The 55409-nt window shown below is 63.0% G+C and carries 57 protein-coding genes, 1 pseudogene and 1 riboswitch (1 of these 59 only partly in view); of the genes and pseudogenes, 33 read left to right on the forward strand and 25 right to left on the reverse strand.

From position 1 onward, the window contains the following. Positions 1–265, reverse strand: partial view of a nitrate ABC transporter permease gene (ntrB, locus tag ACPPVP_RS30960; RefSeq protein WP_426527385.1) — the 5' portion only. 575 nt of this gene lie to the left of the window's left edge; the window shows 265 of its 840 coding nt (coding positions 1–265); the start codon lies at positions 263–265; its stop codon lies beyond the left edge, outside the window. 163 nt (positions 266–428) lie between these two features. Next, the gene (locus ACPPVP_RS30965; RefSeq protein WP_426527386.1) at positions 429–1814 is read right to left on the reverse strand and encodes a CmpA/NrtA family ABC transporter substrate-binding protein; all 1386 of its coding nucleotides are present in this window, start codon (positions 1812–1814) and stop codon (positions 429–431) included. Positions 1815–1983: 169 nt separating this feature from the next. Between ACPPVP_RS30965 and ACPPVP_RS30970 the strand changes: the two genes are divergently transcribed. The 3 genes and pseudogenes from ACPPVP_RS30970 to ACPPVP_RS30980 form a co-directional block, all read left to right on the forward strand. Next, a complete protein-coding gene (locus tag ACPPVP_RS30970; RefSeq protein WP_426527387.1) occupies positions 1984–3906 on the forward strand; it encodes a sigma 54-interacting transcriptional regulator in 1923 nt (640 codons plus the stop codon). Positions 3907–3975: 69 nt separating this feature from the next. After that, positions 3976–4389 carry a barstar family protein gene (locus tag ACPPVP_RS30975; protein WP_426527388.1) on the forward strand — a complete coding sequence of 138 codons (414 nt, stop codon included), beginning with the start codon at positions 3976–3978 and terminating at the stop codon, positions 4387–4389. A gap of 175 nt (positions 4390–4564) precedes the next feature. Then, positions 4565–5293: pseudogene (locus tag ACPPVP_RS30980) on the forward strand (ABC transporter substrate-binding protein); the annotation flags it as partial. A 14-nt stretch (positions 5294–5307) separates the two neighbouring features. Here the strand turns inward: ACPPVP_RS30980 and ACPPVP_RS30985 are convergent. Further along, positions 5308–6065, reverse strand: a protein-coding gene (locus ACPPVP_RS30985) for an IS5 family transposase (RefSeq protein WP_426527389.1) whose coding sequence is annotated in 2 segments (ribosomal slippage) — positions 5308–5723 and positions 5723–6065 — 759 coding nt in all. Because the reading frame shifts where the segments join, the coding sequence is not laid out codon by codon here. A 101-nt stretch (positions 6066–6166) separates the two neighbouring features. Here ACPPVP_RS30985 and ACPPVP_RS30990 point away from each other — a divergent pair. The 3 genes from ACPPVP_RS30990 (at position 6167) to ACPPVP_RS31000 (ending at position 8398) form a co-directional block, all read left to right on the forward strand. Next, positions 6167–6625: an ABC transporter substrate-binding protein gene (locus tag ACPPVP_RS30990; RefSeq protein WP_426527390.1), complete on the forward strand. Its 459-nt coding sequence runs from the start codon at positions 6167–6169 to the stop codon at positions 6623–6625. Positions 6626–6679: 54 nt separating this feature from the next. Then, a complete protein-coding gene (locus tag ACPPVP_RS30995) occupies positions 6680–7258 on the forward strand; it encodes a hypothetical protein (protein WP_426527391.1) in 579 nt (192 codons plus the stop codon). A gap of 156 nt (positions 7259–7414) precedes the next feature. Next, the gene (locus ACPPVP_RS31000; RefSeq protein WP_426527392.1) at positions 7415–8398 is read left to right on the forward strand and encodes a Bug family tripartite tricarboxylate transporter substrate binding protein; all 984 of its coding nucleotides are present in this window, start codon (positions 7415–7417) and stop codon (positions 8396–8398) included. A gap of 12 nt (positions 8399–8410) precedes the next feature. On the opposite strand, the gene ACPPVP_RS31005 is transcribed toward ACPPVP_RS31000, so the two are convergent. After that, complete coding sequence (locus ACPPVP_RS31005; RefSeq protein ID WP_426527393.1) at positions 8411–9028, reverse strand: hypothetical protein; 618 nt, start codon at positions 9026–9028, stop codon at positions 8411–8413. 207 nt (positions 9029–9235) lie between these two features. Between ACPPVP_RS31005 and ACPPVP_RS31010 the strand changes: the two genes are divergently transcribed. Beyond that, positions 9236–9649, forward strand: a complete 414-nt coding sequence (locus ACPPVP_RS31010; RefSeq protein WP_426527394.1) for a GFA family protein — start codon at positions 9236–9238, stop codon at positions 9647–9649. A gap of 309 nt (positions 9650–9958) precedes the next feature. On the opposite strand, the gene ACPPVP_RS31015 is transcribed toward ACPPVP_RS31010, so the two are convergent. The 4 genes from ACPPVP_RS31015 to ACPPVP_RS31030 form a co-directional block, all read right to left on the reverse strand. Beyond that, on the reverse strand, positions 9959–10516 hold the full coding sequence (locus tag ACPPVP_RS31015) for a cytochrome P460 family protein (protein ID WP_426527395.1): 558 nt from the start codon (positions 10514–10516) through the stop codon (positions 9959–9961). Between the two features lie 259 nt (positions 10517–10775). Further along, the gene (locus tag ACPPVP_RS31020) at positions 10776–11654 is read right to left on the reverse strand and encodes a sulfurtransferase (protein ID WP_426527396.1); all 879 of its coding nucleotides are present in this window, start codon (positions 11652–11654) and stop codon (positions 10776–10778) included. A 53-nt stretch (positions 11655–11707) separates the two neighbouring features. Next, complete coding sequence (locus tag ACPPVP_RS31025; RefSeq protein WP_426527397.1) at positions 11708–12874, reverse strand: acyl-CoA dehydrogenase family protein; 1167 nt, start codon at positions 12872–12874, stop codon at positions 11708–11710. Positions 12875–12914: 40 nt separating this feature from the next. Beyond that, entirely contained in the window at positions 12915–13457 is a 543-nt protein-coding gene (locus ACPPVP_RS31030) for an OsmC family protein (protein ID WP_426527398.1), read from the reverse strand. Positions 13458–13686: 229 nt separating this feature from the next. Here ACPPVP_RS31030 and ACPPVP_RS31035 point away from each other — a divergent pair, with 229 nt between their 5' ends. Then, positions 13687–14349, forward strand: coding sequence for a TetR/AcrR family transcriptional regulator (locus tag ACPPVP_RS31035; RefSeq protein ID WP_426527399.1), 663 nt, complete (start codon positions 13687–13689; stop codon positions 14347–14349). A 111-nt stretch (positions 14350–14460) separates the two neighbouring features. Here ACPPVP_RS31035 and ACPPVP_RS31040 read toward each other — a convergent pair whose 3' ends face one another. Together ACPPVP_RS31040 and ACPPVP_RS31045 are read right to left on the reverse strand one after the other, a co-directional pair. Further along, the gene (locus ACPPVP_RS31040) at positions 14461–14952 is read right to left on the reverse strand and encodes a GlcG/HbpS family heme-binding protein (protein ID WP_426527400.1); all 492 of its coding nucleotides are present in this window, start codon (positions 14950–14952) and stop codon (positions 14461–14463) included. A gap of 124 nt (positions 14953–15076) precedes the next feature. Continuing rightward, the gene (locus ACPPVP_RS31045; protein ID WP_426527401.1) at positions 15077–16282 is read right to left on the reverse strand and encodes a TrmJ/YjtD family RNA methyltransferase; all 1206 of its coding nucleotides are present in this window, start codon (positions 16280–16282) and stop codon (positions 15077–15079) included. Between the two features lie 311 nt (positions 16283–16593). Between ACPPVP_RS31045 and ACPPVP_RS31050 the strand changes: the two genes are divergently transcribed. The 6 genes from ACPPVP_RS31050 to ACPPVP_RS31075 all read left to right on the forward strand — a co-directional run bounded on the left by ACPPVP_RS31050 (position 16594) and on the right by ACPPVP_RS31075 (position 21285). Beyond that, positions 16594–16902, forward strand: coding sequence for a hypothetical protein (locus tag ACPPVP_RS31050; protein ID WP_426527402.1), 309 nt, complete (start codon positions 16594–16596; stop codon positions 16900–16902). After that, positions 16862–18322, forward strand: coding sequence for an alpha/beta hydrolase family protein (locus ACPPVP_RS31055; protein ID WP_426527403.1), 1461 nt, complete (start codon positions 16862–16864; stop codon positions 18320–18322). The genes ACPPVP_RS31050 and ACPPVP_RS31055 overlap by 41 nt, the downstream gene beginning before the upstream one ends. Before the next feature lie 143 nt (positions 18323–18465). After that, entirely contained in the window at positions 18466–19680 is a 1215-nt protein-coding gene (locus ACPPVP_RS31060) for an NADP-dependent isocitrate dehydrogenase (RefSeq protein ID WP_426527404.1), read from the forward strand. Positions 19681–19855: 175 nt separating this feature from the next. After that, positions 19856–20362, forward strand: coding sequence for a DUF3455 domain-containing protein (locus ACPPVP_RS31065; protein WP_426527405.1), 507 nt, complete (start codon positions 19856–19858; stop codon positions 20360–20362). A gap of 91 nt (positions 20363–20453) precedes the next feature. After that, entirely contained in the window at positions 20454–20972 is a 519-nt protein-coding gene (locus ACPPVP_RS31070; protein ID WP_426527406.1) for a DUF3455 domain-containing protein, read from the forward strand. Positions 20973–20997: 25 nt separating this feature from the next. Then, complete coding sequence (locus ACPPVP_RS31075; RefSeq protein WP_426527407.1) at positions 20998–21285, forward strand: DUF3303 domain-containing protein; 288 nt, start codon at positions 20998–21000, stop codon at positions 21283–21285. A gap of 9 nt (positions 21286–21294) precedes the next feature. Here ACPPVP_RS31075 and ACPPVP_RS31080 read toward each other — a convergent pair whose 3' ends face one another. Next, positions 21295–22527, reverse strand: a complete 1233-nt coding sequence (locus ACPPVP_RS31080; RefSeq protein ID WP_426538165.1) for a cyclic nucleotide-gated ion channel — start codon at positions 22525–22527, stop codon at positions 21295–21297. A 256-nt stretch (positions 22528–22783) separates the two neighbouring features. Continuing rightward, positions 22784–25459, reverse strand: a complete 2676-nt coding sequence (gene alaS, locus ACPPVP_RS31085; protein ID WP_426527408.1) for an alanine--tRNA ligase — start codon at positions 25457–25459, stop codon at positions 22784–22786. Positions 25460–25674: 215 nt separating this feature from the next. Next, positions 25675–25765: riboswitch (glycine riboswitch) on the forward strand. Positions 25766–25902: 137 nt separating this feature from the next. Here alaS and gcvT point away from each other — a divergent pair. The 3 genes from gcvT (at position 25903) to gcvP (ending at position 30481) form a co-directional block, all read left to right on the forward strand. Continuing rightward, positions 25903–27048, forward strand: a complete 1146-nt coding sequence (gene gcvT, locus ACPPVP_RS31090) for a glycine cleavage system aminomethyltransferase GcvT (RefSeq protein WP_426527409.1) — start codon at positions 25903–25905, stop codon at positions 27046–27048. An 18-nt stretch (positions 27049–27066) separates the two neighbouring features. Continuing rightward, positions 27067–27432, forward strand: a complete 366-nt coding sequence (gcvH, locus tag ACPPVP_RS31095; protein ID WP_426527410.1) for a glycine cleavage system protein GcvH — start codon at positions 27067–27069, stop codon at positions 27430–27432. 175 nt (positions 27433–27607) lie between these two features. Beyond that, positions 27608–30481, forward strand: a complete 2874-nt coding sequence (gene gcvP / locus ACPPVP_RS31100) for an aminomethyl-transferring glycine dehydrogenase (protein ID WP_426527411.1) — start codon at positions 27608–27610, stop codon at positions 30479–30481. Between the two features lie 160 nt (positions 30482–30641). Here gcvP and recA read toward each other — a convergent pair whose 3' ends face one another. Then, positions 30642–31733: a recombinase RecA gene (gene recA / locus ACPPVP_RS31105; RefSeq protein WP_426527412.1), complete on the reverse strand. Its 1092-nt coding sequence runs from the start codon at positions 31731–31733 to the stop codon at positions 30642–30644. 14 nt (positions 31734–31747) lie between these two features. On the opposite strand from recA, the gene ACPPVP_RS31110 reads away from it, so the two are divergent. The 7 genes from ACPPVP_RS31110 to ACPPVP_RS31140 all read left to right on the forward strand — a co-directional run bounded on the left by ACPPVP_RS31110 (position 31748) and on the right by ACPPVP_RS31140 (position 35333). Continuing rightward, on the forward strand, positions 31748–32065 hold the full coding sequence (locus ACPPVP_RS31110; protein WP_426527413.1) for a hypothetical protein: 318 nt from the start codon (positions 31748–31750) through the stop codon (positions 32063–32065). A 225-nt stretch (positions 32066–32290) separates the two neighbouring features. Next, positions 32291–32485, forward strand: coding sequence for a hypothetical protein (locus tag ACPPVP_RS31115; RefSeq protein WP_426527414.1), 195 nt, complete (start codon positions 32291–32293; stop codon positions 32483–32485). 12 nt (positions 32486–32497) lie between these two features. Further along, positions 32498–32674, forward strand: a complete 177-nt coding sequence (locus tag ACPPVP_RS31120; RefSeq protein ID WP_426527415.1) for a hypothetical protein — start codon at positions 32498–32500, stop codon at positions 32672–32674. 181 nt (positions 32675–32855) lie between these two features. Further along, entirely contained in the window at positions 32856–32987 is a 132-nt protein-coding gene (locus tag ACPPVP_RS31125; protein ID WP_426527416.1) for a hypothetical protein, read from the forward strand. A 178-nt stretch (positions 32988–33165) separates the two neighbouring features. Then, positions 33166–33345, forward strand: a complete 180-nt coding sequence (locus tag ACPPVP_RS31130) for a hypothetical protein (RefSeq protein ID WP_426527417.1) — start codon at positions 33166–33168, stop codon at positions 33343–33345. A gap of 1337 nt (positions 33346–34682) precedes the next feature. After that, entirely contained in the window at positions 34683–34910 is a 228-nt protein-coding gene (locus ACPPVP_RS31135; RefSeq protein ID WP_426527418.1) for a hypothetical protein, read from the forward strand. Positions 34911–35078: 168 nt separating this feature from the next. Beyond that, positions 35079–35333 carry a DUF6894 family protein gene (locus tag ACPPVP_RS31140; RefSeq protein WP_426527419.1) on the forward strand — a complete coding sequence of 85 codons (255 nt, stop codon included), beginning with the start codon at positions 35079–35081 and terminating at the stop codon, positions 35331–35333. Position 35334: 1 nt separating this feature from the next. On the opposite strand, the gene ACPPVP_RS31145 is transcribed toward ACPPVP_RS31140, so the two are convergent. The 3 genes from ACPPVP_RS31145 to ACPPVP_RS31155 form a co-directional block, all read right to left on the reverse strand. Then, positions 35335–35670 (reverse strand): PilZ domain-containing protein, encoded by a 336-nt coding sequence (locus ACPPVP_RS31145; RefSeq protein ID WP_426527420.1) that lies wholly within the window; start codon positions 35668–35670, stop codon positions 35335–35337. A 229-nt stretch (positions 35671–35899) separates the two neighbouring features. Next, a complete protein-coding gene (locus ACPPVP_RS31150) occupies positions 35900–36130 on the reverse strand; it encodes a hypothetical protein (protein WP_426527421.1) in 231 nt (76 codons plus the stop codon). A 204-nt stretch (positions 36131–36334) separates the two neighbouring features. Further along, the gene (locus tag ACPPVP_RS31155; RefSeq protein ID WP_426527422.1) at positions 36335–36610 is read right to left on the reverse strand and encodes a hypothetical protein; all 276 of its coding nucleotides are present in this window, start codon (positions 36608–36610) and stop codon (positions 36335–36337) included. A 233-nt stretch (positions 36611–36843) separates the two neighbouring features. On the opposite strand from ACPPVP_RS31155, the gene ACPPVP_RS31160 reads away from it, so the two are divergent. From ACPPVP_RS31160 to ACPPVP_RS31170, 3 genes are all read left to right on the forward strand, one after another. Beyond that, positions 36844–37305 carry a PaaI family thioesterase gene (locus ACPPVP_RS31160; protein ID WP_426527423.1) on the forward strand — a complete coding sequence of 154 codons (462 nt, stop codon included), beginning with the start codon at positions 36844–36846 and terminating at the stop codon, positions 37303–37305. A gap of 180 nt (positions 37306–37485) precedes the next feature. Then, the gene (locus tag ACPPVP_RS31165; RefSeq protein WP_426527424.1) at positions 37486–37743 is read left to right on the forward strand and encodes a DUF7660 family protein; all 258 of its coding nucleotides are present in this window, start codon (positions 37486–37488) and stop codon (positions 37741–37743) included. Between the two features lie 200 nt (positions 37744–37943). Continuing rightward, positions 37944–38075, forward strand: a complete 132-nt coding sequence (locus tag ACPPVP_RS31170; protein ID WP_426527425.1) for a hypothetical protein — start codon at positions 37944–37946, stop codon at positions 38073–38075. A gap of 280 nt (positions 38076–38355) precedes the next feature. Here the strand turns inward: ACPPVP_RS31170 and ACPPVP_RS31175 are convergent, their stop codons facing one another. Then, on the reverse strand, positions 38356–38502 hold the full coding sequence (locus tag ACPPVP_RS31175; RefSeq protein ID WP_426527426.1) for a hypothetical protein: 147 nt from the start codon (positions 38500–38502) through the stop codon (positions 38356–38358). Between the two features lie 390 nt (positions 38503–38892). On the opposite strand from ACPPVP_RS31175, the gene ACPPVP_RS31180 reads away from it, so the two are divergent. Further along, positions 38893–39306: a hypothetical protein gene (locus ACPPVP_RS31180; protein WP_426527427.1), complete on the forward strand. Its 414-nt coding sequence runs from the start codon at positions 38893–38895 to the stop codon at positions 39304–39306. A 117-nt stretch (positions 39307–39423) separates the two neighbouring features. On the opposite strand, the gene ACPPVP_RS31185 is transcribed toward ACPPVP_RS31180, so the two are convergent. The 5 genes from ACPPVP_RS31185 to ACPPVP_RS31205 all read right to left on the reverse strand — a co-directional run bounded on the left by ACPPVP_RS31185 (position 39424) and on the right by ACPPVP_RS31205 (position 45015). Next, a complete protein-coding gene (locus ACPPVP_RS31185) occupies positions 39424–39690 on the reverse strand; it encodes a hypothetical protein (protein WP_426527428.1) in 267 nt (88 codons plus the stop codon). 33 nt (positions 39691–39723) lie between these two features. Beyond that, positions 39724–39885, reverse strand: coding sequence for a DUF2934 domain-containing protein (locus ACPPVP_RS31190; protein WP_426527429.1), 162 nt, complete (start codon positions 39883–39885; stop codon positions 39724–39726). Between the two features lie 337 nt (positions 39886–40222). After that, a complete protein-coding gene (locus tag ACPPVP_RS31195) occupies positions 40223–40492 on the reverse strand; it encodes an HdeA/HdeB family chaperone (RefSeq protein WP_426538167.1) in 270 nt (89 codons plus the stop codon). A 960-nt stretch (positions 40493–41452) separates the two neighbouring features. Then, complete coding sequence (locus ACPPVP_RS31200; protein ID WP_426527430.1) at positions 41453–43498, reverse strand: pyrroloquinoline quinone-dependent dehydrogenase; 2046 nt, start codon at positions 43496–43498, stop codon at positions 41453–41455. A 56-nt stretch (positions 43499–43554) separates the two neighbouring features. Next, a complete protein-coding gene (locus tag ACPPVP_RS31205; protein ID WP_426527431.1) occupies positions 43555–45015 on the reverse strand; it encodes a caspase family protein in 1461 nt (486 codons plus the stop codon). A 221-nt stretch (positions 45016–45236) separates the two neighbouring features. Between ACPPVP_RS31205 and ACPPVP_RS31210 the strand changes: the two genes are divergently transcribed. Continuing rightward, complete coding sequence (locus ACPPVP_RS31210; RefSeq protein ID WP_426527432.1) at positions 45237–45644, forward strand: hypothetical protein; 408 nt, start codon at positions 45237–45239, stop codon at positions 45642–45644. A 3-nt stretch (positions 45645–45647) separates the two neighbouring features. Here the strand turns inward: ACPPVP_RS31210 and ACPPVP_RS31215 are convergent, their stop codons facing one another. Continuing rightward, positions 45648–47435, reverse strand: a complete 1788-nt coding sequence (locus ACPPVP_RS31215; RefSeq protein ID WP_426538169.1) for a ShlB/FhaC/HecB family hemolysin secretion/activation protein — start codon at positions 47433–47435, stop codon at positions 45648–45650. Between the two features lie 136 nt (positions 47436–47571). On the opposite strand from ACPPVP_RS31215, the gene ACPPVP_RS31220 reads away from it, so the two are divergent. The 4 genes from ACPPVP_RS31220 to ACPPVP_RS31235 all read left to right on the forward strand — a co-directional run bounded on the left by ACPPVP_RS31220 (position 47572) and on the right by ACPPVP_RS31235 (position 53815). Next, positions 47572–48699 carry a FecR domain-containing protein gene (locus ACPPVP_RS31220; RefSeq protein ID WP_426527433.1) on the forward strand — a complete coding sequence of 376 codons (1128 nt, stop codon included), beginning with the start codon at positions 47572–47574 and terminating at the stop codon, positions 48697–48699. A gap of 78 nt (positions 48700–48777) precedes the next feature. Beyond that, complete coding sequence (locus ACPPVP_RS31225; protein ID WP_426527434.1) at positions 48778–51498, forward strand: EAL domain-containing protein; 2721 nt, start codon at positions 48778–48780, stop codon at positions 51496–51498. Between the two features lie 175 nt (positions 51499–51673). After that, complete coding sequence (locus ACPPVP_RS31230) at positions 51674–52870, forward strand: GNAT family N-acetyltransferase (RefSeq protein ID WP_426527435.1); 1197 nt, start codon at positions 51674–51676, stop codon at positions 52868–52870. Continuing rightward, positions 52871–53815, forward strand: a complete 945-nt coding sequence (locus ACPPVP_RS31235; protein WP_426527436.1) for a cupin-like domain-containing protein — start codon at positions 52871–52873, stop codon at positions 53813–53815. Between the two features lie 129 nt (positions 53816–53944). Here the strand turns inward: ACPPVP_RS31235 and ACPPVP_RS31240 are convergent, their stop codons facing one another. Both ACPPVP_RS31240 and ACPPVP_RS31245 read right to left on the reverse strand, forming a co-directional pair. Then, complete coding sequence (locus tag ACPPVP_RS31240; RefSeq protein WP_426527437.1) at positions 53945–54583, reverse strand: NIPSNAP family protein; 639 nt, start codon at positions 54581–54583, stop codon at positions 53945–53947. A gap of 156 nt (positions 54584–54739) precedes the next feature. Then, the gene (locus ACPPVP_RS31245; RefSeq protein ID WP_426527438.1) at positions 54740–55405 is read right to left on the reverse strand and encodes a DsbA family oxidoreductase; all 666 of its coding nucleotides are present in this window, start codon (positions 55403–55405) and stop codon (positions 54740–54742) included. Positions 55406–55409: the final 4 nt, after the last annotated feature.

Genomic DNA, 55409 nt, shown 5'->3' on the forward strand with positions numbered 1-55409 from the left:
CGAGCTGGATGCCGAGGCCCTTGTCGTTCGGGCCCTTGTCGTAGAACGGCTGCTCGAGGTGTTCCCACAGTTTGGCACCGACATCGAGCGGGCCGGGCATCGCCGACTTGCCCTGGGTTGCCGTCAGTCCCATCAGCTTGGCGTATTCCGGCGACATGTGCGTGGTCGCAGCCGTCGAGCGCGTGGCGAGATGCCAGATCCCAAGGAACGCCGCGAACAGCGCGATCGATAGCACCGCCGCGCGGAAGCGAAGGGAGAGGGTCATCGCCGACAGCCTCTCAGCACGTCGTCCCTGCGAACGCAGGGACCCATACGCCGTGTCTTCTCGTTCGGGCACAACGTCAAAGACCCTCGTTCACCACTACCGCCGCGGTGTATGGGTCCCTGCGTTCGCAGGGACGACAGCGGTGAATGCTGCGCCCGCCCCCTCACGACGCTTTCCTGATCTTGAAGCTCGCAAGATAATCATCCGGCCTTTCCGGGTCGAACGTCTTGCCCATCACCGAGAAGGATTTGTACGACGTCGCCGGCGGCGTCAGTCCCATCTCGGCCATCACCTTCTTGGTGTCGGTCGCGAGATAGACCTGCTCGGCCACCGCCTTGTAGTCGACGTCGCCCTTGATCTGGCCCCAGCGCTTCATCTGGGTCAGCATCCACACCGCGAACGACTGCCAGGGGAACGGATCGAAATCGACGCGCCTGGCGTCGGTCTTCACGCCGCCCAGGCCGTCCGCATAGGTGCCGGTCAGCACCTGCTCCAGCACCGTAACGGGCGCGTTGATGTAGTTGGCCGGCGCGATCGCTTCGGCGATCTGCTTGCGGTTTTCCGCTTTCGAGGCATAGGCGGTCGCATCCACAATCGCCCGCGTCAGCGCCGCGAAGCTGTTCGGCGAACTCGTGATGAATTCCCTGCTGGCGGCAAAGCTGCAGCAGGGATGGCCGTCCCAGATTTCCTTGGACAGGATGTGCATGAAGCCGACGCCGTCATAGATCGCGCGCTGGCAGATGTTGTCGGGCGCAAGGAAACCGTCGATGTTGTCGGCGCGCAGATTGGCGACCATTTCCGGCGGCGGCACCGAGCGGAGCTGCACGTCGGTATCGGGATCGAGGCCGTGTTCGGCTAGGTAATAGCGCAGCAGGTAATTGTGCATCGAATAGTCGAACGGAATGGCGAACTTCATGCCCTTCCAGTCCTTCGGATCGCGCTTGTCCTTGTGCTTCATGGCGAGCGTGATGCCCTGCCCGTTGATGTTCTCGATCGCCGGCACCGTGAACGGGATCGCATTGGCGCCCAGCCCCAGCGAGATCGCGATCGGCATCGGCGCCAGCATGTGGGCGGCGTCATATTCCTTGTTGATGGTCTTGTCGCGGATCACGGCCCAGCCGGCGGTCTTCACCACCTCGACGTTGAGGCCGTGCTTCGAATAGAAGCCGAGCGGTGCTGCCATGATGATCGGCGTCGCGCAGGTGATCGGAATGAAGCCGACCTTGAGGTCCTTCTTCTCGGGCACACCGCCTTGCGCGAACAATTCGGTCGCGGTCTGCAGCGGGAAGAATTGCGAAATCGCGGCCAGCGCAGTCGAGGCGCCGACCGATTTCAGGAAGGCGCGCCGCGCCACGTCTTTCGGAAACATCGCACGCATCACGGCGGAGGCGACGACGCCCTCGTAGCGCTGGTCCTCGCTAGGCTGAGGCTCGCAGCGCAGCGCCAGCGCGGCCTGTTCATGTTCGGCTTCGCTGACATGCTGGCCGCAAGAACAGCGACCGGCACGAAGACGGCGATCGGGATCGAATGGGTTGTCGAAGGTAGACATGAGGCCTCCTGCGCGGACGTTGCCCCCTAATTAAGCAAGCCACATGCCAGCCCATTTCTTCAGCGATTGCGCTGATGTCGCAGCGATTTGGGCGGATATTGGCGATTACGAAAACTCGTGATAAACGAAAGTTCGTAGCACGATTACGAAATCTCGGAGTTTTGGCCTGATGGATCTTGCTCTCGGTTCTGCGGCTGGGGCGCAGGATGTCGATCTCCAGGCCGCGGCGTTCGAGTTCTCGGTCGAGCCGACGCTGCTGCTCGATCCCCACGCTGACCTGATTCTGGACGCCAACCCCGCCGCCTGCACCCTGCTCAGTTACGACCGCGCGCTGCTGCGCCAGACCAGGGTCAGCACGCTGCATGCCGGGCAATTGCCCGCACTGATCGTCTTCACACAGGCCGTGCTCGACAAGGGGGCGTATTGGACCAACGCGCTGACGCCGCGTCACGCCACCGGGCAAACGCTCAGGCTCGAATATGCCGGCTCCCGCGTGCCAGGCGACGGCCGCGCGCTGGTGCTGCTCAGCATGAGCGACCTCGATGCCCGCCGCCGCCGCTATGTCGACGCGGCGGCCGAAGACCACATGCGCGGCGGTATCGCAACCTGGCAGCGGGTCGAGCGGGTGTTCCAGGATATCGAGCGCGAAAACCAGCTGATCCTGCGCGCCGCCGGCGAAGGCATTTACGGCGTGAACGCGGAAGGGAAAACCACCTTCGTCAATCCGGCCGCCGAGCGCATGCTGGGCTGGAGCGCGGAAGAGCTGGTCGGCAAGGCCATCCACCCGATCGTTCATCACACCCATCACGACGGGCGGCACTATCCCGATCACGACTGCCCGATCTACGCGGCGTTTCGCGACGGCGCCGTGCACCAGGTCGACGGCGAAGTGTTCTGGCGCAAGGACGGCACGCCGGTCTGGGTCGAATACACCTCGACGCCGATCCGCGACCGCGGCGTGGTGGTCGGCGCCGTGATCGTATTCCGCGACGTCAGCCAGCGCCGCGAGGCTGACGAAAAACTGCACGCGGCGCTCGCCGAAGTGGACCGTTTGCGCGAAAGGCTCGAACTGGAAAACGCCTATCTGCAGGAAGAAATCCGGATCGAGACCAACCCGCGCGGCATCATCGGCCAAAGCGAGGCGATCCAGACCACGCTGCGGCAGGTCAAGCTGGTGGCGCCGACCTCGGCGGCCGTGATGATCACAGGCGAATCCGGCACCGGCAAGGAATTGATCGCGCGCGCCATCCATGAGGCGAGCAGCCGCCGCGACCGCCCGCTGATCCGCGTCAATTGCGCGGCGATCCCCCGCGAACTCTTTGAAAGCGAATTCTTCGGCCACGTCCGCGGCGCCTTCACCGGCGCGATGCGCGACCGCATCGGCCGCTTCGAACTCGCCGACGGCGGCACGCTGTTTCTCGACGAGGTCGGCGAAATCCCGCTCGAGCTGCAGGGCAAGCTGCTGCGCGTGCTGCAGGAGGGCAATTTCGAACGGGTCGGCGAAGAGCGCACCCGCGCGGTCGACGTGCGCCTGATCGCCGCCACCAACCGCGACCTCAAGCAGGAAGTGCAGCGCGGCCGGTTTCGCGAGGACCTCTATTTCCGTCTCAACGTCTTCCCGGTGGAGTCCGTGCCGCTGCGCGAGCGGCGCGAAGACATTCCGCTATTGGCGCAGCACTTCCTCAACCGCGAGAGCAAGGCGCTGAAATCCGAGCTGCGATTGTCGGAAGGCGATGCGCGCAAGCTGTCGCGCTACGACTGGCCCGGCAACGTCCGCGAACTGCAGAACGTCATCGAACGCGCCGCGATCCTCGCGCAGAACGGCCGGCTGCGCATCGACTTGCCCGACGTGCCTGGCGTACAGCCCTCCTCCGGCGCGCAGCGCGTCAAAACAGACAGCCGCCCCGCAGTCATGACCGCGTCGGAAATGCGCGCCCACGAGCGCGCCAACATCGAGGCGGCGCTGCAAGCCTGCTCCGGCAAGGTCTTCGGCCCCGGCGGCGCCGCCGAGTTGCTCGACATCAAGCCGACCACGCTGGCCTCGCGCCTCAAGGCGCTGGGAATTGCCAATGCGCGCGGTTCGGCTGGCTAGTTAGGGCACGTACTCCAAAACGTCGATCAATCGCCTAACCCCGTCAAGCAAAGGATCAGAGGTACATCCATGATGCCCGCCAAGCAAAAGCTGCATATTGACGGTTACGAATTTTCAACACTGGAAGGATTTTACGATCAAGTTGGCCTTCGCATTATCCCAGGTGCCGAGTGGGGCAGGAATCTCGACGCCTTTAACGACATTTTGCGAGGAGGCTTCGGGACACCGGAAGAAGGCTTCATTTTCTGCTGGGACAACCACGAAATCTCGAAGCGAAATCTGGGACATCACGAGACCGCTCGCCAACTGCGGAACAGACTGGAGCGATGTCACCCGTCCAACATACCTTCAGTCCAGAACGACCTTATTGAGGCGCTGAAAGGTGAAGGACCTACGGTATTTGACTGGATTGTCGAGAGAATCCGGTGCCATTGCCCTGGCGGCAACGAAGAAGCTGATGGCATCGAACTTATCCTTCAATGACAGTACGAGAATCGCCTGGCTTATCGTGATCGGCCCGCTTACTCCTCCGTTGCGATGCTGCGGCGGCGTAACGAAAGTAAAACCCCGCCACCGACTTTCCAGTACCGCCCTTCCCCTATAGCATCGAGCCAAGACGACCGGATCAACCGGTCGCTACGGCAAAGGGGAGGATTTCATGCGTCGCAACATTATCGCCGCGTTCGCGCTCCTGTTGTGGGGAACGGGACTAACCGCCTCCGCAATCGCGCAGCAACCGGTCAAGCTCGGTGTCCTCAACGACCAGACGGGACTGTATGCGGATCTCAGCGGCATGGGCTCGGTCCACGCCGCGCGCATGGCGGTCGAGGATTTCGGCGGCAAGGTGCTGGGCCGGCCGATCGAGGTCGTCTTTGCCGATCACCAGAACAAGCCTGACATCGGCGCCAACATCGCGCGGCAGTGGATCGAGACCGAGGGGGTCACGCTCATTCTCGACGTTCCCAATTCGGCCGTGGGGCTCGCCGTGCGCGAGGTGACGCGTACGCGCGACGCCGTTGACATCAATACCGGCGCCGCCACGTCGGATCTCACCGGAAAAGCCTGTTCGCCGCACGGCGTACACTGGAGTTTTGACACCTACGGCCTTGCGGCGACGATTGGCCAGGCGCTGGTGAAACAGGGTGGCGATAGCTGGTTCTTCATCACCGCCGACTATGCATTCGGGCATGCCCTCGAGAAAGACACCTCGGCGTTCGTCACGGCCGCCGGTGGCAAGGTGGTGGGGGCCGTGCGCCATCCGCTCAATACCGCCGACTTCTCGTCCTTTCTGCTGCAGGCGCAAGCCTCCAAGGCGAAGATTGTCGCGCTCTCGAACGCCGGCGGCGACACCATCAACGCGATCAAGCAGGCCGGAGAATTCGGCCTAGGACCGATCGACATTCATTGCATCCAGATTATTGCGGCAGCGAGATGGATGAAGCCGGTAAAGTTGGTGGCTCGCCTGTCGTAACGGGTTGCCAAGCGTCGGAAGTGTTTGAGTTGGCAGAAGCAGCGCTCGATACGGTTGCGCTGTTTGTAGGCGTCGGCGTCGTGCGGAATGATGATCCTGCGGGTGCGGTTTGACGGGATCACCGCTGTTGCGCCGATTTCCGCGATGATCGCACGCAGGGCATTGCTGTCATAGGCTTTGTCGGCGAGCACGGCATCGCCGCTCTGGCCATTCAGCAGGGCGGGCGCCTGGGTGATGTCATTGACCTGCCCAGCCGTGACGATAAAGCGGAGCGGACGGCCCAGGGCATCGGCCAGCATGTGGATCTTGGTAGTCAGTCCGCCTCGGGAACGCCCCAGCGCCTGATCTTTGGCCCCCCTTTTCCGCTCGCCGCCTGCTGGTGGGCGCGAATGATGGTGCTGTCGATCATCAGGTAATGGTTGTCGCGATCGGCGGTCAGAGCAGCGAATACGCGCTCCCAGACGCCAGCATGGCACCAGCGACTGAAGCGCTGGTGCACCGTTTTCCACTTGCCGTACCGCTCTGGCAGATCGCTCCAGTGTGCCCCCGATCGCAAAACCCACAGACATCCGTTGACGAACAGACGATTATCCGCAGCCGTACGTCCCGGGTCGCCAGCTTTCCCCGGCAGCAGTGGCGAGATCCTCGCCCATTGCACCTCGGTCAGCTCATATCGCTTCGCCGCCATCATCTGCTCCGTGTCGAATCACGGAACTCTATGAATCAGCGATCAAACCACTTGGGAATCCTGAATGTCGATCGGTCCTAGGCCGCAAAGGCGACCAGCGCGTGGCGGCGCTCCTGCTGCAGTTTCCCGACACCCACGCCCTTGGCCTCGAGGCGGCGCAAGGCCTGACCGCAAGCGAGACCTTCTTCTGGGACCTCGACGACGCGACCCGCGCCTGGACCAAACGCCTCGTTGCCCGAAATGCCGGGAAGCCGCCCAGCATGATCCATGCCGGGACCTACGGGGCGACGTTGCACTACCTGAAGGCGGTAGCGGCAGCCGGCACGACCGATGCGACCAAGGTGGTCGCCAAGATGAAGGAGCTGCCGATCGACGACTTCTACACCAAGGGCACGGTGCGCGAGGATGGACGCGTGATGCGGCCTTATTATCTACTGCAGGTCAAGAAGCCCTCGGAATCCAAATACCAGTTCGATTATCTCAAGCTCCTTGCCACGGTGCCGGCTGAGCAGGCGGCGCGGCCGCTGAGCGAGAGCGCTTGCCCGATGGTGAAACGCTGAAGCTCAAAGCAAACAATCAACGGATCATGAGAAGTTGAGAGGAAACCAGTACCAATGAGCATTGCCGATTCCAACAAGACGATCCTGACGGGCGAGAACCCTTTTATCCGCTTGAGCCACAAGGACGGCGAACCGAACTCAACAGAGGCGAGCTATTGGCGGATCATCTTTTCGCCAGCCGGCCCCGGCCACGTTCTCTACCTGAAAAGCGAACTGACGGAACGGCGCTGGCGCATTTACTCCGACAACATCGCGATGGCGCGGTGGCTGCAGTCAACCGTCCAGGGCATGCTCAATGCCGAGCTTTCCGACACGACGATCCCCTGTGCGGACGCGCAGTTCTCCAAAGCCGGGGATCCGCGCTACTTCTGGACTGAACACATCAAATCGCACGGCGAAGAAATCTCACTGACCTGGTTCGATATCGGCGAGCCGCTGCTGATCCACTCGCAGCCGAACCAGATTCCCGACCGGCGCTACGGCGTGTGCACCGTGCTGATCCCGGCGCTCGGCACGCGTCTCGTCCGCAACGGGGTCGAAGCGGCGGGCCGATCCTGGCCGCGGGAACGTGAGGGACGGCCCTTCTCGACGTCGGCATTGGCGTTCTCGGAGAGCTGGACCGAGGCGCGCTGAGGCGGAGTCGCCCATCAGATTCGTTTTCCACGTGGCGGAAGTCACCTCGTTCGTGGCGGACACAGTGCCGCACCGCCACGCCGCATGTTCTGCGCTAGTTTCGCCCGATCGGTCCCAGCGACTCGACAAGAAACAACAAAGACCAAGGGCAGGAAAATGAGAAAGCTGACACGGCGAACGTTCGTGATGGGTTCGGCCGCATTGTTGGCCGCGCCGGCCGTAAGGACCGAGGCGCAATCCGCGTGGCCGTCGAAATCGATCAGGATCATCGTGCCCTATCCGCCCGGCGGCCAGACCGACGGAATCGCACGCGCGTTCGGCGACTTCCTGGCGCGACAGGTGGGAAAGCCGGTCATCGTCGAAAACAAGGGCGGCGCCGGCGGCGTCATCGGCGTAACGGAGGCGAAACGCGCCGATCCCGACGGCACCACTATCCTGTGCACGATCTCGTCCTCGCTGATCCAGAACCGCGTCACCGTAAAGGACCTGCCCTACGATCCCGAAAAGGATTTCACCTATCTGACGATGGTCAGCGGCGCCGGCGGTCCGGTCGTGGCGGCGAAGAAGACGGGCGCCGCCAATCTTCAGGAATTCATCGCGTATGCGAAGAAAGTCGGCAGCCTGAACTGGGGATCGTACGGCGTGGGCTCGACACCGCATGTCCTGATCGAGACCATCGCCAAGCAATACGGCATCAAGGTGCAAGTCATCCAGTATCGCGGCGAGGCGCCGATGTGGAATGACGTCGCCGGGCAGACGCTGGACGGCGCCGCCGGCAGTTACGCCGCGGCCGCCCCCGTGATCCAGGCCGGCACCGGAAACCTGATCGGCGTGGTCGGCACCCGCCTGCCGCCCTATCCGGACGCGCCGACCATGACCGAGCAAGGCGCCGTCGGCGACTTCTACGACCTGCGCGCCTTCACCACGTTTGCCGTCCCATCCGGCACGCCGCGGGATATCGTGGATCGGCTCACGCCGCTGCTGATCCAGGCCGGGACCGATCCAAAAGTGCAGCAGATGCTGAACAACTTCATCCTGTCATCGCCGACCGATTTCGAAACCACGAATCGGATCTTCAAGCGCGACAGCGAAGTGATGCTCCGCATCCTTCACGATCTCGGCGTCAAGCCATCGGAGTAATTGGCCAGCAGCCTAGTAGCGGCGGCCGCCCACCGAGAACGACGAGGCGCCGGGCAGCGAATTGATCTCGCTGTCGATCCGGCCGGTCTGCTGCACGACGCCGACCCCGAGCGACAGGCTGAGGTTGGACGTCGGCTGGAATTCCACGCCGGCATACGCACTGGAGACGGGCAGCGTGCCCGACTTGGAGTCGAACGGCGCGAATGCGTTACTGCCGATGCCCGAATTGTATTTCAGCGTATCGACGCCGGCGAAGAACGTGATCGGCGGCCCGCCGGCGTTCTTCAGGCTATAGCCGAACTGCGTGCCTTCGCTGTAGATCGATCCGAAGCCGCCGAACGCGCTCTGGCTGAGGCCGCCAAAACCCATGGTGTTGCGTTGGCTGCCGACAAAGAAGCCGTTGGAAAAATTGTAGCGCGCGTAGGCGGAGCCGTTTCCGAGGTCGCGGAAGTCGAAGCTCGGAAAGGTGCCGTAGGCGTTCGCGCCCTCGCCCGCATCGCCGCTGAACCCCATCGGCCAGCCCGGAATCCAGTAATTCACCGGCGAGGCCTGGGCGTGGGCGGCGGGCGCGCCCAGACACAGCATCGCCACGATCCCCACGAAACCTGATTTGCTTGAGAACTTCGACATTCGAACCACCACCAAGTGCACCCGAATTATACCCTTCCGATCCCGGGAACGCCAGAGCGACGCCATTGGAGGTTGCCCCCGCTCGCACGGCGTCCGAGCTGTTCATTCGCGCGTCGTCAGCCTTGTCGCTGGTAAAATCCTGCAGCATAAAATGGTGGAGCAACCAATCATCACGACACGCTAACAAGCTATGCAAGGGCAACTTTCATGGCGAAGAAATACACGGCTCGATGCACTTACGGCGCGATAAAATTCGAGTTCGACACCGACCCGGACTTCGTCGCCAATTGCCATTGCCTGGACTGCAAGCGGGCGTCGGGCGGCGAGATGGCCACATTCTTCGGCGTGCCGCAGGATGATTTCACCCTGGTCAGCGGCCAACCGAAAGCGCACCACTATGTCGCCGAGTCCGGCAAGGGACTGGACCGCAACTTTTGCCCCGATTGCGGCTCCAGATTGTTCAGCACCAATCTGGATAGTTTCCCCGGCCTCGTCTTCGTCATGCTCGGCAGCCTGGACCGGCCCGACTTGATTGCCCCGAAGCTCGAAATGTTCACCAAGCGCCGCCTGAAGTGGAACAAGCCGCTCGACCTCCCGCAATTCGACAGCATGCCTGGATGAGCCGCGGACACCAGCAGCTGGCAAATCAAGTTGCAGTCCGATCCGGCTGGATCAGACTGCAACGTTGTTTCAGAGCTGCCTAATCCTCATCCGGAAGAGACCGTGAAGCGGTCGTCTCGAAGGATGTAGGCCACAGACGGGCCTCATGGTTCACCCGGCGATGCGGCGCATCGCCCGGAGACGCGCTTCGCGCTCCTCTCCATGAGGAACTCCTGCTCGTTACGCCGCCTTGGTGGTGAGCTTGGCTTCCACCGGCAACCCCTCCTCGATCGGCAGCGACGAACCGTGTTGGCTCGTGCTAGCCGATACTCACCTCTTTCCGTACTCCGTGAATACGTAGTCGCGGTTCTGCACCACCGTGTGGCACGCGAACCCGCACTTCGCGTCGTTTTCCTGCGGCGGACTGTCCGAGACGGTGGCCGGCCTGAACATATCGGACGCTGCATTATACTCGAACGCGGCCCATCCCCATCCGCCGCTGTCCGCGAACCTCTTGCTGTCCTTCACCATGAAATCAACGTCATGCTGCGCGCCTGGCACGATCGGCTGACCGGGGTACGCTTCCTGCTTTTTTGGAGTCCAATGAACTTTCGCCATTTTGGCACCGTCCGGGAAAGGCTTGCCATTGCCGGGCACGCCCTCCTTGTAGGCGTCGATCATTGCCGGATTTCCCACGATCACAGCAACCTTGCCTCCGTTATCGCTGGTCGCGATCACTGCCCAGTCCTCGTATCCCCTGAACTCGGAGAACGCGAGCCCATTCGGTACTTTCAGAGTGTACTTGTCTTGCGCGGAAATCGCGACACCAGCCGCCATGACGGCGATCGACACCAAAATACATAGACTGATCAGCGTGCTTTTTTTCATTGTCGCATCTCCCTCATTCGGGTTAGCGGCGGATAATCCTTTGCTGAAAATCGCCTCGTCGCATTGCCTTACGAGGCTCAGGACTGCGCCGACCGTTGGTTGATCACGAGGAACAATATTACAGCATGGATTTGCGCAATGCGAAATGGGTCCGATGCGACGGTGCATGGCCGCTATCAGTCATTTTCGACCCGAGCCTGGGGGCTGACCATGTTGCAGTCCGATCCGGCTGGATCAGACTGCAACATTGGATGCGGCGTTACGCTGCCTTGGTGGTGAGCTTGGCTTCCATCGGCAGTCCCTCCTCGATCGGCAGTGACGGATCGCGGGACCATTCGTTCCAGGAGCCGAAATACATCCGCACATCCTTCACGCCGGCGTTCTTCAGGGCGAGGAACGTGTTCGAAGCGCGTGCCCCCTTGAAGCAGTAGAGATAGACCGGCGTATTCTCTGCGATGCCGACGGTGGCGCACTCCGCCAGGATCTCGTTCTTGGACTTGAAGCGCGGTCCTTCCGCGGTCGGCTTCATCATGCGGTACCATTCCAGCCAGACCGCGCCGGGGATGCGTCCCTTGCGCGGGCAGAAGTCTTTCCCATACGGAGACGAGCTTTCGCCGATCCACTCGTCGATGTCTCGAACATCGAGCAGGGCGATGCCGGGCTTGCCGACGGCAGCCAGCATGGTCTTGGCGTCGATCAGGATGTCGCCGGCTTCCGGCACGACCGTGAACGAGGCCGTCACCGGCGACGGCACGTCTTTGGTCAGCGGCAGGCCTGAGGCTGCCCAGGCATCGTAGCCGCCATGCAGCACCTTGACCTTGGGATAGCCGAGCATGGTCAGCAGATAGTAGCCACGGCAGGACTGGCCGAAGCCGGAATTCATCGACTGCTCGTAGATCACCGCAGTCTCTTTCCCTGAAAGTCCGGCGGCGCCGAACGCGTCGGCGAATTTCGTCTTCAGCTCCGCCATACCTTCCGGCGTCGAGGTCGCCAGATACGTGAAGATTTCATGGACGTTGACGGCGCCGGGGAGATGCCCCGCGCCGTAGGCCTCGGGATTGCGGGTGTCGACGACGACACACGGCTCTTTCGTGAGGAACTCCGCGAGTTCGCCGGCAGTAATCAGAACGTCCGTCATGGCAGGCCTCTCCTGTTTTTGTGGTTGCGGGTGGGGTCGAAACGGAAATCCCTCTAGCGCTCGTCGCCGGCCAGCATCTTGCGAAGCTGCTTGGTGGCGGGGGTGACGATCGCGACGAAATAGGCTTCGCGCAGCCGGCGCTGGGCGCGATGGCTTTTGAGGTAGCCGCGCGCGCCGCAATGGAGCATCGCCGCATGCGCGGCCGCGACGCTGGCCTCGCCGAGCCGCAGGCGAAGTGCGACGACGCGACGCCAATAGCTGTCGTCGGAATTATAGGGGTCGCATGCCAGCGCCATCGTCTCCTTCTCGAACTCGGCATGGAGCTCGCGGAATTGCGTCGGCTGCTGCGGCAGATAGCGGTTGACGTGGCCAAGCGGCGGCCCGACCTCGTCCATGATGCCGATGCAATCCTTGATCAGGCCGAGGCCCATGCCGGCCTGCAGCAGGATGAATCCGGCGCGGATTTTCTTCACGAACTGCCCGGCCTGTTCGGCCAGGATCAACTCATCCGGCACGAACACGTCACGGAACTGGACGCCGTAGGTACCCGTGCCGTCCATGGCGAGGAACGGCTTGCACGGCTGCAGGGTGATCGCCGGATCGGAGCAATCGGCCAGGAACATCACAATGCCCGGCCCGCCCTTTGCGGTGCCGTCCGGCCCGCTCTTCGCGGTGCCGCCGTCCTCGTCCTCGCGCTCGAAGATGGTGCCGAAATAATGGTCGGGCCCGAGATTGGAGACCCAGGGCAGCGCTCCCTTGACGATGTAGCCGCCCTCGACCTTGCGCCCCTTCAGTTTCAGCCGCTCAATGCCGAAGAAACTCTTCATCGGATTGGAAAGGCCGGTGCCGCCGAGCACCCGTCCACTCGAAAAACTGTCGCCGAAACGCCTTGCAAGCTTCAGGTTGGTCGAATTCGCGGCGTACCAGACCAGCGCATTCTGGCACCAGGCCATGAAAGCCGTGGCGCCGCAGACCTCCCCGATCACAGCCATCGACTGGATGGCGCAGCACAGATCCGCAGGTCCCTCCTGCGGGACATGGCTGCTCCATGCGCCGACCTTGCCGAGATTGCGCAGCAGCTCACCCGGATAAACCGAGCCTGCATCTATTTCACCTGCGAGCGGCGCAAGCTCGTGACGCGCGATCCTGGCAACTTCGTCAGCAATCGTAGGTGCGGGCCGATCTACAGCTTCGACCCGCGATAAGGCTACTGAACCCATGATCGTCTCCCGCACCCCGTTTGCACGCACAGCTTTCCCGTCAGATGCCGACTTCGAGATTGACGGGGCGCGTAAACGTGTTGGCGACCGGCGACCATTTCTTGACGTGGGTCACCAGCGCGTCGATCTCGCTCTTCGGAACACCCTCACATTCCATGTCGACCTTGACGCGCACATCGGTGAAGCCGACCGGCTTCTCGCTGACGTCGCCGGTGCCCCAGACGGCGGTGATGTTGAGGTCGCCTTCGAGTTCGAGCTCGAGCTTGTTGACGATCCAGCCGCGGTGAACGGCGTTGGCGTGCAGGCCGACGGCAAGGCACGAGCCGAGCGCGGCGAGCGATGCTTCCGACGGATTGGGCGCGGTGTCGTCACCCAAAAGCCCCGGCGGTTCGTCGACGATATAGGGCGCGAGGTTGCGGATGTAGTTGGCGTGCCGGAACTTGCCCTCCGCCACCGTCTTGCACTTCAAGGTCTTGATGACCTTCGGATTGGCCTTGCCATTGGCGATGAGCTGTTCGAGCCCACCTTTGTCGATTGGCGCCAGGCAGCCTGTGAGCACCGTTTTTTGAGCGACCGCGGTCATCTTTTCTCTCCCTAGGGGTAGGATACCGAACGTTCTGTTTCCTGCATGAAGCGTGCCAGACCAGGCCAAAACCAAAAGGCGAAGCGCTCTCGCGGCTTAGCGATAGCTGCCCGGAAATTGACCAGCGCCGCGCTGCACAGGCGCGAAGCAATTGCCGCCTGCGTGCGATTACTTTCAGCGCAAAAGATGCGACTTGATGATTGCGGCGCGCTCGGATTAACTGCGGCGCATGGGCAAATCGGTTTCAAAGAGGAAAGCTGTCGCGGCACGTGCCGCAGGCGACGAGGAATCCGCACGAGAGCGCCTGCTCAGCGCGGCGACGCATCTGTTCTGCAAGAACGGCATCAACGCTACCGGGATCGATGCCATCATCGATGAGGCCGGCACCGCCAAGACCACGCTCTACAAATTGTTCGGATCGAAAACCAACCTCGTCAACGCCGTGCTGGAAAGCGAAGGCAAGGCGTGGCGCGAATGGTTCATCGGCGCGATGGAGGATGGCGGCGGCGACGCGCAGGCGAAGCTGAAGCGGATTTTTCCGGCGCTGAAGCGCTGGTTCGCCGAGGAGCGCTTCTACGGCTGCCCCTTCATCAACGCGGTCGCCGAACACGACAAGGACGCCAAGCAGTTCCGCAACATCGCGCTGCGGCACAAGAAAGTGGTGCTGGCGCATATCGAAAAGCTCGCCGCTGAAATGGGCGCGGCCGAGCCGCAGATGCTGGCACATCAGCTCGCGCTGTTGATCGACGGCGCCATCGTCGCCGCCATGGTGTCGCGCGATCCCGGGGTGGCGGACACGGCGGGCCTCGCCGCGGGCAACCTATACGAGCCGTCGAAGGTGAAGAAGCCGAAGCGCGTGAGCGCGGCGACCGAGCAACTCGTGGCGGTGTGAGTTTTCGTAGGGTGGGCAAAGCGCAGCGTGCCCACCATCTCGCAGCGTGCACGACGATAGATGGTGGGCACGTCGCTAGCGCTCCTCTGCCCACCCTACGGGTTCATCGCCCTACTTCAGCGCATCCGCGACCTTGGCGATGCCGGCGTTGGCGCAGACTTCGTCCTTTTCGCCGCCCGGCGCGCCCGAAACACCGACGCCGCCGATCGGCTCGTTGCCCGCCCTGATCGGGACGCCGCCGCCGATACCCACGACATTCGGGATCTGCTTCAGGAATGCGTTCGCGGGATCTTCCATCTGCTTCATGGTTTGCTGCGAGGTCTGATTGCGGGTGCGCGCGGTGTAAGCCTTTAGCCGCGCGAACTCCACCGTGTGGGGATTGGTCCCGTCGCCGCGGATCGCGGCCGCGAGGTTGCCGCCCTTGTCGACGATCACGACTGAGACCTTGTAGCCATCCTTGGTGCACTGCTCGATGGCGCCCTGCATGATGGCGATCGCCATCGCCATCGAAACATTCTTCTCGACCTGTGGAGCCTGCGCCAGCGCAGGTGAAGCGGCGAGGACGGATATGGACGCAAGCGCGGCAATACGAACAAGACGCATGTTATTAGCCTCCCTGAAAGTTATGGTGTCGCGCCTTGTTGAACCCTCCGCTGGCCTGATTAGTCCCGGGCGAGCCCACGAAATTCGTTGGCATCGCCGCAGCCACTGCAGGTTTGGAAGAGTTCTAACGACCTTCGAGCAGGCTCGATTCAAGCCGCGCCAGTTCGGCCGCGAGGTCTGCCTCGACATCGCCGACCCGCATCTCGATCACGCGATAGTCGCGCGCTTCCAGCCACGCCCTCCGGCCGGCGCGGTCCGCGACGATGGCCTCCGACTCGTTTGCATTGACGAGTTCGATTGCGAGCCGATGCACGAACGAGACGAAATCCGGAATATGACGGCCAACTGGAGTCTGGCGCTTGAACTGGCCGGCAAAGCGGCGGTCGCGGGTCAGCGCCTGCCACAGAATCCGTTCGGCGTCGGTCGGGTTCCGCCGTAGCAGCCGGGCCAGCCCGCGCACGGTCGAGCTGTCGCCGGGCACAGCCGGGCCCTGCCCATGCTCGGCCAGCAGCGCGCGCAGCCTTGTGGCCTGTTCGCCGTCGAGCACGCCGCCCTTGGCCGGACCCTTGCGGCCTTCCGCGATCGCCATCACCACCCCGTGCAGGGTGTGCATGTCCTGCTTGGTCGGGTCCATCCGGGTGAAGATGTTGCGCAGGTTGACCAGCATGGTCTCGCGCTTCTCGCGCGGGCGCAGGAATTCGACCTTGTCGAGTTCCCGGACCAGGTTGTCGAAGAAGGCCTGCATCTGGTGCTGCGAGGCCGGCTCGGAACGTTCGGGCATCGCGAACGGGAGGTCACCACCGGTCGAGCGCTTGAACCACTCATAGCCGATCAGGAGCACCGCCTGCGCCAGATTGAGCGAGGCAAAACCCGGATTGACCGGGAAGGTGATGATCCGGTTGGCGAGCGCCACCTCCTCGTTCTGCAGGCCGTAGCGCTCGCGGCCGAACAGGATGCCCGCCCCGCCACCGGCGCCGACATGGGCCACGATCTCGGCGGCGGCTTGGGTTGGCGCGACCACCGGCTTGGCCTGGTCATGGGCGCGGGCGGTGGTGGCGAACAGCAGCGTCAGGTCGGCGACCGCCTGCTCGACCGTGTCGAACAACTGGGCTTGTTCCAGAATCTGATCGGCGCCGGCCGCCGCCCGTTGCGCGGCGACGTTGGGCCAGCCGTCGCGCGGGTTGACGATTCGTAAACGGGACAGCGCGAAATTGCCCATCGCCCGCGCGGCCATGCCGATATTCTCGCCGAGCTGCGGCTCGACGAGGATCACAACGGGTCCGGCTAAGTCCCAACCAGATTTGGTTTTATCGGTGCCCGAACCGGACATTCGCAACTTCACTTTCTGATTCAACTCTGGAGTTGATTCGACCTCTGAAGATTTTGAATCGGCGCGCGAAGCGCGCGCGGATAATTCAAGATCACAGGAATCGCCTGCTTGGGTAACGGCCCGAATTCGCAAGCCTGCTGCGCGGCTTAGTAACCTCTCCGAACGCTCACTCAAAGCCTCAAAGAGGCTTGATCCCGCCCGCCGCTTGCGCGCGTTAGACTTTCGGATAGGCTAACAATCACAAACAAAGTGAAGCTGCAAACGGTCCCGAAAGCCGGTTCAACGGCGAGGGAATTTTAGGGGAGGCGTCCATGCGCGGCAGGTGGTCGTTGGCTATTGTGGGCGTGGTCCTTATCCTTGCGGGCGGCCTGCTCGCTCATTTCACCCAGACCGCAGGCGGCATCCGGATCGGGGATGTCAGATTCAAGGGCGCCAAGGGCAACACCATGAGCGGGTTGCTCTACATCCCGCCGAATGCCACCCCGCAGATCCCCGCCCCCGGCATCCTCGCGGTGCATGGCTACATCAATTCGCGCGAAACCCAGGACGGTTTTGCCATCGAGTTCGCCCGCCGCGGCTATGTGGTGCTGGCCCTCGACCCAGACCGGTCATGGCTATAGCGACGGGCCCGCCTTCGCCAACGGGTTCGGCGGCCCCGATGGCCTCGCCTATCTGCGCAGCCTCGAAATCGTCGACAAGAACAATATCGGGCTCGAGGGCCACTCGATGGGCGGCTGGACGGTTCTGGCCGCAGCCACCGCCGCGCCCAACGACTACAAGTCGATGGTGCTGGAGGGCTCCTCGACCGGCAAGCCGTTCGCTGCCGACGGCACGACCAGTTGGCCGCGCAACGTAGCGCTGGTGTTCGCCCAATACGAGGAATTCTCGACCCTGATGTGGGGCGTTGAAAAAGCCCGCGACGTCACCCAGAGCCCGAAACTGTGGGCCTTGTTCGGCACGCAAGGCCCGGTGGAACCGGGCAAGGTCTACGGCGACATCGCGCAAGGTACGGCGCGCGTGCTCCATACCCCCGCCATCACCCACCCGGCCGAGCACATTTCCCACGAGGCCATCGGCTACAGCCTCGACTGGTTCGCCAAAACCCTGCAGGGCGGCACGCCCCGCCCGGTCGACGACCAGATCTGGTTCCGCAAGGAAATCGGCACGCTGATCGCGCTGCTCGGCTTTGTGGCGCTTTTGATCGGGGCCTTCGATGCGCTCCTGGAAGCGCCGATGTATTCTCGCCTGCGGCTGCCGGAAATTGCCGACGGCACCATGCCGGAGCATACCGCAGCGAGCGGCCGGCGCTGGACCACGGCCTTCATCTTGTCCGCCTTCATCCCCGCGCTGACCTATTATCCGGCGTTCGCACTCGGCGGTACCTTCGTAAAGCCGTCCGCCTTCCTGCCGCAGGGCATCACCAACCAGATCCTGGTCTGGGCCGTGATCAACGGCCTGATCACGCTCGCCTTGATGCGGTTCGCACCGAAACGCGCCAGCCGGAACGGCATCGTCCTGCAGTCGGCCGTGATCGCCATCGCATCCGTCGCAATCGGCTACGCCGCGCTATGGCTCGCCGATTTCGCCTTCAAGATCGACTTCCGGTTCTGGATCGTCGCCGTGAAGCTGATGAGCGCGAAGCAGTTTTTGATCTTCCTGATCTATCTCGTGCCGTTCACGGCGTTTTTCGTGATCGCGCTGCATGTCCTGCACCGCAATTTCTCGACCATGGCCGCGCCCCGCGGGGCGCTCTATTTGACCAATATCCTGGCGCTGACGCTGGGCTTCATCGTGCTGGTGGGCGGGCAATACGCCATCCTCTGGCTCACCGGAAAGCTGTTCAACCCGCTGCCCGACCCCGGCTTCGTGCCGCTCTCGACCATCGTCGCCATCCAGTTCGTGCCGCTGCTGGCGATCTGCGGTGTGATCGCGACCTTTACCTGGCGGCGGACCGGCTCCAGCCTGCCCGGCGCCCTGATCTGCGGCCTGCTCGTGACCTGGTATGTGGTGGCGGGGACGGCGACCCAGGCGGCGTTCTGACGTTAAGGCGTTCTTACCTAAAAGATGGGCTGAAACTGCATAACGGCTTGGCTTTCGCCGGCCGGTTTGCAGTGCTATAGGCCGGCTATAATCACTCAACCCCGCCCACACGCGCGGTTTTCCGAGAAAAGGCCCCTTCCATCATGGCAAAAATCAAGGTGACCAACCCCGTCGTCGAACTCGATGGCGACGAGATGACCCGGATCATCTGGCAGTACATCAAGGACAAGCTGATCACCCCGTTCCTGGATGTCGAGCTGTTGTATTTTGACCTCGGAATGGAATATCGCGACGCGACCAACGACCAGGTCACGATCGACGCCGCCAACGCCATCAAAAAGGTCGGCGTCGGCGTCAAATGCGCCACCATCACCCCCGACGAGGCGCGGGTGAAGGAATTCGGCCTGAAGGAAATGTGGAAGTCGCCGAACGGCACCATCCGCAACATCCTCGGCGGCGTGATCTTCCGCGAGCCGATCATCTGCAAGAACGTGCCGCGCCTCGTCCCCGGTTGGACCAAGCCGATCATCATCGGCCGCCACGCCTTTGGCGACCAGTATCGCGCCACCGACATCAAATTCCCCGGCAAGGGAACGCTGACGATGAAATTCGTCGGCGAGGACGGCACCGTGATCGAGCGCGAAGTGTTCAAGTCGCCCGGCGCCGGCGTCGCCATGAGCATGTACAATCTCGACGATTCGATCCGGGATTTCGCCCGGGCATCGCTGACCTACGGACTGAGCCGCGGCTACCCGGTCTACCTCTCCACCAAGAACACCATCATGAAAGTCTATGATGGTCGCTTCAAGGACATCTTCGAGGAAGTCTACGAGAAGGACTTCAAGAAGGATTTCGAGGCCAAGCGCCTGACCTACGAACACCGCCTGATCGACGACATGGTGGCCTCGGCTCTGAAATGGTCCGGCGGCTATGTCTGGGCCTGCAAGAACTACGACGGCGACGTGCAGTCCGACACCGTGGCTCAGGGCTACGGTTCGCTCGGCCTGATGACCTCGGTGCTGTTGACGCCCGACGGCCAGGTCGTGGAAGCCGAAGCCGCCCATGGCACCGTGACACGGCATTATCGCGAGCATCAGAAGGGCAAGGAAACTTCGACCAACTCGATCGCCTCGATCTTCGCCTGGACGCAGGGTCTCGCGCACCGCGCCAAGCTCGATAACAACGAGAAACTGGCGAAGTTTGCCAAGACCCTGGAGAAGGTTTGCGTCGACACCGTTGAGGAAGGCTACATGACCAAGGACCTCGCGCTCCTGGTCGGCGCCGACCAGCGCTGGCTGTCCACCACCGGCTTCCTCGACAAGGTTTCGGACAACCTCGCCAAGGCGATGGCGGCTTAAAGCCGCCTTATCGCAACTCCCTCCACATCACTGCGACAAACGCTAAGCGTTTGCGCTAGCGGGCAGAGTGACGAACAATCCACGTCTCCGCTTGGGGCACGATGGATTGTCGTCAGGCGCGCATTCGCGCAGCCCGTGGGCCGCAGAAATAGAAAACCAACGACGGAGCACTACCGTGTCGTTCCCCAAGAACGCCGTACTCACCGCCATCTTTCTCACCGGGTCGCTCGTCAACGCGACCGCCCAGACCGCACTTCCCGAGGCCATTGCAGCTCCGGGTGAAACCCCAATGCTCACGCTGCATGCCGAAGGCGCGCAGGTCTACGAATGCAAAACCAGCTCCGACGGTGCACTCGTCTGGGTGCTTCGCGAGCCGATCGCGACGCTTCTTTCGGACGGCAAGACGGTCGGCCGGCATTATGCCGGACCGACCTGGGAGCACAGCGACGGCAGCGCGGTGGTCGGCCAGGTCGTCGGCACGGCCCCAGGCTCCGTCGCGAACGACATTCCCTGGCTGAAGCTCGGCGTGACTTCCCGGCGCGGCAACGGTGTTCTCAGTGCGGCGACGACCGTGCAACGGATCAACACGGCGGGCGGAAGGCTCAACGGCGCCTGCTACAAGTCCGGCACCTATGAAAGCGTCCCCTACTCGGCCGATTACGTGTTCCTGCGCAAGGGCTGATACCACGCCGCCATCCCTGGCTTTCCGGCAACCTCGTCAAGACGGCGGCATAATTGGCTGATAATGGTGTTGGTCTTTCGGGGCCAACACCATGGATTTCATGATGCCGATTGTCCGGAATGCCGCACTCGCTCTGCTTTTGTCATCGGCGTCAGTTTTGAGCGCCTCCGCCCAGACACCGCTTCCCGACGCCATCGCCGCGCCCGGCGAAACGATCGTGCTCACGCTCCACGCCGAGGGCGCGCAGGTCTACGAATGCAAGGCAGGCGCTGACGGCAAGCTGGCCTGGGCATTCCGCGAACCAATCGCGACCTTGTTGCTCGATGGCAAGACCGTCGGTCGGCACTATGCGGGGCCCACCTGGGAGCACATCGACTCCAGCGCCGTCGTCGGCAAAGCAGCCGGCAACGCGCCCGGCGCCACAGCGAACGATATCCCCTGGCTGAAGCTGACCGTGACGTCCGGGCGCGGCACCGGCATCCTTTCCGGCGTCACGACGGTACAGCGGATCAACACGGCGGGCGGAAAGCTCGAAGGCGATTGCGACAAGGCTGGCACCTACCGCAACGCGCCCTACTCCGCGGACTACGTGTTCCTGCGCAAACCCTGACACCGCGCGCCATCTGGAGGTGCCGATGCTGTTCATGGTGATCGAGCGCTTCAAGAACCAGGATCCGATCCCGGTCTATAAGCGCGTGCGCGATCCAGGCATCAAATTCCCGGATGGGCTCAAATATGTCGGGAGCTGGATCGAGCCCAATTTCGACCGCTGCTTCCAGCTCATGGAATGCGATGACCTGCGCCTGCTGCAGCAATGGGTGCTGGCCAACAACCGCGACCTCGGTATGACCTTCGAGATCGTCCCGGTCGTGCCGAGCAAGGAGACCCGCGAAGTCGTCGCGCCGTTTCTCGACGAGAAATAGAACAGGCCGCTAGTCCCGCTCGGCTTGCGCAATTTCGGCAGGCGCGAGATCGCCCTTCAAGAGCTCCGCCGTATCGGCCAGCCGCGCCTCGGCGGTATCCTTTACATGGGCGGCGAGATCGGGCAGCCGCTCGATCAGGGCGTGAAAGTCCTGCGCGTCGAGCGCCAGCAGCTTGGTCTTGCACGTCGCGGTCACCGTGCCGCTGCGCTTGGTACGGTGCAACAGCGCAATTTCGCCGAAGAACGTGCCGTTCGACAGCCGCACCCGCTGGTTCGGCAGTTCGATCTCAACCTCGCCCGCGGTGATGAAATACATCGATGAGGCCGGATCGCCGCGCCGCACCAGCACTTCGCGCGCCTCGATGGTCTGCGCCCGCAACAGCCGCATGATGTCGACGATCTCGGAGGCGCCGAGATGGGCAAACAGCGGCACCCGCGCCAGCATGGCCCAGGTGACGATGAAATCGCGCCGCCGCACTTCATCGGTAAACGCGCGCGAGACGATCGCGACCGGCAACGCAATCATCGCAAAGCCGACGACGATGGCAAACACCGATACGATCTTGCCGAGCGGCGTCACCGGCACCACGTCGCCATAGCCGACCGTGCCGAGGGTCACGATCGCCCACCACATCGCCTGCGGAATGGTGCCGAACTTGTCGGGCTGGACGTTGTGTTCGATCGCGTAGAGCAGCGTCGCGAACAACAGCACCGCGCCGGTCAGGATCACGACGCAGCCGAACAGCGTGCGCCGTTCGGCATGCAGCGCCGCCAGCAGCGAACGCAAGGCCGGCGAATAGCGCACCAGTTTGAGAAACGGCAGCATGCCGAACAGCACCAGCGCGTGGCGGTCGCCCACGGTCAAGGCGACCGCCGACGGCAGAAAGGCCATCAGGTCGATGATGCCGAGGCTGGAGAAGGCATATTCCAGCCGCGCCCGCACCGGCGTCACGGCACGAAGCGAATGTCCCACCACGCTCCACAGCCGCGCCAGATATTCCAGCGCGAACGTCACGACGGCTAAGACTTCAACTGATGTGAACAGCCAGCCGAACCTGGCGTCGAATTCCGGCACCGAGGCCAAAATCATCGCCAGCACGTCGAGGACGATGATGGCGACGATCAACTGGGCAAAGCGCGAGCCGACCGAATGCGGCAGATGATCGTGTTCGAGCAGTTCGTAGAGCCGGTCCCGGAGGTCCGGATCGCCGGTCGCGCGTTTGCCCGGAACGGTAGCCACGATCAATTGTCTCCGTCAGCCAGCTAGCGCACGACGCAATCGTTAGCTCCATCGCCCCGCTCTTCGCGGGGAGAGGGCGTAGGCGGCCTATGGCCGCCGTCCTTACTTAATAACAAAAGAACGCCGATGCGAAGCATCGGCTATGGTGAGGGGCTGCTTCCGCAAATTCGAAAGAGCAGAGTACGCCGAGAGTCCCCCCTCACCCGGATTGCTACGCAATCCGACCTCTCCCCGCAAGCGGGGCGAGGTAAGGGAGACCTCAGGCGCCGGCCATCGCCTGTTCGATCGCCGAGAGCGCGGCATTCGCCTTGGCGCCATCAGGTCCGCCGGCTTGCGCCATATCGGGCCGACCACCGCCGCCCTTGCCGCCGAGCGCTTCCGAGCCCTTGCGCACCAGTTCGACCGCGTTGAAGCGCGAGGTGAGATCGCTGGTGACGCCCACGACGATGCCGGCCTTGCCGTCCTCGGTGACGCCGACGATCGCGACCACGCCGGAGCCGATCTGCTTCTTGCCGTCGTCGACAAGGCTCTTGAGATCCTTGGTCTCGACGCCCTCGACCGCACGCGCCAGCAGCTTGACGCCGCCGGCTTCGCGCACGCCGCCGGCCGCCGCCCCGCCATTGGTTGCGCCGCCGCCCATCGCAAGCTTCTTGCGCGCATCCGAGAGATCCCGCTCGAGCTTCTTGCGCTCTTCCATCAGCGCTGCGATCCGCGCCGGCATGTCGTCGACCGAGGTGCGCAGTTCAGAGGCCGCGGTCTTCGCGATCGCCATCGTGTCGTTGGCGTGTTTGCGGGCATGACGCCCGGTCAGCGCCTCGATGCGCCGCACGCCGGAGGCCACTGCGCTTTCACCCGTCACCGTGATCAGCCCGATATCGCCGGTGCGGCGCACATGGGTGCCGCCGCACAATTCGACCGACCAGCCGAGCGCGTTCTGCCCGTGTGCACGGTCCTGCTGCCCCATCGAGACCACGCGAACCTCGTCGCCGTATTTTTCGCCGAACAGCGCGCGGGCGCCGGCTTCGCGGGCGTCGTCGACCGCCATCAGGCGCGTTGTGACCTCGTCGTTTTCAAGCACCACCTCGTTGGCGATGTCCTCGACGCGCGCCAATTCTTCGGCCGTAATCGGCTTCGGGTGCACGAAGTCAAACCTTAGCCGATCCGGCGCCACCAGCGAGCCGCGCTGGGCGATGTGATCGCCGAGCACCTGCCGCAGCGCCTCGTGCAGCAAATGCGTCGCCGAGTGATGGGCGCGGATCGACGACCGGCGCCCATGATCGACTTCGAGCTGCAGCGCGGTGCCCACCTTCAGCGTGCCCTGCTCCACCGTGCCGATATGCACGAAGAGATCGCCCACCTTCTTCTGCGTATCGGTGACGCGGAACTTGACGCCCTCGCCGGTCAACAGGCCGGTGTCGCCGACCTGGCCGCCGGACTCCGCATAGAACGGCGTCTGGTTCAGCACGATCGCACCGCTCTCGCCCGCCTTCAGGCTGTCGGTATCCTTGCCATCCTTCACCAGCGCGGTGACCACGCCCTCGGCGCTCTCGGTGTCGTAACCCAAAAATTCGGTAGCGCCGAGTTTTTCACGCAGCGGAAACCAGATGCTCTCGCCGGCCGTATCGCCCGAGCCCGACCACGACGCCCGCGCCTTCACACGCTGCCGTTCCATCGCATCGGTAAACGACGCCTGATCGACGCTGATGCCGCGCGACTTCAGCGCGTCCTGCGTCAGATCGAGCGGGAAGCCGTACGTGTCGTACAGCGTGAACGCGGTGTCGCCGTCGAACATGTCGCCTTTCTTCAGGCCGGCGCTTTTTTCGTCGAGGATGGCAAGGCCGCGCGACAGCGTTTTGCGGAAGCGGGTTTCTTCCAGCCGCAGCGTTTCCTCGATCAGCTTTTCGGCGCGCACCAGGTCCGGATAGGCCTGCCCCATCTCGCGCACCAGCGCCCAGACCAGGCGATGCATCAACGGCTCGCCGGCGCCGAGCAATTGGGCGTGGCGCATCGCGCGGCGCATGATCCGGCGCAGCACGTAGCCACGGCCCTCGTTCGACGGCAGCACGCCGTCGGCGACAAGGAAGGCCGAGGACCGCAGATGGTCCGCGATGACGCGGAACGATGCCACGGTCTGCTCCCGAGGCCCCTGTCCGAGCGCGGAAGCGGTGGCGTCGATCAGGTTACGGAAAAGATCGGTTTCGAACACGCTCTCGACGCCCTGCAGGATGCAGGCCATGCGCTCCAGCCCCAAGCCGGTGTCGATCGAGGGGCGCGGCAGCGGCTGGCGCTGCTCCTTCGTCACCTGCTCGAACTGCATGAAGACGAGGTTCCAGAATTCGAGGAAGCGATCGCCGTCCTCTTCCAGGCTGCCCGGAGGTCCACCCCAGATGTGCTCGCCGCGGTCGATGAAGATCTCCGAGCACGGACCGCAGGGGCCGGTGTCTCCCATCGCCCAGAAATTGTCCGAGGTCGCGATGCGGATGATGCGGTCGTCCGAGAAGCCGGCGATCTTCTTCCAGTGGCCCGCCGCCTCGTCGTCGTCGTGATAGACGGTGACGAGCAGCTTGTCCTTCTTGAGCCCGAACTCCTTTGTAATCAGATTCCAGGCAAGCTCAATCGCGCGCTCCTTGAAGTAGTCGCCGAACGAGAAGTTGCCGAGCATCTCGAAAAAGGTGAGATGGCGCGCGGTGTAGCCGACATTGTCGAGGTCGTTATGCTTGCCGCCGGCGCGCACGCATTTCTGCGAGGTGGTGGCGCGCTGATAGGGCCGCTTTTCGACGCCGGTGAAGACGTTCTTGAACTGCACCATGCCGGCATTGGTGAACATCAGGGTCGGATCGTTGCGCGGCACCAGCGGCGACGACGGCACGATCTCGTGGCCATTCTCCGCGAAGAAATCCAAGAATTTCGACCTGATCTCGTTGACGCCGCTCATGTTCATCCAATCGGAAAAAGGGGCCGGATCAGGCCGCATCCAGCCTTTAACCTTCCGGCGGAACGCTTTTAGACAAGGCCGCCTGCACTGTCCAGAAACTGTGCAGCTGGATCATAGGCTTGCCGCGGCACACAAGATGGGCTGCGCAAGTCCCGTTGATAATACTGCGGCTGCGTTGACAGGCTTGGCAGGGCTGTGTTTCCCTCTTATCTGTAAGACGTCACGTCGGGAGAGATCGGCTTAAGCGCCGGCGCCGAAGGAGCAACCGCCCCGGAAACTCTCAGGCAAACGAACCGCGTGACGAACTAGCATCTGGAAAGTGACGCCGGGCGGCTTTGGCCCAGGGCGTCCGCCGACGGGATAATACTCTCAGGCACAGCGACAGATGGGGCTTTCTTTCGGGTTTTCGGGGGCTGGTCCCCGGAACCCTTGAGGGTCCCTGGATGCTGGCACGCGACGAATCTCCCCTTAAACACACCCCATTGCACGCGCTCCATGTGGCGCGCGGCGGCAAGATGGTTCCCTTCGCGGGCTACGAGATGCCGGTGCAATACCCGGCGGGCGTGCTCAAGGAGCATCTGCATACGCGCGCGAACGCCGGGCTGTTCGACGTTTCGCATATGGGCCAGCTCGCGCTGCGTCCCAAATCAGGTCAGGTCGCTGATGCGGCGCTGGCGCTGGAGCGGCTGGTGCCGCAAGACATTGTGGCGGTGGCGCCGGGACGGCAGCGCTACGCCCAGTTCACCAACGAGGACGGCGGCCTTCTCGATGATCTGATGGTGGCGAATTTCGGCGACCATCTGTTTCTGGTCGTCAACGCTGCCTGCAAGGCCGAAGACGAAGCCCATCTGCGTGCGCATCTTTCCGATGCCTGCGTCATCGATTCGCTGGCTGATCGCGGCCTGATCGCGCTGCAGGGGCAGAAGGCCGAATCCGTGCTGGCGAAACTTTGTGCAGACGTGACCGCGATGCGGTTCATGGATACCGGGCCGCGCAAGGTCGCCGGCTTCGACTGCTTCGTCTCGCGCTCCGGCTATACCGGCGAGGACGGCTTTGAGATTTCGGTTCCGGCCGCTCACGCCGAGGCGCTGGTAACAACGCTGCTGGATAATCCCGACGTGCTGCCGATCGGATTGGGCGCACGCGACAGCCTGCGGCTGGAAGCCGGCCTCTGCCTCTATGGCCACGACATCGACACCACGACGACGCCGGTCGAGGGCGCGCTGGAATGGTCGGTGCAGAAGAGCCGCCGCACCGGCGGCGCCCGCGCGGGCGGTTTCCCCGGCGCGGAGAAGATTCTCGCCCACTTTGAAAAAGGCGCGTCGCGCCGCCGCGTCGGCTTGCGGCCCGAGGGCCGCGCGCCGGTGCGCGAAGGCGCGCTGCTGTTCGCGGATGCCGGCTCGAGCGAGGCGATCGGCAAGGTCACGTCGGGCGGTTTTGGCCCAAGCCTCAATGCGCCTGTCGCGATGGGCTATCTGCCGACATCGCTCGCCGCCAACGGCACGCAAGTTTTCGCCGAAGTTCGCGGCCAGCGCCTACCGCTGCAGGTCGCTGCCATGCCCTTCGTTCCCAACACCTATAAGCGCTAAATCACGAGAGGATTTTTCATGACGACATTGTTCACCTCAGACCACGAATGGCTTCGCATCGAGGGCGATGTCGCCACCATCGGGGTCACTGACTATGCGCAATCGCAGCTCGGCGACGTCGTGTTCGTTGAACTGCCCAAGGTCGGCCGCGCCTTGAAGAAGGCCGAAGCCGCCGCCGTGGTCGAATCGGTGAAAGCCGCCTCCGACGTCTACGCGCCGATCTCCGGCGAGGTGCTCGAAGTCAACGAGGCGCTCGCCGCCGAACCCGCGCTGGTGAATTCCGACGCCGGCGGCAAGGCCTGGTTCTTCAAGCTGAAGATTGCAGACAGAAGCGAACTCGGCGGCCTGATGGATGAGGCTGCGTACGCCAAGCATACTGCTTGATCGAATGAACCGATCCACGACCACACACTCACTGTCATCGTCCGCGAAGGCGGACGATCCACTACGCTGCGGCCCTTCGGCTCAGTCTCCGGCTTCCCGGCGTACTGGATGCCCCGCCTTCGCGGGGCATGACGGCAAGTGCGCGGCATGATGACGAAATAACGAGGACATCCCCATGAACGCGCCGCTGAAAACCACCGCCGAAGCCGCCACCGATTTCGTGCGCCGTCATATCGGCCCCTCGCCCCGCGACATCAGCGCGATGCTGAACAGCGTTGGCGCGAACAGCCTCGCTGAGCTGATGAGCCAGACGCTGCCGTCCTCGATCCGGCAGAAGGCGCCGCTCGATCTCGGGCGCGCGTTCAGCGAAACCGAGGCGATGGCGCATATGCGCGAGCTTGCCGCGCAAAACGAAGTGTTCACCTCGCTGATCGGCCAAGGCTATTCCGGCACCATCCTGCCTGCGGTGATCCAGCGCAACATTCTGGAAAGCCCGGCCTGGTACACGGCCTATACGCCGTATCAGCCGGAGATAAGCCAGGGCCGGCTGGAAGCGCTGTTCAATTTCCAGACCATGATCTGCGACCTCACCGGGCTCGACGTCGCCAACGCCTCGCTGCTCGACGAGGCGACGGCTGCCGCCGAGGCGATGGCGCTCGCCGAGCGCGCCGCGCAGGCCAAGGCAAAATCATTCTTCGTCGACGCCGAGGTGCACCCGCAGACACTCGCGGTGCTGCGCACCCGCGCGGAGCCGCTGGGCTGGAATCTGATTGCCGGCGATCCCCTCGCGGATCTCGAGCACGCGGAAGTTTTCGGCGCCCTCCTGCAATATCCCGGCACATCCGGCGCGGTGCGCGATCTGCGGCCGGCAATCGCCGCGCTGCACGCCAAGGGGGCGCTGGCCGTCGTCGCTGCCGATCTCCTGGCGCTGACGCTGATCGCCTCGCCCGGCGAACTCGGCGCGGATATCGCTATCGGCTCGGCGCAGCGCTTTGGCGTGCCGATGGGCTATGGCGGTCCGCACGCGGCCTACATGTCGGTGCGCGATGCGCTGAAGCGCTCGCTGCCCGGCCGCATCGTCGGCCTGTCGGTGGATTCACGCGGCGCGCCTGCCTACCGGCTCGCGCTGCAAACCCGCGAGCAGCACATCCGCCGCGAAAAGGCCACCTCCAACATCTGCACCGCGCAGGTGCTGCTGGCGGTGATCGCCTCGATGTACGCGGTCTATCATGGCCCCGAAGGGCTGACGCATATTGCCCGCACGGTGCACCGGCGTGCGGTGGTGCTGGCGGCGGGCTTGCGCAAGCTTGGCTTTGCCTTGAAGAGCGAGATGTTCTTCGACACCGTGACGGTGGATGTGGGCGCCAGACAAGGTGAGATCGTCGTCCAGGCGCACGCTGAAGAAATCAATCTGCGCATCGGTGAAGGCCGACTGGGCATCGCGCTGGACGAGACCACGACACAAGCGACCATCGAAGCGGTGTGGCGCGCGTTCGGTGGCAAGCTGTCCTATGCCGACATCGAGGTCAGCGCGCGCGAGGCGCTTCCCGCCGCCCTGAAACGCGACAGTGCGTTCCTCACCCATCCGGTGTTCCACGCCCACCGCTCCGAGACCGAGCTGCTGCGCTACATGCGCAAGCTCAGTGATCGCGACCTCGCGCTCGACCGCGCGATGATCCCGCTGGGCTCCTGCACCATGAAGCTGAATGCGACCACGGAGATGATTCCGTTGACGTGGCCTGAGTTCGGCAGCCTGCATCCGTTCGCGCCATCCGAGCAGGCCGCGGGCTATCATGTGTTGTTCAGACGGCTTGAGAAAGCGCTGTGCGACATAACAGGCTATGACGCGATTTCGCTGCAGCCGAACTCGGGCGCGCAGGGCGAATATGCGGGATTGCTCGCGATCCGCGCCTATCATGCCGCCCGCGGCGAGCCGCATCGCAAGGTGTGCCTGATCCCCTCCTCCGCGCACGGCACCAATCCGGCCTCCGCCAGCATGGTGGGCATGGAAGTGGTGGAGACCGCCTGCGACGCGCGCGGCGATGTCGACGTCGACGATCTCCGCGCCAAGGCGGAGAAGCATTCGAAAAACCTCGCCGCTGTGATGATCACCTATCCCTCGACGCATGGCGTGTTCGAGGAGCACATCCGGGATATCTGCGACATCGTGCACGGCCATGGCGGCCAGGTCTATCTCGACGGCGCCAACATGAACGCGCAGGTCGGGCTGTCACGGCCCGGCGATTACGGCGCCGATGTCTCGCATCTCAACCTGCACAAGACCTTCTGCATCCCGCATGGCGGCGGCGGACCCGGCATGGGACCGATCGGCGTCAAAGCGCATCTTGCGCCCTATCTGCCGGGCCATCCCGCAACCGATGGCGCGGCGTCCGCTTCCGTCGGGCCGGTGTCGGCGGCCCCGTTCGGGTCGGCGTCGATCCTGACGATTTCCTACATCTACATCCTGATGATGTCGGGCGAAGGCCTCACGCGCGCCACCGAGCTCGCGATTCTCAACGCCAACTACATCGCCAACCGCCTCGATCCGCATTTCCCGGTGCTCTACAAAAATGCAAAAGGCCGCGTCGCGCATGAATGCATCGTCGACCCCCGCCCCTTGAAGGCGACCAGCGGCGTCACCGTCGACGACATCGCAAAACGGCTGATCGACTACGGCTTCCATGCGCCGACCATGAGTTTTCCGGTGCCGGGCACGCTGATGATCGAGCCGACCGAGTCGGAATCCAAGGCGGAGCTCGATCGCTTCTGCGACGCCATGATCGCGATCCGCAACGAGATCGCCGAGATCGAAAAGGGCCGCTGGAAGGTCGAGGCCTCGCCCTTGCGTCATGCCCCGCACACCGTGCACGACATCGCCGACGATGCATGGGCCCGCGCCTACAGCCGCGCCGAGGGCTGCTTCCCCGACGGCGTCTCGCGATCAGACAAATACTGGAGCCCGGTCGGCCGCGTCGACAATGTCTATGGCGACCGCAATCTGGTGTGCTCGTGCCCGCCGGTTGAGGATTACGCGCAAGCGGCGGAGTGAAACACGCGTAGGATGGGTAGAGCGTAGCGAAACCCATCCTGCGGTCGCGCCGCTGCAGCTTGATACACAACAAAACGGGCGCTGAAGACGTCGGCAACTCAACGTCTACAACACCCGTCCGTCACGTTTCAGGCCTTAACTCCTGAAGCGTCTCTGAAGCCTATTCGGCGTCCGCGGGCTCCTCGCCGTCGGCGTCGCGCTCGGGAGAGCCTGCCAGGATCTGCTCGGCAATCAGGCCGGAGTTCTGGCGGATCGCCGTTTCGATCTTGGCGACCATGTCCGGATTGGCCTTGAGGAAGGCCTTTGAGTTCTCGCGGCCTTGGCCCAGCCGCTGGCTGTCATAGGAGAACCAGGCACCGGATTTCTCGACGATGCCGGCCTTGACGCCGAGGTCGAGGATCTCGCCCATTTTTGAAACGCCCTCGCCATACATGATGTCGAATTCGACCTGCTTGAAGGGCGGCGCCAGCTTGTTCTTCACCACCTTGACGCGGGTCTGGTTGCCGACCACTTCGTCGCGCTCCTTGATCGCGCCGATGCGGCGGATGTCGAGGCGGACGGAGGCGTAAAATTTCAGTGCGTTGCCGCCGGTGGTGGTTTCCGGCGAGCCGTACATCACCCCGATCTTCATGCGGATCTGGTTGATGAAGATCACCATGGTGTTGGACTTGTTGATCGAGGCGGTGAGCTTGCGCAGCGCCTGGCTCATCAGCCGCGCCTGCAACCCCGGCAGCGCATCGCCCATCTCGCCCTCGAGTTCGGCCTTCGGCACCAGCGCCGCCACCGAATCGACCACCAGCACGTCGACCGCGCCGGAGCGCACCAGCGTGTCGCAGATTTCCAAGGCCTGCTCGCCGGTGTCGGGCTGCGAGATCAGCAGTTCGTCGATGTTGACGCCGAGCTTGCGCGCATAGACCGGATCGAGGGCGTGTTCGGCGTCGATGAAGGCGCAGATGCCGCCCTTCTTCTGCCCTTCCGCCACCGTGTGCAGCGCCAGCGTGGTCTTGCCCGACGATTCCGGCCCGTAGATTTCCACCACACGTCCCCTCGGCAGGCCGCCGACACCCAGCGCGATATCAAGCCCGAGCGACCCCGAAGAAATCGTCTCGATATCCATCGAGCGGTCGTTCTTGCCCAGCTTCATCACCGAGCCCTTGCCGAACTGGCGCTCGATCTGGGAGAGCGCGGCGGACAGGGCCTTGGTCTTATCCATGGAGGATCCTTCGACGATACGCAGGGCAGTGGCGGACATAGTACGTGCTCCTTATGGCGGGGATTCGCGAGCGGGACAAACGGGCGGTGGCAGGTTTTGGATTCGATGGCCTATGGCAATTCTGTACCACGTTTGTTCTATGTTCGCAATATGTTCTTTTTCGGCTTGCGGTACTGGCCCGTTTTAACCCCTGGTGGCCCAGTTTGATTTTGGCAGCGGCCTGGTTTGCCTTAGCGATGTTCAAGCTGATCGCCATTGAAGATGTGCAACATGCCGGAGAAGGCAGGGTGGTCTGCCTCCACTACATACCGAACAGCCCCGGCTCGGTTTGTAAAAACCGACACGATGAAGCCCGGATATTCGTAACCTGAGCGCTTCTTTACCCGGTCGCCTACTTTGAACGATACGTCTGTCATTTCATCCCCTGTAGGCCGCCTCAGTCGGGTGCCGGCCTGTTTAACCCCTAGTGGCCTAGCTTAATTTCATAGTGACCTGATTTGAATTGTTCACTTCGGAACTGACTCCCCGCCGTCTGCATATTAAGACCGGAACTTGCCAACCCTACGGTTAGGACCCGTAAGCAAACGAGGGATGTCATGCAGCGTCGTCGGTCTGTTCCCCATACCTTTGAAGAGAACATCGCAACCGAGAAGGCCAAGCTGGAAGCGCAAATAGCAGAACTAAAACCAGGTCCAGAGATGGACGCGCTTCGCAAAAAGATCAGGCAACTCGATACCGCATCCCATATGAGCGAGTGGCTTTCCTCGCCCGGATTACAGTCCCCAGTATAAACCGGGCGCGCCATGGGGGGATATTACGCTTACATCATCGGGGATGATGGCCATATCACGGGCCGTGTCCAAGTCATCTGCGATGACGACACGGAAGCCAAGCGGCTCGCAAAACAGTTGGTCGACGGTCACGCCGTTGAACTATGGCAGGAAGCCCGCATGCTCGAACGGTTCGAGCCGGAAGAGTGAGGCCGCCCGGTTGGGCGGCCTCTTCGGTGTCAGGTGCTCCCTGGCGAGGTAATGGGGTGCTTTTCGGTCCACCAAGGCCCCAACTACGCAAACATACGGAGGTGACCGGCCGCACAAGTTTTGCATATTCACGGCTATGGGCCGCCACATCCTTTTCAAATGCCCGCGGCTGGGCACGAACGTGCAGCATTGGCTTCCGGACACCCCGCCGGACGAACCCAATCCCAATTCCTATGCGTCCGTCGTCTGCCTCGCCTGCACCCGGCTTCATTTCATCCACAAGGAAACCGGGAAGCTCCTGGGCGAGGACTGACGCCTCGTGAGGACTGACGCCCCGTGAAAACTGACGCCGCGAGTGGTTGCGTGCCCCCCCGGACACAGGCCCCGCCTTAAGTTCACTTTTGTACAGTTCCCCCGGAACGGATTCCGCCGCAGTGCGTAATCGCATCGGGAGCGGCTGATAGTAACGGGTAGTAACGGGGAACCAAATTGTGCCGGGTAAAAAATATCTAACGGAACAAGCCGCAACCTTGTTGAAATTTGCAATGGCCACCACGGATCCGGATGTCGCCGCGGGCTTTCTCGACAAGGCCGCCGACCTTTCGGCCAGGAGTGAAAAGGCGCCGGATGCCAGCCCCCGGCCGCCTGATGTAGAGCAGCCGAAAAGCTAGCTCTCGCGATGAGGCCGCCATGGGCGGCCTCATCGTTTTATCGGTCGATCCGCAAGATGGGCCACCAGTGATGTCGCAACATCTTCGGCGCGCAGCCACGACCGTATCGGGCAGGCCAAGCCCCCGCATGCGCAGTTGAACTGATGCCGAAGCCGCGTGGGCTGGCTCATCGTCGCGCTCACATCTGCAGGTTGAGGTGCGGGCGACGTCGCTTACAATTTTAGGCGTGCTTGCAGTTTCGCCTGAACTGTCCGTCAAGATTGGCACGCTATGCGTTTCGCCATGCACACACAGGTTGCCCTCCCCCCAAAACCCATCCTGCCGATGCTTCAGCAGCACGGCGCCGATCTCCTCCGATGGCTCTTGAGCCTCAGCCGCACCCCGGAGCCCTCGCGGGTACCGCCGCCGGTCCGGCCGGACGCGCCGTCGAGACCCCATATGCCACCGCGGCAGCCTTATCCGACGCGCCAGGAATAGGCGCCAATAGCCGCCGGCGATCCGCCAGGCGCGGCGTGCCTTGCGCGGCCAAGGCGGGCATCGCGATCGGCTTCACCCAGCCAAACGACCCCGCCGCATGGGGCTATGCAGCGAGGTCGCCGATGGCGGGGAAAAATCTGGAGGACCACCCCGCCCTCGCGACCAGATACGTCCGCCGCAAAGCCCCGTTTCAGCGCGCGCGAATTGCCCCGGCGAATTCGCCTCGGGCGCGTTGAACCTTTTTCGCTCCCTCCAGACATAACCTTGCCTGGGACATTGCATCACTCGGGGATTAGGCCTGCGCCGCCAAGCGACCATACTCCGCTTGTGCGGCGCAGTGCTTTTCAGCGGCAGTGTGAGCGACGCCGGCGCCGGGAATTCGGACGCGCCCGCGGGGTTGAAACGCCGGTAGCGAGAGCATTTCTACCGTGCCCGGGGCGCGGCGAACGCATTTGTCAGCCCACGGAATCATGGAACTTGGCAGTTCCGCTCCCGTTATTGCGGAGGGAAGCGGGAGATTCCCATGAATCACACAGGCGCAGAATACACGCTGACCAGGTCGGAAACCCCGGGGTTCTGGCAGAGGCAATTTCGGATCGGCGACCTGGTCAGGTCGGGAAAGACCGAGCCAATGTTTCTCCTGCTGGCCCAGCGCCGCGTCCAGTTGAGGATCGCGAATAAAGCACGCGACGCGCCGATTGACGTCGTGGTCGGGGTGCGGATTTTCCTGCCCCTCTCCGCTCCTTCCAGGTGTCCGACCGGCGTCCGATCAATTCTTCTATAGTTGTACCAATTATTGTTTGCAATTTTAGGTGTTAAGGTTTGATTTGAAGCGATTGGGGCCGCGACAGGATTTTTAGATGATCTACAAGGGCGTTGAATTCACCGTGACGGCGGTCGCTCCGGGCATTTGGAAATGGCAATTCCACGTCGGCGACAAGGCCATCACGGGCAAGACCGAAGCCAAGCTCAACCTGCTGGCTATCCGGCGGGTCCAGCTTCGGATCGATCGGGAGCTGAAAAAAGCCGAGCGGGAAATAACCCGCCCGCCGGATCCTTCTGTCGGCCACCCATCAGGTAAGTCTTAAGCAGTTACAGCAAGTTACGACAGCAGGATGAAGTGGCTTATATGCCCGGTAATGGGCATGGGCCCGTAAAAACCCGGAGTTGATCTTTACGCCCGCCAGGAATCCACTCCACCCGCTTTTGAGCCCAAGGGCCGACGGCGGCCCATTTTGCACCTGGTTCAGCCTGCCATGCCGGTCTTCTTCTTCAGCGTGCGACATGGCGAGGATGCATGCGTCCACAATGACGGCGCCGAGTTTGTCGATCATAACGCTGCGTGGAAGGAAATGACCGGCGTCTGCGGGGACATGATCGCGGACATTTCCCGCCAGCTCTCCGAAAACGCCGAGTGGCAGATGGAATTGCTGGATGAATCCAGGAAGCCGGTATTCCGGATTCGCCTGGTTGCGGAAACGCTGCAGGACACCGATCAGGAGACGCGCTGATTCAGGCGTGCGCCTTTTTAGAAGCGGCATCGCCTTCACCGGCCGGCGCAGTGCCCTTCCGCAGCTCCCGGGCGGAGATGAAGCGGACGCCGACCATCTCGCCCCTGCGCCAGATCAACGTGCATACCCGCAGCACCTCGCCGCCCGCGGTGAGGGAAAGGCCGAACATCTTGGGAACAGCGAGGTCGCCGACATCCAGGCAAGCGCCATTTTCGGAAATGTCGTGGATGTAGCACTCGATCCATGGCGCATCCGGTGCCGGAATCACAAATCCCCTCTTGCGCAAATCGACCCGAACGAACTTGCGGGCACCTAGATCTTTGCGGTCTCTCGCCATGATTTCTCCTGCGCGGGGAAATCCTAGGTCGAATACCTGAATACCTCGTTATCGGAATTCGGCAAAAACCGGGGTATTGGCTCCAATTCTGACGTGCGGGTGGAGTTGCCCAGCGCATGATCCGGAAAAGTGGGTCCGGTTTTCCCTCGCGACAAACGCGGAACGCGTTTGCGCGGAGATCATGCGCAAATCAAAGAGATACAGCGGTCAAAAGAATCGTCATCCCGCTCTAGTCGGCGCTGGCAAGCCGGCGCATCGTGAATTCGATGGCGCCATCGGGCAGCTCGCGCCAGCTTTCGACCGAGCTCATATAGGCCGCCTTGGGATAGCGGTCGAGAAAGTCGCGCGCCCTCGCTCTCGCCTTGTCGCGCGGCAGCGTGAAGGTCTCGCGCAGATAGCCGTCGTCCGGCTTGCGCCGGCCGGCCATCCGGCTCGCGAGGTCGCGCGGACGAAAGACCATGTCGTAACTCCAGACACAGGACGACAGGCCAAATATAGGGGCAATGGCGAGCGAATCCTACTCGACGCTCTTGCCAGAGCGTTTTCCAGCGAAAGCCTGCCCTGGACTTGATCCGGGTGGAGACCGGTTCGCGTCAGGAAAACGCGTCAAATCAAAATCTGCAGCCCCGTTCCGATTTCATCGGAACGGAAAGCGCTCCAGGCGTTACTGGCTGCTGCTGCCGGTCTTGCTCTTCTTGGCGGGCGCCGCTGCGGCCTTGGGCGTGTCGGTGCTGCGCACGGCGCCCCAGGGATCGGAAGACGCCTTGGCATCGGGAATCTTCCTCAGCGATTCCTTATAGGCCTTCTCCTTGATCGCATCCGCCTCCTTCTCCTCCGGCGATTTGGACTGGAATTCCGGCATCAGGTTGATGTTGGGGGTCTGCGCGTAGGCCGGCACCGTCAACAACACCACCACCGCGGCCGCGCTCAGCATTCTCATGACGCTCTCCTTTGGGACGCTGACTTTGCGTTTTCGGCAGGATACCACCGGCTCAACCGCTTCGCCAAGCAGGCGCGCCCCCTCCTTTGGTTCGACGCGGCTCGACGCCCGCAAAACGCGGCCGGACTTGCAGGATTTCGTGCCGTATTTGTGGCCCGCCGCCGCTGTTCCCTTCGCCGCAATGACCATTACAATACGTCCTGCAACAATATCAGGCGGGGAAATGGGCGTTCATGCAACAACAGCCACCGGAAACAGAATTCGGCATCACGGAAGCCAGGCGCACGCTTGGCGAGGTCTTTGCGCCCTGGGTGCTAGATCTCAATCTCTCGATCGAGCGCTTTGACGTTGCCCCATCGGGCGACGCCGCCGACTGGCAGCCGGGCGCGATCCTGCGCCTGCCGTTTTCGGAGCGGCTGTGCCGCAAAGGCGGAACGGTCTCGGGCCAGGCGTTGCTGGCCTTTGCCGACACCGCGATGGTGATCGCCAACTTTGCCGCCAACCGCGGCTATCGGGCCCTGACGACGGTCGACCAGACCATGCATTTCATGCGCGCGGTCTCGGCATCCGACGTGCTGGCCGATGCGCGCGTGGTCCGCCTCGGGCGCACCATGAGTTTTGGCCGCGTCACGCTTTCGTCCGCCAGCGACAACAAGCCGGTGGCGATGGTCTCCAGCGCATTCGCGATGCTGTAGTGGAATTGTAGGGTGGGCAAAGGAGCGTGAGCGACGTGCCCACCACCTATCACCAGTCGCGCTTCAAAATGGTGGGCACGCTTCCGCCTTCGCTCGTTGAGCTACGGCGGACAAGTCGCTTTGCCCACCCTGCGAACTATGCGCCGAAAAATAGCATCAGTCCGTGTTAGAAGAGAACGAATGATGACCTTAGATGAATACCACGATGCCATACGGTCTCGCGAAGACTTCGTCGCATTCGTCCAGGCATTGAGCAGAGATCTTCATACCAATCGGGAAACTTGGGAGAATGACACGTTGGAGCGATTTCTTGAGGCTCTCTGTGCCTGGGTTGAAGATATGGACGGATACTACGTCAATCAGGGCAAGCCGATACCTCAACAGCCGGATTGGAAGGTTCTCGGAGACATTTTAATGGCAGCTACAGTGTATGAATAGCTGACGCATTGGTTGTCGACCTTCTCCCCATCAGCGATGGCGGAATAGCGCGCGATCTGCATCGCGGCTGCAGCGGCGGGTTACGCTCCGCTAACTCGTCCGACCCGCTTGCTGCTAATAGCTCGCCCCCGTAGTTCTCTCGTCTTGCGGGAACATGATTCCTCTGGCGTCTTGGCGTTTAAATCTGTCAGGGGGAAACCATGGTCAAAACCGTTCTCGTGATGGCGACCATCACGATCATCGCTTGCGCCGCGGTGATCGCAATCCACGAACTCCTCGTCCGTGCGCGCCACCCGCAGGCCGGTCCCCCGCCACGACGCCGGGCGTTTTAAGAAACGGGCTTCGTCAAAGACAGTCGTATCGTTCCTGTCTTTCACTCTTGCAGGATGTCACAGCCGCCCGCATGACCGAGCCTTCGGATGTGCAATCTCCATTCGTTCGTCACCAACGAAAGCGCGATTGCCGCAGGGCAATTCTGAATTCGAGATCGAAACATGCGCCGGATGCTTGCTCGCCCGGTGCTGAATGAAGCGCTGCCCTGCTACCCACATACTCGCCGCGAATGCGACGATGACCATCGCGCTCGCCCACTGCATCGTCCATCCATGCGAGCTACTCACGGGAGCCGGCCAGTTCGGAATATTCGCCGCTGAGGCTGGTCGAGTGACCCGCTACCACGACAGCCGCCGTCGAGATAACCATCAAGGTCAAGGCGGCGAACATGATACCAATCAACTTCAAAGCGTGCCGGTCTGCCATCGGGCCTTTCCCTGCTCCAGTAATTCCGCCTTATGGACAGCGCGGTCCGAATAAGGCGGACGCTGCCGACAACGATCACGGCCGGGGAGGCCCAGCGTAACAGGACTGGCACGAACGCCCCCTTTTGCCGCCCGCCTCAACAAACGCGGACATATTGCCACTTGTTCCCGACTTATGTTTCCCATCGTATAATGCTGGCTGGGAGCGGGAATGGCTGATCGATGCCCAACCATTGAAGGTGAGAACCGACGGGCGACGCGGGAAGGCAGGGTCTTTTGCCACCCGGATCCTCTACCAAAGTCTTCCCGGATCAGGCCCACCGAATTCGGGAAAAAATGGAACACATGGGTTCACACTGAATTATAGGACCGCCCATAAAGGGAGGTTCTAATGCCACGCCGTCGAGTAACGCACACCACTTCACTTAAAGAGCGTATCGCCGAAAGAGCCAAAGCGATCGCAACCAAAGCAGGGACCTTCCCTCTCGGAAGCAAAGAACGTGATCGTATGGAGCGAAGGGCAAGGCAGGCCTCCACCGGCTCCGACATCAATGAATTGCTGATGTCGCGCGGCATAAGGCCGTTTGAACAATTTCACTGCCATGACCATCGAGAGGAGGAATTCGTGACTCAGTCAAATATGCCATCGCGAAATATGGCTACCGGCGAAGGCGAGCCAATTCAGCAACGCCGTCCCAGCCGGCACAAGGCAGACGAAATTGACCTGATGCGCAAAAATGCATCTGAGATTTATGAGATCGTCTTCTCGGCCGACTTCGGAGAAAACCCTGAGAGAAACAAATGACCGCGGCGGTGAATCCAAAGCGGCGCCAGCCTCAGGGGAGGAACTGGAGTCGACGATGCGTCACCGCGGCCGATGCTATCAACGGATCGCACGACGAGAACTAATTGGCGTCATCCGCTATCGCTGCTTCGGATCACCAGGCGGATCATCGCCATGATCTTTCCGGCTGACGTGTTGAGCACGCGCTTCGTCGGCCGGCTGTTCCTGGCCTTTCTCGTCGCGAACGAGGCCCTGCTGCGCTGAATTTCGGTCCTCAGGCTTCGGCATGCCGGCCTGGCCACCATGCTTGCCGCCCATGTCCCGTTCGCCTTCCAAATCGTTTGCTCTTGCCATTTTTGAGAACTCCGGTTCGACGCTGATCTTGAAGCTGGCGATCGTCGGCAATGTCGGGGACCGCCGTGATCGTTCGACTGCGCGTTAAAGCGTGTCAGGGGTGCGTGTCGGCGAACCTTTATCCTCGTTGCGCAGCTCTTGTTCGGCCAAATGCCAAAATTCAGATTCCCGACCTTCGGGCCGGCCGGCTTGCTCCCAAAGCCGATATGCTCGCGCGTCGATTTCCTGTTTGCTGGGTTCAGCCACGACGATTTCTCCGAGTTGGCGCACGGTCCAGCCCTTCAGGCGTGCTGGGACTTACCCGGCGGGACGTGCGAGACCAGCTGCGAGACTGGCCGTTCCGATTCAAGTCCACCTGAAGCCGTTGGTTCCTCGCCGAGGCTGCCCTACAAGACAGTGCGCTACGAGAAAGCTGCCCAACAAAACAAAGGCCATGCGGGCGTTACACCGCATGGCCTTTGCCGGGACTGTCCCGCTCCTCGCGAAGATTCCGTCGCCGCTAGCATAACCGCAAACCGGCGAAAACGTTCCAGCCGACGCGGGGGCCGCACGGCGGGTCGTGCGGCATTCTACCCGCCGGCAACTACTTGCCGAGAACGGCTTCCGCGGCGTTGACGATGCTCATGGTCGGATTCTTCCCGCAATAGGTGCCGAACTTCTTGGCGTTCTCGACGAACACGTCGGTGTCGATGATCGCCTCGTCGGAATCACCCTTGTACCAGCCGTCCATCCAGGTCAGCACCATCTTGATCGTGTCGTCGCCGCCTTCGACAAACTGCTTGCAGGTCATGGTCGAGAGATCGAGAACGACGGCATGCGCCGGCGCGGACGGCTTGCGTATGATGCATGTGATTTCCGAAAAACCGCGCCGGCAAGTTTACCGCCGATCTGGCGCAAACAAAATCCCCGTGCAAGCACAGGCCATATCGAATCTGGTTGACCGCAGTTTCATCCTGCTATGAACGGCATCACATATGACGCTGTCAAACCGTGCGCGGATTGAGAACCCGACAGCCTGATGAGTTGGAATCCGCAGGGTGGGCAAAGGAGCGTCAGCGACGTGCCCACCATCTACCATCGCGCGCGCTTCTTGATGGTGGGCACGCTGTCGCTTTGCCCACCCTACGGACTGCGAACTGATTTGCCTTGCGCGCAAGTACAATCTCAACGCCCGACTGCGACAAAACCACTTGTCGGGCAAATCACCAAAAACCTGTCCATCCCTTCGCGCAAAAATATTCCGCTTTCGTTCTCACGCAAATCATTTGCATAACTCCGCGTGTCTCACGGCGGATGAGGGGCGTTGGCCATCGTCACGAACGCGCGGTGAGATGCGATGGACGCAAGAGCTGCGACTGACGTGTGTGGCTTGAGCGTACGGCGAAGTCGTGTGGTTCGGGCGCCGCGGTGCTGGCGTTAAGCGTGCGCGCAGGCGACGGAGGCAAAAGAGCCGTTCTCCGGGAAGAGCACGAAGTAAGCCGTAAAGCCATTGCGCAGGGAAGGCCGGAATGCTCCAGCTGCCCTGTATGCTCGTGTGCCGTTTTGTTTGCGCAAATCGCACGCGAGACCGCGGGTGCAGCAAGCACCCGGTCTTCCCTGCGCCCTCTAACCGAAGAGAGGGCAGACGAAGATGCAAACCTCGGGCGATCAGCGTCGCGAGAACGTGAAGTCATACTCAGTTGTCATCACCCGCGAAGGCGGGTGATCCAGTATTCCAGAGACGTCAGTGATTGAACCGATAAGCCGCGGCGTACTGGATCGTCCGGTCAAGCCGGACGATGACAGCGGAGAGCTGTCAGAATGGAAATCATCCTCACGCCCTCCCTATCCTGCGCCGCCGCCAGCGCCACGCGAGCATCACCATCAGCACGATGACAAACCCGGCAGCGATCGCGCCGCTGATAAATCTCCCACCGGGCCGGTCGATGGTGCGCGAGCGCAGCGAGGGCGCTTCACCGGACCGCGCCAGGCGGAACGCCACCACGCTGTCGCCGATGGTAGTGCCCGACTCCGAATGACCGCCGGCACCGATCGCGACATATTGCTCGCCCTTCCACAGATAGGTCATGGGATTGGCGACGCCCGGAACCGGCAGCCGGCCCTGCCACAGCTCCTGCCCCGATCGCGCGTCGAAGGCGCGCAAGTAGGCGTCCATCGCGCCGGTGAAGACCAGACCGCCCGCGGTGATCGCGACGCCATTGACGAGCGGCGTGCCGAAAGGAAGCGCGATGCCGAGCGGCGCGCGATCCTCGGTGGTGCCCACGCGCGAACGCCAGAGAATCTTGCCGGCCTTGAGATCGACCGCAACCATCTCGCCCCACGGCGGCTTGTTGCACAGCAGGCCCACGGGAGACAGCGCGACCGCACGCGTCATCGCGAACGGCGCGCCCTGCTGCCGTCCGAAATCGTGCCCCGGTGGCGGACTGAATCCGTCAGGGACCGCGGCGCGCGGCAGCAGCTTGATGATGTGGATCGCGCGCGAGACGTTGGCGTAAAGGATCTGGTTGACGGGATCGAAGGCGGCGCCGCCCCAGTTCACGCCGCCGCCGGTCATCGGAAACACGATCGTGCCTTGCGTCGATGGCGGCGTGTAGAGACCTTCGTTGCGCGCGGCCGCAACCTGCGCGCGGCAGGCACCGCTCTCCCAGAACGGAATCAGGCCGAACGTTTCGTCGGGCGAAATCTGCTGCGACAGCAGCGGCGGCACGTGGGTCGGAAACGGCTGCGTGGGCGAGAGCTGCTCGCCTTCGGCGCCGCCTTGCGGCACGGCGCGTTCCTCCACCGGCCATACCGGCTTGCCGGTATCGCGGTCGAGCACGAACACAAATCCCTGCTTGGTCGGCTGGATCACGACGTCGCGCGGGCCCTCCCCGGTGTCGATACGTGCCAGCGTCGGCTGGGCCGGCAAATCGTAATCCCAGACATCGTGATGCACGGTCTGATACGACCAGACCCGCTCGCCGGTCTCGGCGCGCAGCGCCACGACCGAATTGGCGTAGTCGTTGTTGCCGGGCCGCTCGCCGCCCCAAAAATCCGGGCTCGGCGAGGACGTCGGCAGGAACACCAGGCCACGCTCCTCGTCCACCGACATCGGCGCCCAGACATTGGCATGGCCGGCGCTGATGCCGCTGTGCACCAGAGGATCGAACGACCAGCGCGGCTGCCCGGTTCGCGCGTCGAAGGCGCGCACCTTGCCGGATGGCGCCTCGACGCGGCGGTTGTCCGCAATTGCCGAACCGACGATGACAGTGTCGCGGGCGATGACAGGGGCCGACGTGATCTGGAATTCGCCGGGCCATTCCAACGGCATGCCGGTCTCGATCCTGATCTCGCCATTGGCGCCGAAATCGGCGCAGGGAATGCCGGACCTCGCATCGAGCGCGATCACGCGTGCGTCGTTGGTACCTACCAGGATTCGCGCGCGGCAGGCGGCCGTCTCAGGCGCCTTGCCGTCGACCCAATAGGCCACCCCGCGGCAATTGTAGCGGTTGGCCGGGCGCTGCGCCGTCGAGATCTTCGGATCGTACCGCCATTTCTGCACGCCGCTGCCGGGATCGAGTGCAATGACTTCGTTGAACGGCGAGCAGAAGATCAGGCTGTCTTCGACTAGCAGTGGCGTGGCCTGAAACTTGGTCCGCTTCATCACCTCGGGCGCGCGGGCGTCGAGATCGCCGGTGCGAAACTCCCAGGCGCGAACCAGATTGCCGACATTGTCCGGCGTGATCTGGTTGAGCGGCGAAAACCGCGATCCGCCGCGGTCGCCGCCCCAATGCTCCCAGGCTGAAGCCGGAAGCAAGATCGATATAAAGGCGCAGAAGATGGCAACGAAGGAAATGAACAGACGAACCGGATTTCGCATCCTACCCCCCGCAAGCGCAGCGCAACGCTTGCGGGATCGATTACCCTATCGAGACCTCAGTATCTACCCCGGCCGCCACCATAGTGACCGCCGCCTCCGCCACCAAACCCACCGAGGCCAATACCGATACCGATGCCGACCCGCGGCGGCGGATCATACACGCGCGGCGGCGGATCATCGTACACCACGCGCGGGGGCGGACGGCGGACAACCACGACGTCATCGTCATCCGGCTGCGGCCGGCGCGGCTTGCGGTCGGCCTTCTTCTTCGGCAGATCCGGCTCGACGCGACGGACCGGGGCATTGACCTTCAGCGGCTGCGGTTGTGCCGGCGGCTGCAGGTTGCAGGGACAGGTCGGCCCGACCAGCGCGACGTTCTGCGGCAAGGCTGCGTTGGCGGCGGCAACTGCCGGCGTCAACTCGGGACGGTTGCGCAGCCGCAGTTCCAGCTTGCGCGCGGTTGCGGAAAGATCGCTGTCGGGGAATTTCTCCAGGAAAGAGCGATATCCGGACGCGGTATTGATGAGCACGGCATCGTTCCACGCCACCATGCGCCGGTGCCGAACCAGCCAATCGCGCGCCAGTCGCCCGAGCGCCGTCTGCGGGAAGAGGCCGGCAAAGGCCTCATACGCCTCGTCGGTGCCGTCGGCCACGATCAGCTCGTTCGCCGCCTCGACCGGCTTGCCCTTTAGATCGCGCGTCCACTCGGCGACCGACTTCTTCGGCGCTTCCGCAGGCTTCGGCCCGGCGACCGATGTGCCGGAAAGGCGGAAATCTTCGGTCAGCGAGGAGCTGTCCCACGGAGTCTGCCGCCCGTCGGTGACCTTGTTCACCGCAAGCCGCACCCGCTTGAAGGTCTCCTCAATCGGAATGTTCTGTTCCTTGCCGGCCGCCAGCAGCGCATTCGTATACGGACTGTTGTTGCCGGAGCCGTCTTCGGCGACCGCGCCGGGCGACGTCGAGAACGAAAGGTATGTGCCGGGAGCGCCGACCTTGGCGTCGACGATCGCAAGCCCGCTGCCGGCGGTCTTGAGGTCCGGGAACGGATTGTTGCGGCAGGCGTCGAGCATCAGGATGCGCATCTTGCTCGGCACCGACGTCAGCGTGTTCAGGATGTCGTTGAGGCGCACCGCCTGGATCGGAATGTCGGCTTCCCGCTTCGGATCGATATCGATCGGAACCAGAAAATTCTCGCCGTCGATCTGCAGCCCGTGGCCGGCGTAAAACACCAGCGCCACGGTGTCGGCGCCCTTGGCCGCGACCTTGCCGGCGAAGTCGCTGACCGCCTCCCGCATCTGGCCTTGCGAAAGATCGGCCGCGGTCGAGACTTCGAAGCCGGAATCGGTCAGCAATTGCGTGACTGCCCTGGCGTCATTGGCCGGATTGGGCAGCGCCGGCACCGAGCGATAGGCGGATTGCCCGATCACCAGCGCGAGGCGATTCTCGGCAGACGCCGAATGCGTTCCCAGAAGAATCGCAGCGGGAATCATCAATGTGAAAAGCGTGTGACGGAACATGATGCCACCTCCCGGCAATGCAGGCTACGGATTGGTCACAGCCCGGAGCCAAAGGGTTCAAGCCGGCGGCGCCGCCATGTCAGGCGCGACAACGGCTCGATTCGACGGCGATGTTGTCGCAGACCCAAGCTCTGCGACGTGATGCAAATCACAGTATCGGGATTGTTATCCGTGCCTAACACTCTGTCCGGAGTGGCGTCTCCGCGGTAAAACAACCTCCGATGCGGCGGATCGAATTTCACATAGCGCTCATGGCGGGCGCGGCGCTGATGCTTGCGGGTTGCGGCTTTGGCGACGTCCGCTCGCCGTTGCCCGAGTTCATGCGCGCCAAGGCGCCGGAGCTGCCCGCGCTCGAGCCGGCGCCCGACGTCAAGCGCATGCTGAAGGAGAAGCTGGACGCGGTGTTCACGGTGGCCTCGCAACCGACCCATGTTCGCGTTTCCGAGCCGCACCCCAACCTCCGTGGACCGGGCTGGACCGCCTGCGTCAAGGCCGAAGTGGTTTCGGTGACCGGCAAGCCGCTGGGCACACAGACCTATCGTGTCGAGATTTCCGGCGGCGTGATCGCCGATCGCCAAAAGGTCGAGCCGGAGGACACCTGCTCGACCGAGACCTATGAGCCGATCTAGCCGCTACAGGCAGCGGGTCGTCGCCCGCACCGGACAAAGCTTCAGCGCGCTGGTCAGCGAGAACAGCACCCGGGCGCCGCGTGTGGGATTGTCAGGGCTGCGGTAGGTGAGCGGCGCGGCGGCGCCGATGTCGGCCTGCAGGCCGTCGGCGAGGAAGAAGCGAACGCCGCCGCCGGCCGAGGTCAGCGAAAGGCCATCGCTCAAGCGGTAGCCGTCATTCCAGGCCACCCCGCTGTCGACGAAGGCGTAGAGCTGGTAGCCGCTCAGATATCGAAGGTCCGTATTCTGATCGAAGCGCAGCTCGGCCGAGCCCGCCAGACCGTTGTCGCCGCTGATCTCGGCGCTGCCATAGCCGCGGCCGAACGCGACACCGCCGAGATAGAATTGCTGCGAGGCGAACAGCGGGCCGGACGCCGTCTGGCCCGCGGCGGCGAGTTTCAGCGACCATGCATCCGTCAGCGTCTGGTAGCGCGTGAACCAGAAATTCAGCGCGGAGAATTTGCGGGACGCGCCGTCGCGCGACAGATAGTCGTCGTCGCGGTGCGAGGCGCCGAGAATATCGAGGCCCTGGCGATAATTCACCGTCAGATAATTGGTGCCGCCGAAATTGTCCTGCAGTCGGTAGTCCGAGGTGAGGCTGGCGGTGCGGATGCGGTCGGCGTAGATCGGGCCGAACACGTCGTTTTCGGTGGCATTGGTGAATCCCGCCGCCGCGGTCAGCGTCAGGCTCGATTTCTGCGATTGCAGCGGAACGATACTGCCGCGAATTTCGAACGACTCGGTCTTGACGTTGTCGCTGTAGAGATGGCGGTAATCACCGGGCCAAACCTCGCTGTAGTAGCCGGACGCGCCGATGCGGGCGCCGTCGGTGCCGACCGGCACGTCATAGGACAGGCGGCCGAACGCGAGCTGCCGCGGATCGCCGGGGGTGGTCGAGAGGTTGAACACCAGTGAATCGCCGGGCGCGAGATAGGAGTTGAACGCCGCCGTGCCGTAGCTTTGCCACGGTCCGACCGACGACGATCCCAGATTGTCGACGCCGACCGACGTGAAGAGATGCCACGTCTTCAGCGAAAGGATCAGGCGAAAATCGCCACTCGCGGTGCCGATCTCCTCGATCGCGGTGTCCTCGATCTGCACGCCGGGCCGCCCGTTGATCAGCAGCAACTGCCGTTCCAGCGTCGCAAGCCGCGAGGGCCGCTCCGTCAGCGCGGCCTCGAGCATCGGCCGGACGCCGAATCGTTCGGCGTCGTCTCCCTTCAGCACCAGCTCCGTGATGCTGCCTTCAATGACTTGAATGCGAAGCTGGCCGCCCTGGATGTCCTGTGGCGGCACAATCGCGCGGCTGAGGTGAAAGCCGGCGACACGATAGACGTCGCTGACCGCAGCGGCGATCGCCGCCAGATCGGCCTGCGATACCTTTTTCCCGATGTAGGACTGATATGTCGCCGCCAACCGCTCCTGCGGTATCGCAATGGCGCCGGAGATCGAGACGTGGCGGAGCACGAACAGCGGCCTGGAATCCCCCTGCCCCTCCGGACGGGCGAATTGCGGCGACGGCAACCGTGGCCGTCCGTTCGCGCCCTGGCTCGACTGTTGGCTGTCGAAACGCCTTTCGGTCTGGCGCGGGTCATAACCGGGCTGGTTTGCATGCTGCGCCTGCGCGGGAAGGCAGGTGATGATGATCCATAGGCCCACGCCAATCGTCGGGAAACGGTGCCAGGCTACAGCTGCGCAGGCGCGCTTCAGTAGATCTACGGATGCGCGCCGCCGATCCTTGGTTGAACCCATAGCCATATGATTTTTAATAGATTTTTATGGTCAATGAATCCTTAACGGGGCGCTCGCAGAGCCCCGTTTCCGCTCACTCAATGTTGAAACATTTCCGATATCGTTTGGGACAAAGCGGCAATTGGAGAGAGTTTTCATGCGTGCGACCCCTCACGTCACGAGCGCACTCGCGGCCATGTTCATGCTGGCGATGGCGTCCGCTGCTTTCGCCGCCGATGGCGGCGACTGGACGGTTCACAAGTTCTCGGGCGAGGTATGGCTCACCGGCAGCGGCGTGCAGCAGGCATCGCTGAAACAGGAAGACGTGTTGAAGCCGGGCGATACCGTTCGCACCGGCCGCACCGGACGCGTCCTCCTGAAGCGCGGCGACGAAATGATCCTGGTTTCGCCGAATTCCGTGATCGGCGTCCCCGCCGAGAAGAAGGAAGATCTGTCGACCACGATCAAGCAGCAGGCGGGCTCGATCCTGCTCGACGTCGAAAAGCGCAACGTCAAACATTTCGAGGTCGAGACTCCCTACCTCGCAGCCGTGGTGAAGGGCACGCAATTCCGCGTCACCGTCAATGCAGGGAAGACCACCGTCGACGTGGTCCGCGGTCAGGTTGAAGTGGCAGATTTCAAATCGGGCCAGATCGCCCAGGTGATGGCGGGCCAACATGCGACGGCTTTTGCCAACGGCAAGACTGGTCTGTCGCTGGGTGGAACGGGTGCCCTCGCCCCGATCGAGCAAGGCAAGCCGCGCGCGCCGTCGGTCGAACGCATTCCGGTGCCGCGCGGCGGCTTTACCGCGATCCGCCACGCCACGAATGGACAGGGCGTCCAGCCGTCACGTCATGCAAGCATGCAGCCCGCAAGGCATGGCGTCACCCGCATCTCGTCGTCGATCGGTGAAGTTCGGTTGAATGTCCACCGCGTGACGCACGGCCTCGCCCGCGATAAGTCGGCGGTGCATGGCGGTACGCGCAACGCGGCCAACAAGGACACGATCTGGGGTTCGTCCGGCTCCGGAAACGATGTCGCCTCAGCAAACAGTGGCCAGGGAAACAGCAGCAACGTTGCTGTGAGTGGTGCCACCCCCGCAACAGGAGCCGCGGCCGCTTCCGGCGCCAGCAGCACGATCGCGGCGGTCAGCGGCGGCGGCAATGGCAATAATGGAAATGGAAATGGAAATGGTAACGGCAACGGCAACGGAAACGGCAATGGCAATGGCAATGGCAATGGCAATGGAAACGGCCATGCCTACGGCCATTACAAGAACCGTTAGCGGCACGCTTCAACGACCTGCGCCATGAGCTCACAAGCCTGACGACGACGAACCTCGAAGCACCAGAATGGTGACCATGTGAAACGATATCGGCCGCATATTTTCGTGATGATTGCGCTCGCAATCGTCCTGGCGGGCGGCTGGCACAATTCGCTTCGCCACGCATTAGCCGACTTTCGGTTCGGCTGGCAGCCGCGACAGGCCTCTGGCGATATTGTGGTGATCGCGATCGACGCATCGTCGATCGACAGGATCGGCGTCTGGCCGTGGCCGCGCCTGCTCTACTCCGAACTGATCCGGCAGCTTCAGAAGGCGGACGTCCAGGACATCGCGCTCGATGTCGACTTCTCCACGCCCTCCGACGCATCGTCCGACCGAAATTTCGCCGAAGCCCTCCAGAGCGCAGGCGGATCGGTCGTGCTGCCCTCCTTCCAACAGCCCCGCACCGACCGGACGACGCTCCACGTCAATCGTCCGTTGCAGCAATTCGCCGAGCATTCCTGGCCCGCGCTCGTCAATGTCGAGGTCGGATCCGACGGCCTCGTCCGCCGTTATCCGTTCGGTGAGAAGCTGGATGGCAAGTTCGTGCCCGCCATGGCCGCCGTGCTCGCCGGCCAATACGACGAAAAGCGCACACCCTTTCTGATCGACTTCAGCATCCGGACGGCGGGAATCCCCAAAGTGTCCTTTGCCGAGGTGCTGCGCGGCGACCCGGCGACACTGCAAAAACTGCAGGGAAAGAAGGTCATCATCGGCGGCACGGCGCTCGAACTCGGTGACCGCTTCAGCGTCCCGAACGGCGTCATCGTCTCCGGACCGGTGCTGCAGACACTGGCCGCGGAATCCCTGCTGCAGAACCGCGCGCTGCAATGGACGTCACCCGTCGTCACGCTGACCGGCCTCGCTTTGCTCGCGTTGCTCATGCTGTTCTCATGGCGCCGCCTCTCCGCCGGCAAGCGCGTGGCGCTGCTCGCTGCAACGGCTGTCGTCGTCGAGGCCAGCGCGTTTGCCCTGCAGGCGGCCTTCCCGCTGATTCCCGACACCTCGCTGTTTCACATCGCGATCATCGTCTACATCGCCGCCATCGCGCTCGACGAAATCGACATCCGCGATCTGCTCGGCAGGGTCGCCGAGAGCCGCTTTCAGCGCGTGGCGATGTCGCTCGGCGACGGCCTGATCTGCACCGATTCCAATTACCTGATTACGGTCTGGAATCCCGGCGCCACCGCGATCTTCGGCTATCTACCCGAGGAGATGATCGGACAGCCGTTCGACGAGATTTGCGCCCGCGATGCGGATACGCCCGCATTTTCCGTCAAGAACGCCGCAGAACTCGCCGCCGGAACGGTGATCGAGTTCGAAGGCCGCCGCAGCAATGGCGAAGTGTTCCCGGTCGAGGCCAGCTTCTCCGGCTGGCAGGGTACCGACGGCTTTCAGTTCGGCGCAATCCTGCGCGACATCTCCGTGCGCAAGCGCGAGGCCGAGAGAATTCGGTACCTCGCCGAACATGACACGCTGACCGGCCTGATCAACCGCAACACCCTTCACGCAAAACTTGAAGCGAAGATTGCCAGGGCCGAAGCGGATGGGCGCCGGGTCGCGCTGTTGGTCGTCGGCATCGACGGCTTCCAGCAGGTCAACGACATGCTCGGTCATGCCAGTGGCGATCTCGTGCTTCGCGCGATTTCGGAGCGGCTGATGGCGGTGATGCCGGCGACGGGCCTGGTCGCGCGCTTGAGCGGAGACGAGTTCGCCATCGCAGTTCCAACCATTGCCATCGGCCAAAATGTCAGCCGTTTTGCCGAGCAGATCGGTGCAGGCTTCGACGAACCGCTGCTCGCCGGCACCCGCCACCTCCGCGTCCGGGTCAGCATCGGCGCTGCTGTATTCCCGTCCGACGGGCGGACCGCGGCCGAACTGCTGAGCAACTCCCACATGGCGCTAAGCCGTGCCAAGGCAACCCGGCGCGGCGGTCACGTGCTGTTCGAGGACTCGATCCGCCGCGAACTGGAAACGCGCTTGACGCTGGAAGCTGAGCTGGCGCTGGCCGCGGAGCGTAATGAGTTCGAACTGTTCTACCAGCCACAGCTGCATCTGGCCGACGGCCGTCTGGTCGGCGCCGAAGCCCTGATCCGCTGGCGTCATCCCGAGCGTGGCCTGGTTTCGCCGGGGGAATTCATGCCGGTTGTCAACACCTCGCCGATTTCCGAGCGAATAGCGGAGTGGGTTCTCGAAACAGCGTGCACCAAAGCAGCCGCCTGGGAGCGCGCCGGACAAAAACTCCGGATCGGCGTCAACCTTTCGCCCTCCCAACTCCAGTCGGGTGACCTTGCAAGCTCGGTCGCGCAGGCTCTTGCCCGCACCGGTTTGAGCCCAACCAGCCTCGAGCTCGAAGTCACTGAAGACATCCTGCTCCATGACGAGCAGAGCGCGCTGAATACGTTCCTGAAGATTCAGGCGCTTGGCGTTCGCCTCGTGTTCGACGATTTCGGCACCGGCTTTGCCAGCTTGAGCTACCTGAAGAAATTCCCGCTCGACGGACTGAAGATCGACCGCTCTTTCGTACTCGGATTGCTGGCCAATCCCGACGACGCGGCAATCGTCAGCTCTACCATCGGGCTCTCCAAGCAATTGGGCTTGTCTGTGATCGCCGAAGGTATTGAGGACCGGGCCACCGCGGATTTCCTGGTCAGCATGGGCTGCGGAGAGGGACAGGGCTATTTCTTCGGACGGCCGATGCCGGCGAGCGAGTTCGAAGCCAGGTTCCTCGCCGCCCCCGCAGCCGCCGAAGTGGCGTAAGGCCCAAAGCCGCCTGATCAGGCTGAACGATCGGTTAACGCGACCGCTCAAACCCGAGCTTCGCGACAACGGTATTTTCCATCTCTGTCCGATAGCGTTGCGCCGTGAACGCGATGGCGTGGCGCCCCGTCTTGGCGCCGTCGGCCACATAAATCGCGAACGGGGATTCGGGGAAGTGACTGATATTACCGGCACATCGACGGTTGGTCGCGCATCGAGCGAGGACGCGAACGCATACGCGCCAGGCTCCGGCGGGCCGCTGACGCCGCTTACCGGCGTTTCTGCGGCCCAATGGCGTGCGCTATCGACGCGCGCCGCCGAGCCGAACGGCTATTATTTGCCTGAATGGGAATTGGCGGTGAACGCTTCGGCGCGGGGCCGCGGCGACACCGACGCGCTCGGCGCGTGGCGTGAACCATCCACCTTGATCGGCCTGATGCCTGTGATCTCGATGTGGCGCGCCTACCGGATCCCTTTGCCTGCTTTGGTCGGCGCCGACCCCTACGGCACGCTTTGCACGCCGCTGCTTGACCGCGACATGGCGGAGGAAGCCGTTACCGGCATTCTGCAGCACGCTCAACAGGCCGGCGCGCATGCGCTGATCTTCCGCGCCACCTCGCTTGAGGGCGCGGCGATGAAGGCCTTTGCCGACGTGCTTGGCCGCGACGGCATGGCGCCGCTGGTGCTGCAATCGCATGTCCGCGCCTGCCTCGACGCGACGTGTGACGCCGATGAAATGCTTCGCGATGCCCTGGGCGCGAAGAAGCTGAAGGAGTTGCGCCGGCAGCGCAATCGCCTCGCCGAACACGGCGCCGTCAATTTCGACGTGGCGCGCACGCCTGCCGACGTCGCTGCCGCGATTGAAACATTCCTGATGCTGGAAGCCAGCGGCTGGAAGGGCCAGCGCGGCACCGCGCTCAGCCAGGACGACGGCGATGCGAGCTTCATTCGTCGCGCTACCCCGGCGCTGGCCGAAACCGGCCAGTGCGAAATTGTGACCCTGCGGGCCGGTGAAACGCCGGTGGCGGCGGCCATCGTGCTGCGTCATCAGGACCGCGCCTTCTACTTCAAGCTCGGCGTCGACGAGCGTTTTGCAAAATCTTCGCCGGGCGTGCAGCTGACACTGGAATTGACCCGCTATCTCTGCGCGGATCCGGCCATTCGCCTGGTCGATTCCACCGCCGCCCCCGACCATCCCATGATCAACCCGATCTGGCGCGGACGCCTTGCGATCGGCGACGTCCTGATCCCGCTGCGGCGCGGCGATCCGGTCGTGTTGCTGATCCGCGCCGCGCTCGGCCTGCGCGGTGCGATCCGCGAGCCGCTGCGCCGCATCGTTCATTCCGTCAGGGCACGGCAGGAGAAATCCTGAATGAATACGCTCACCGCCATCGCACCCGTGATTACGGCCGACCGTGACGCGCTTCGCCGCGATTTTCCGCTCAAGCCGTTTGCGATCCGCCACAAGCTCGCCGGCCATCCGCTGCTGGAGCTGCCGCGTATCGCGCAGCTCGCCGCCGAACTGCCGCGCGACCTCATCGAGTATAATTCCGGCAAGGTCGCGATCAGCCAGGATCCGGACGCGATTCCCTCCGTCGACCTCGACCCGGTCGAAGTGGTGAAGAGTATCGAGACCGCCGGCGCCTGGATGGTGCTCAAGCGCGTGGAGAATTCGCCCGAGTATCGCCGCCTGCTGGAGGACACCCTGCTGTCGGTGGCCCGCGCCCGCGGCTTCAACAGCCTGCTCGACGCCGGCTTCGAGCAGGTCGAGGGTTTTCTGTTCGTGTCCTCGCCGAACTCGACCACGCCGTTCCATCTCGACAGCGAGGATAATTTCTTCGTCCACGTTCACGGCGAAAAATTCTTCACGATCTTCGACAATACCGACCGCTCGATCGTCAGTGACGACGAGATCGAACGCTCGATGACCAAGCATCGCAACCTGAAATATGACGAGAGCTTTGCGCCGCGGGCCAAGGAATTCCATCTGTTCGCGGGCGATGGTTGCTACGTGCCGTATCAATGGCCGCACTGGGTGCGCACCGCAGGCTCGTTCTCGATCTCGATGGCGATCACCTGGAAGACGCGCGAAGTGCGGCGGCTGAACGATCTGCACTTCTTCAATTCGATGCTGCGCGGCATCGGCCTGCCGCAGCAGCCGCCCGGCAAACAACCGGTCCGCGATGCGCTGAAGCTCGCGTTCTATCGCACCGTGACGACGGCGATAAAGCCGCTGCGCGCCTCGATGGCGATGCGCCGCGTGCTGCGCCGGATCGCACTCGGCAAGCGGGCGAATTATTATCTGAAGGACGTGTGAGTCTCTCTTCGTAGCCCGGATGAGCGCAGCGACATCCGGGGCCGCTCTCACACTGCCCCGGATATCGCGGAGCCTGTCATCGGGCGCGCATTCGCGCGACCCGTTGGCTCATCCGGGCTACATCAACGACTACTGCAGCGGCGAATGCGGCGCCGGCAGCATGATGGTCGAGTGCATCTCCTCGAGGAAGCCCGGGCCCTTCCCCAAAAATTCCTGCCAGGCGGAATCCTTCATCGCGTTGCCCCGGGCTTCGGCGCGGGCATTCAGGCTGGGATAGGCCCAGATGTGGCAGGCCTCGTTCGGCTGCCCCGCCTCAGTGGTCCACAGGCCTACGATCTTTGAATATTTCTCACGCTCCGGGAGCACCGCGGTGAAGGCATCGAGCCACTGCTTCAGGCCGCCCGCCGCCTTGCCGCGATAGTTGCGGAGTTCGTAGACATTGCCGGTCGATGCCGGCGCCACCGGCGGCCGCACCGCGTTCATCAAGCGGACGTCCTGACGCACCAGCAGCGGCCGTATCAGTGGCACGTATTCCCCGGTCCAGCGCGGGTTCTTGGCCAGTTCGGCCCGCATTCGCGCGCGCTCGTCGAAGCTGTTGTAGCTCCACATGTGCAGGACCTGATTGAGCGGCCCGATCTCGGTCGACCAATAGCCTTCGAGCTTGCCGTAATCGTCCTTGCGAATCTCGCGCGAAATGGTGCTCGCGGCCTTGATCATGTCGCCGAGCGTGCCGGGCTTTACGGTGTAGGTGCGTAGTTCGTAGATCATGACGTCTCCCCAAGGTTTTGATTGTTGATTCTCTAGAGGCGGCGCACATCAAACGCTACTGCGCTTGCGGAGAGAAGCCCCTCATCCCACCCCTCTAAGAGCGAGCTTTCGCTCGTCTCGACCCCGCAGAGCGGGGCGAGGGAGAAGGCCGGCGATTTACTCCGCCGCCTGCGCGTTGATTTCGCCGGACACCTGACGGATGGCCCGGGCGAGTTGGTCGGCCGGCTGGGCACCGGAGACGGCGTATTTCTGCGCGAACACAAAGGTTGGGACACCGGAGATGCCCTTGTCGGAGGCCTCCTGCGCCTGGCCGGAGATCAGCGCCACGTCCTCGTCGGTTGCGAGGCGCTTGCGGACGTCGTCGGCATCGAGGCCGATATCGGCCGCGGCCTGCACCAGCACGTTGACGTCGGTCAGGTCGCCGCCATCGCGGAAATACAGTTCCATCAGGCGCTGTTTCATCTCGGCGGATTTGCCCTGCGCATCCGCCCAGTGGATCAGGCGGTGGCAGTCGATCGTGTTGGGCTGGCGCTTTACCAGCTCGGGGCGGTAGGTCAGCCCCTCCTCGCCCGCAGCCGCCACGACGCGACCGGCGATGCCCTTGTAGGCTTCGACCGAGCCGAATTTGGCGGTGAGATATTCGTCGCGGCTGATGCCTTCGCGGGGCACCCAGGAATTGAGGAAGAACGGCCGCCAGCGCACTTCGACGGGAACGTCAGGCACCAGCGCCAGGGCATTCTCGATCCGACGTTTTCCGATGTAGCACCATGGGCAAACCACGTCCGAGACGATGTCGATTTTCAGCGGTTTCAAGGTGCTCATCGGC

Origin of the sequence: Bradyrhizobium sp. McL0615, assembly GCF_049993905.1 — a bacterium.
Classification (GTDB): domain Bacteria; phylum Pseudomonadota; class Alphaproteobacteria; order Rhizobiales; family Xanthobacteraceae; genus Bradyrhizobium.

What these genes read in the sequence shown, in the direction of transcription:
- ACPPVP_RS31160 (WP_426527423.1), top strand. Translation starts at nt 36,844, where the DNA reads ATGCAACAACAGCCACCGGAAACAGAATTCGGCATCACGGAAGCCAGG.
- ACPPVP_RS31055 (WP_426527403.1), top strand. Translation starts at nt 16,862, where the DNA reads ATGTGGTGCTGGCCCTCGACCCAGACCGGTCATGGCTATAGCGACGGG.
- gcvH (WP_426527410.1), top strand. Translation starts at nt 27,067, where the DNA reads ATGACGACATTGTTCACCTCAGACCACGAATGGCTTCGCATCGAGGGC.
- ACPPVP_RS31135 (WP_426527418.1), top strand. Translation starts at nt 34,683, where the DNA reads ATGATCTACAAGGGCGTTGAATTCACCGTGACGGCGGTCGCTCCGGGC.
- ACPPVP_RS31110 (WP_426527413.1), top strand. Translation starts at nt 31,748, where the DNA reads ATGGCGGGGATTCGCGAGCGGGACAAACGGGCGGTGGCAGGTTTTGGA.
- ACPPVP_RS31170 (WP_426527425.1), top strand. Translation starts at nt 37,944, where the DNA reads ATGGTCAAAACCGTTCTCGTGATGGCGACCATCACGATCATCGCTTGC.
- ACPPVP_RS31050 (WP_426527402.1), top strand. Translation starts at nt 16,594, where the DNA reads ATGCGCGGCAGGTGGTCGTTGGCTATTGTGGGCGTGGTCCTTATCCTT.
- ACPPVP_RS31030 (WP_426527398.1), bottom strand. Translation starts at nt 13,457, where the DNA reads ATGACCGCGGTCGCTCAAAAAACGGTGCTCACAGGCTGCCTGGCGCCA.
- ACPPVP_RS30995 (WP_426527391.1), top strand. Translation starts at nt 6,680, where the DNA reads ATGAGCATTGCCGATTCCAACAAGACGATCCTGACGGGCGAGAACCCT.
- ACPPVP_RS31235 (WP_426527436.1), top strand. Translation starts at nt 52,871, where the DNA reads ATGAATACGCTCACCGCCATCGCACCCGTGATTACGGCCGACCGTGAC.
- ACPPVP_RS31015 (WP_426527395.1), bottom strand. Translation starts at nt 10,516, where the DNA reads ATGAAAAAAAGCACGCTGATCAGTCTATGTATTTTGGTGTCGATCGCC.
- ACPPVP_RS31010 (WP_426527394.1), top strand. Translation starts at nt 9,236, where the DNA reads ATGGCGAAGAAATACACGGCTCGATGCACTTACGGCGCGATAAAATTC.
- ACPPVP_RS30975 (WP_426527388.1), top strand. Translation starts at nt 3,976, where the DNA reads ATGATGCCCGCCAAGCAAAAGCTGCATATTGACGGTTACGAATTTTCA.
- ACPPVP_RS30970 (WP_426527387.1), top strand. Translation starts at nt 1,984, where the DNA reads ATGGATCTTGCTCTCGGTTCTGCGGCTGGGGCGCAGGATGTCGATCTC.
- ACPPVP_RS31000 (WP_426527392.1), top strand. Translation starts at nt 7,415, where the DNA reads ATGAGAAAGCTGACACGGCGAACGTTCGTGATGGGTTCGGCCGCATTG.
- ACPPVP_RS31020 (WP_426527396.1), bottom strand. Translation starts at nt 11,654, where the DNA reads ATGACGGACGTTCTGATTACTGCCGGCGAACTCGCGGAGTTCCTCACG.
- recA (WP_426527412.1), bottom strand. Translation starts at nt 31,733, where the DNA reads ATGTCCGCCACTGCCCTGCGTATCGTCGAAGGATCCTCCATGGATAAG.
- ACPPVP_RS31150 (WP_426527421.1), bottom strand. Translation starts at nt 36,130, where the DNA reads ATGGTCTTTCGTCCGCGCGACCTCGCGAGCCGGATGGCCGGCCGGCGC.
- ACPPVP_RS31140 (WP_426527419.1), top strand. Translation starts at nt 35,079, where the DNA reads ATGCCGGTCTTCTTCTTCAGCGTGCGACATGGCGAGGATGCATGCGTC.
- ACPPVP_RS31025 (WP_426527397.1), bottom strand. Translation starts at nt 12,874, where the DNA reads ATGGGTTCAGTAGCCTTATCGCGGGTCGAAGCTGTAGATCGGCCCGCA.
- ACPPVP_RS31175 (WP_426527426.1), bottom strand. Translation starts at nt 38,502, where the DNA reads ATGGCAGACCGGCACGCTTTGAAGTTGATTGGTATCATGTTCGCCGCC.
- ACPPVP_RS31115 (WP_426527414.1), top strand. Translation starts at nt 32,291, where the DNA reads ATGCAGCGTCGTCGGTCTGTTCCCCATACCTTTGAAGAGAACATCGCA.
- ACPPVP_RS31075 (WP_426527407.1), top strand. Translation starts at nt 20,998, where the DNA reads ATGCTGTTCATGGTGATCGAGCGCTTCAAGAACCAGGATCCGATCCCG.
- ACPPVP_RS31215 (WP_426538169.1), bottom strand. Translation starts at nt 47,435, where the DNA reads ATGGGTTCAACCAAGGATCGGCGGCGCGCATCCGTAGATCTACTGAAG.
- ACPPVP_RS31240 (WP_426527437.1), bottom strand. Translation starts at nt 54,583, where the DNA reads ATGATCTACGAACTACGCACCTACACCGTAAAGCCCGGCACGCTCGGC.
- ACPPVP_RS31245 (WP_426527438.1), bottom strand. Translation starts at nt 55,405, where the DNA reads ATGAGCACCTTGAAACCGCTGAAAATCGACATCGTCTCGGACGTGGTT.
- ACPPVP_RS30965 (WP_426527386.1), bottom strand. Translation starts at nt 1,814, where the DNA reads ATGTCTACCTTCGACAACCCATTCGATCCCGATCGCCGTCTTCGTGCC.
- gcvP (WP_426527411.1), top strand. Translation starts at nt 27,608, where the DNA reads ATGAACGCGCCGCTGAAAACCACCGCCGAAGCCGCCACCGATTTCGTG.
- ACPPVP_RS31145 (WP_426527420.1), bottom strand. Translation starts at nt 35,670, where the DNA reads ATGGCGAGAGACCGCAAAGATCTAGGTGCCCGCAAGTTCGTTCGGGTC.
- ACPPVP_RS31205 (WP_426527431.1), bottom strand. Translation starts at nt 45,015, where the DNA reads ATGTTCCGTCACACGCTTTTCACATTGATGATTCCCGCTGCGATTCTT.
- ACPPVP_RS31005 (WP_426527393.1), bottom strand. Translation starts at nt 9,028, where the DNA reads ATGTCGAAGTTCTCAAGCAAATCAGGTTTCGTGGGGATCGTGGCGATG.
- alaS (WP_426527408.1), bottom strand. Translation starts at nt 25,459, where the DNA reads ATGAGCGGCGTCAACGAGATCAGGTCGAAATTCTTGGATTTCTTCGCG.
- ACPPVP_RS31220 (WP_426527433.1), top strand. Translation starts at nt 47,572, where the DNA reads ATGCGTGCGACCCCTCACGTCACGAGCGCACTCGCGGCCATGTTCATG.
- ACPPVP_RS31210 (WP_426527432.1), top strand. Translation starts at nt 45,237, where the DNA reads ATGCGGCGGATCGAATTTCACATAGCGCTCATGGCGGGCGCGGCGCTG.
- ACPPVP_RS31045 (WP_426527401.1), bottom strand. Translation starts at nt 16,282, where the DNA reads ATGTCCGGTTCGGGCACCGATAAAACCAAATCTGGTTGGGACTTAGCC.
- ACPPVP_RS31060 (WP_426527404.1), top strand. Translation starts at nt 18,466, where the DNA reads ATGGCAAAAATCAAGGTGACCAACCCCGTCGTCGAACTCGATGGCGAC.
- ACPPVP_RS31120 (WP_426527415.1), top strand. Translation starts at nt 32,498, where the DNA reads ATGGGGGGATATTACGCTTACATCATCGGGGATGATGGCCATATCACG.
- ACPPVP_RS31035 (WP_426527399.1), top strand. Translation starts at nt 13,687, where the DNA reads ATGGGCAAATCGGTTTCAAAGAGGAAAGCTGTCGCGGCACGTGCCGCA.
- gcvT (WP_426527409.1), top strand. Translation starts at nt 25,903, where the DNA reads ATGCTGGCACGCGACGAATCTCCCCTTAAACACACCCCATTGCACGCG.
- ACPPVP_RS31040 (WP_426527400.1), bottom strand. Translation starts at nt 14,952, where the DNA reads ATGCGTCTTGTTCGTATTGCCGCGCTTGCGTCCATATCCGTCCTCGCC.
- ACPPVP_RS31165 (WP_426527424.1), top strand. Translation starts at nt 37,486, where the DNA reads ATGATGACCTTAGATGAATACCACGATGCCATACGGTCTCGCGAAGAC.
- ACPPVP_RS31070 (WP_426527406.1), top strand. Translation starts at nt 20,454, where the DNA reads ATGGATTTCATGATGCCGATTGTCCGGAATGCCGCACTCGCTCTGCTT.
- ACPPVP_RS31155 (WP_426527422.1), bottom strand. Translation starts at nt 36,610, where the DNA reads ATGAGAATGCTGAGCGCGGCCGCGGTGGTGGTGTTGTTGACGGTGCCG.
- ACPPVP_RS31180 (WP_426527427.1), top strand. Translation starts at nt 38,893, where the DNA reads ATGCCACGCCGTCGAGTAACGCACACCACTTCACTTAAAGAGCGTATC.
- ACPPVP_RS31200 (WP_426527430.1), bottom strand. Translation starts at nt 43,498, where the DNA reads ATGCGAAATCCGGTTCGTCTGTTCATTTCCTTCGTTGCCATCTTCTGC.